The organism is Yaniella sp. (assembly GCF_030453185.1).
Lineage (GTDB): Bacteria > Actinomycetota > Actinomycetes > Actinomycetales > Micrococcaceae > Yaniella.
On sequence record NZ_JAKDKW010000002.1, the window covers coordinates 1 to 57,671 of the forward strand.

The following is a 57,671-nucleotide window of genomic DNA, read 5'->3' on the forward strand; positions in this document are numbered from 1 at the left end:
TCTCAGCGCTTCACGTCACCGTTCCGCCCTGGGCACGAGAGATAACTATACACAGGTTGTTTCGGAACGCAAAATCGGCGGATCCGATGGGAACTGGGGTGTAGTTCCGCACGAATCCGCCGATCATGGAAGTATTATGATGAAATTTTGGCTAAATAGTCTTTATTCGAGACCTATATCTCAGTTACTTGCTGAATCTAAGTCGATGAACCCGAGATTGCGGCGCCCGCGTCGTACAACAAAGTATTTATTGTGCAGAGCGTCTGTTGCGGTGAAGATGTGTTCTGGGTCTTCGATTTTGGTGTTGTTCAGATATGCTCCACCGTCGCCGACTGTGCGACGTGCTGAAGACTTCGATTTTTCCAGTCCAGTCGCAACTAAGAGATCGATGATTGTCATCCGCTCGCCAAGGTCACTTTGTTCAGCTGATGGAAGTTCTGCACCTGCAGCATGCAGTGTTGTCACATCAATGGATTCAAGATCACCACGGCCAAAGAGGGCAGCCGATGCATCAATAGCACGTTGGGTTTGGTCTTCTCCATGAACTAATGAAGTCACTTCCCATGCCAGACGACGCTGCGCTTCACGGCGGAAGGGTTCATCGACGACCTTCTGCTCGTATTCCGCAATTTCAGCACGACTGAGGAACGTGAATACTTTGAGCCGTTCCACAACGTCGGCATCAGCTGTATTGAGCCAGAATTGATAAAAAGTGTACGGCGAACACATCTCGGGGTTTAACCAGATTGCGTTCCCTTCGGATTTGCCGAACTTCGTCCCATCAGCATTCGTAATCAGCGGGGTGCCGATTGCGTGTACGTGTTCGCCCTCGACCTTACGCACAAGTTCAGTACCCGAAGTGAGGTTGCCCCATTGGTCTGAACCACCTGTTTGTAAGGTGACGTTGTGGCGACGGTACAGCTCCATAAAGTCCATGCCCTGCAACACCTGGTAGGAAAACTCGGTATAGGAGATGCCCTCATCAGAGTCCAGCCGCGAGGCCACAATTTCTTTACGAACCATAGTGCCCACCCGGAAGTGCTTACCAATGTCACGGAGGAAATCCAGAGCCGACAACCCACCGGTCCAGTCCAGGTTATTCACCATCGTGGCTCCATTGTCACCATCAAAGGATAGGTAATGCTCAATTTGCGACCGGAGTGAATCGACCCAACCTTCAACCGTGTCACGAGTATTGAGGCTACGTTCACTTGTTTGACGCGGATCGCCAATCAGTCCGGTTGCGCCGCCAACCAATGCTACGGGGTGATGACCGGCTAGTTGCAGGCGACGCAGGACCAAAAGCTGTACGAGATGACCAAGGTGCAAGGATGCAGCCGTTGGATCGAAACCGCAATAGTAGTTTATTGGGTCCCCCGATAGGGCTTCTTCAAGTTTGGCTTCATCAGTCGAGACCTGAATGAGGCCACGCCACTGCATTTCCTGCCAAATGTTCTCGAAAGAAGGATCATTTGTTTGTCGACTCAAAAACTCTTCATTATTCATGCTGATCAAACTACCAGTTCCTGTTATCGTTCGATAAAAATTTCGGCTTATATGTCGTTCAGGCCTGCGGGCAAGTCTTCATCGCTAGCCGTCGTGATCATGGTGAGACTCTGGGTGGCTCGTGTCATAGCCACATAAAGATCCCCAACGGATCCGTTAGCCGCAGCAACCACATTTTGTGGTTCGGAGATAATCACCGCGTCATACTCCAGACCCTTTGCCTGTTGCGGAGTTACCAACGCTATATCTCGTTGACGACGCCGTCCGACCCCAGTCCAGACTCTTTTCGGATAGGCGCTTTCGAGTTGCTGATACGCATCGACATACTGTTCCGCGGTCACGATAACGCCGATGAGCCCTCCGGGTTGCCGCTCCAACTGTAATTGCACGGCTTGCAGAAGTATCTCATGATGATCTTCGTCAGTCGCTCGAATGAGTTCAGGATCGTAGTCACCTTGTCGCAACGCGGTAGGAGTCGTAACCGGTCGACCTGCCTGTGTCGCTACACGGGTAGCGACGTCGGTAATTCGTTCTGGGGTTCTGTAGTTCACCGTCAGTTCTGAAAGTCTCCAGTTCTGTCCGGCGAATGGCTGTAGCACTGACGCCCAGTCTGTACTGGCGTCAGCCCAGGATGCCTGGGCAAGGTCGCCGACAATGGTGAAGGAGCGCAACGGCGACCGACGAAAGAGCATCCGCCACTGCATGTAGGTTAGTTCCTGAGCTTCATCGACAATGACATGCCCATACGTCCAGGTGCGATCGGCTTTTGCACGGTCCGCAACCGAAGCCCACGTAGTCTCAGGTTCTTGAGCAGCCGCAAGCATCTCCGCCGTCACGACACCATCGACGCCAATATCCTCCAGTGCATAGTACATATTGTCCAGTGCCGCTTCAGCGGTATCGACATTGCGCTGGCTCAATGATTGTTCCGCCTCGGTAGTGTCCCCCACGAGCTCCCCCACGAGTTCCGCAGTCTCATCAACCAACGGAATATCAGCCTCGGTGAATGGCGTACCGGGTTGTCTGAGCAGCGTTAGTATTTCCGTCGTAGTCAACATTGGCGCCGCATCGACCAGGTACTTCGGCTGGGACAACAGTTCGCTGACTACCCCGGTGGGTGTCAATGGTTTCCAACACATGTTCAGTAGGCGCCGTACATCGCGAGACTGCCGGATTTCTTGACGAAGATATGACCGGTCAGCTTTATTCACGAGGCCGTCTTCACGTTTTGGGCTTACAATATCGCGCAACTGGTCATATAACGTCCGCACCATGTGATCAACAAAGACTTCACGAGCTTGGTTATGTGGCCGTTCAGATGTCCGAGCATGCCCGATTGCCCGGCGAATTTGTATCGGGCGCACGCGTAGGTCAACGCCGTCGACGTGGACCCATGTGGTTTCCGGAATGGAACGTTGGCGGAGACTTACGGCATTAGCCAGGACCTCGGTCATCAGGGAGCGTCCCTTGATTTCAGCCGCGCTCCGGTCAAGCTCTGGTGCAGCTTCAATACCGGGATATAGATTGCCTACCGAGCTCATGACCACCCCGGTCTCCCCTAGCGACGGAAGGACTTGGTCGATGTAGTTCATGAACGCTTCAGATGGGCCGACGAGGAGGACTCCGTTTTTCGCGAGCCGTTCACGGTGTGTATACAGCAGGTAGGCGGCTCGATGGAGGGCAACTGCGGTTTTACCAGTACCCGGCCCGCCCTGCACGACAAGCACCCCGCGCATTTCGTCACGGATGATTTCGTCTTGTTCTCGTTGAATAGTGGCGACGATGTCACCCATCAGACCGGTTCGGGGGGCACTCACCGCGGACAGAAGCGTCTGAGATGCTTCGCTGGCATCGCCGGTATTGAGTACGTCATCTTCGAACGACTCGACGTCGCGTCCGGTCATCATGATGTGACGACGCCGCGCTACACCCTGCGACTTGGCAGCCGTGGCTTGATAAAACGGTGCTGCTTCAGGAGCACGCCAGTCAACTAGAAGGCGTGCACGCTCATCATCGGACAGGCCAATTCGACCAATATGACGGCGGACGTCGTCTTCTGTATCAAGGCGACCGAACACTAACCGGTCGTCTACAGCGTTGAGCTGGTTGATGCGGTCTTGGTAGAGACTGGCAAACGAATCTCGCTCGGACTGGTTCTGAAATGATCCTTGCAGCCCCTGAGCTTGGATTCGTTTCAGTTGTTCCTGTTTTTCATCACGCAGTCCATCTAAACGCTCATAGAGTTTGGCTACATATCCGCGCTCTGTTGCCAATTCTTGTTCATACCACGAAGTGGTATCGGTTGACCCTTGTTGGTCAGTCACCAAGGCTCCTTTACTGCTAGCACCGCAGCGCTAGCACTTAGCTAACTTCGACCACTAAGTCTAATGGTCGTTTAGCGTAGGCCGGTAGGATTTGTGGCGGCAAACTCACGAATTTCAGCCAACTGCCGCTTAAATTCTGCCAACTGCTGCTCTACTGCCTCCGGTCCGGTGCCGCCCTGAGATGATCGCGAATTGAGCGACCCCTCGGTGGTAAGCACTGAACGCACTGCTGGAGTGAGGTGTTTCGATATACCGGCGTATTCCTCGTCGGTAAGATCCCAAAGTTCTACACCACGGGATTCGGCTACCTGAACCGCTTCGCCAGCTAGCTCGTGTGCGACGCGGAACGGAACTCCTTGACGCACCAACCATTCTGCAATGTCCGTAGCCAGTGCGAAGCCCTCAGGCGCGAGCTCAGCCATACGTTCGGTATTAAATTTCAGGGTGGAAATTTGACCTGCAAAAGCTGGCAATAACAATTCGAGTGTGTCAGCAGCGTCGAAGACCGGTTCCTTGTCCTCTTGCAGATCACGGTTATATGCCAGCGGAAGCGCCTTGAGGGTGGTCATGAGGCCGGTAAAATCACCGATGAGTCGACCTGATTTGCCACGTGCCAATTCAGCAACGTCTGGGTTCTTCTTCTGGGGCATAATTGACGATCCCGTTGAGTAGGCATCGTGCAGGGTCACGAAGTTGACCTCTTTTGTTGCCCAAAAGATAATCTCTTCTGAGATGCGCGATAGGTTGACGCCAATCATCGAGGCAATCCAAGCAAATTCCGCAAAGACATCACGTGAGGCAGTACCGTCAATCGAATTCCACACGGCATAATCGAAGCCAAGATCATGCGCAACCGGCACCGGATCGAGCCCGAGTGACGATCCCGCAAGCGCACCAGAACCGTAAGGGCTCACTGCGGCTCGGCGGTCCCAGTCGACAAAACGCTGCAGGTCGCGGAGAAAAGCCCAACCGTGGGCCAATAAGTGGTGGGATAGCAATACTGGTTGTGCGTGCTGCAAGTGTGTGCGTCCAGGCATCGGTGCGAAAGGATGTGCCTCAGCTTGTGCAATAAGCGCGTCGACGACTTCAACGAGTAATTCTGCAACGTTTCTTGCGTGATCACGCAAGAACATCCGACCCATTGTGGCGATCTGGTCGTTACGTGAACGCCCGGCACGGAGTTTGCCGCCCAGACTCTCTCCTGCACGTTCTAATAGTCCACGTTCTAGTGATCCGTGGACATCCTCGTCTGATTCTGCCGCGACATATGTTCCGTCGAGCACATCACGTTCGAGTTGATCTAGAGCGCTGATCATATCGGTGAGCTCAGCTTCGGTAAGCAAACCTGAGCGGTTTAAGACACGAGCGTGGGCACGAGAACCCGCAATATCGTAGCGAGCTAGCCTCCAGTCGAAATCCGTAGATTTGCTCAGTGCCGCTAGGGAGTCAGCAGGGCCGTCTGAGAATCTGCCGCCCCAAAGTGACCCCTCGTTCGTGCCATGCGATTGACTGTCAGCCATGTATTGCAACCTCTTCTTCTACGGTAAGTCCTAGCTTCAAAACTATCAAAAATCCATCAACCAAATGACCTCCGACCACCAAGAGCACGAAATAGAGCTTTGAGGCTTCTTGCGATAGCAAATAGAAGGCTCAAGTAGACGACTCGACCGATTGCGAAATCCACAGAGCCGGATCATGTAGCCACAGTTTTCAGCCGCAGGGTCCAAGTTGCAGCCTTGAGCCCATGTGGCTGCTAGAAATTGTCTAAACTACCTATATGACTGATAAAGAACCAGAACTCTCAGACGAACAGATTGAATTTCTCAATTCGTTGTTTGATTTCGCCCGCGAAGGTAAAACACAAGCCCTGTCGTCTGCTATCGATCAAGGTATACCGGTGAATCTCACGAATCACAACGGCGACACCTTTTTGATTTTGGCGGCATACCGTGAACAAGCTGCAGTGGTTGACACACTCATAGAGCGTCAGGCCGATGTCAACGCATTGAACAGTCGTGGACAGTCAGCGTTGACGAGTTCGATCTTCATGCAAAATGAGGAGATATCGACAGCCCTGCTCAACGCAGGTGCTGATCCTGATCACGGTCCGCAGTCAGCTCGCGCAACAATTACAGCGATGGGATTGGAAAACATGGGCGAATTCCTAGCAGCCTATGAGAACCATCCCGCAACGGACCCATTTGAAGAACATAAATAATGTAACTGTGCAATGTATAACGTCCCCGCACCGCATTTCACATCACATCTGAGGAGCTCTTTTGAATAGAACGATGACACGACCAACCCGATGGCTTTCGCTAACAGGACTCGGAGTCGTCTCCGCCTGGACGCTTACCGCTTGCGGTGGCGGCGCCCCAGAACTCACCGAAATTTCTGATTCCGCTCAACAATCCATGGAAGAAGCAGAATCGCTCACCTACACGCTCTCAGATCCCGATGGGGTCCATGAGGATGACCTGAATTCAATGGAATTCTCCGGGCAGACCGCTCAGGCGAACTTCGCCATCAACGCCAACACGGCGGATCTCGACATGGAAATTTTGGTCGTAGATGAAGAATCTACGTTTATCCGAATGACGTTCAATGATGAAGATATGCAGGCAATGTTTAATGCCGAAGGTATCGAAGAAGGTCAGTGGATTCAGACTCCGGAGTCTGAAGTAGCTGATATTGAACAGTTTACCGACGAATTCGAAGGACTGTCAGACAGGACCTTTGCTTTAACCGAGGGGCTGACCGAAGAAGACCTGGAAGCAGTAGAAGTCGAAGAAACTGAACTGGATGATCAAGCGGTCTATAAATATACCGTCCCTGCCACGGGCGAGACGGAAACCGAACTCTATCCAGGCGCCGACACTGTCGCTTTTTATTTCTCACAAGATTCATCTGAACTAGTGCAAGTGGAAGCCAGTTCCGGCGAAAACACAGCCACCCATACCTATGGTGACTACGATGCTGTGGAACCAGTAGAAGCCCCACCTGAGGATGAGATTGCCGATCTCGACTGGGAGTTCTAGGCCTAGACGTGGTTTTGGACGTACGAACAGCACAAAGCGCTCGAACAATAGTATTTGTCCGAGCGCTTTGTCGCATCTGTCTTACGAACGTGGTTCCTGCTCCGCATAGCTAATGAACTCCGACGCAACTCCCGGGCCTCCGTCTGCAAGACGGGTCACCACCATTATGGAGTCGTCACCTGCGATACTGCCCAAAACGCTCGGCAATCTTGCGTGGTCGATTGCCGACGCCAAAAACTGTGCTGCTCCCGGAGGTGTCCGGAGCACTGCAATATTCGCGGAGCCTTCGGCTGATAACAACAAGTCTCTACACAGGGATGAAAGCCGAGCTTCTGTAGCTTCGGAAGTCTGTAAGACCACACCAGCTACCCCATCTATACCTTCCGGTGGCACATGGTAGACGGTCTGCCCCGTATCGGTGCGTATTCTGGTAGCACCGATATCAACTAAGTCGCGTGACAGTGTGCCCTGCGTGACCGAAACGCCCCGCCGTTGGAGCGCATCTGCTAATTCAGCTTGAGAACGGATGTGTTCGACACTGAGCACCGTCCGGATTTCATGTTGTCGAGCGGCCTTGGTCATCGGAGTGATCATGATTACTGCACTTGAGCTCGGGAGGCTACTGCATGCGGTAGAACCAGATCTTTTGGAATTTCCGCCAACCCGGACGCGTACAGCAACCATGCGATGAGAGCTTTCTGCGCGTGGAGCCGGTTTTCTGCTTCGTCAAAGACTCTCGATTGTGGCCCGTCAATAACTTCAGCTGAGACTTCGTATTCGCGGTAGGCGGGCAAGCAGTGCAAAAATATGGCATCATTGGCAGCTTTAGCCATGGCAGCGCTGTCCACTGAGTACGCTTCAAACAGCTTCAACCGTTGTTCAGTTTGGTCTTCTTGACCCATAGAGATCCACGTGTCAGTAACGACGACATCAGCAGCCTCCAGAGCTTTGTCCGCATCCGTAGTCACCGTAATGGAGCCTCCGGTTTCTTGGGCACGCGCTTTGGCTGCTGCCACGATAGCCTCGTCCGGCAAGTAGCCTTCGGGCCCGGCGATCCGTACATGCATGCCGGCGGTCGCACCGCCGAGAAGATAGGAATTCGCCATATTGTTAGCGGCGTCACCGAGATAGGTCATCACGAGTCCCTGGGTTGTTCCACGGTGTTCTCGTACGGTCTGCAGATCGGCCAATACCTGGCACGGATGGTAATCATCTGTCAGCGCGTTAACTACGGGAATGGATGAGTTCGCGGCCAGTTCTTCGATCCCGGACTGGGCATAGGTCCGCCAAATGACGACGGAAACCATGCGTTCAAAAACTTTGGCCGAATCATAGATGGATTCTTTATGCCCGAGTTGAGATTCACCGGGGTTGATAATCAGTGGACTACCACCAAGCTCTGTGAGTCCAGCAGCAAAAGAAATTCGTGTACGGGTCGAGGTCTTGTCAAACATGACGATCCCGGTTTGTGGTCCGGCCAGTGGTTTGAATTGATACCGCTGTGCCTTCATCATCTCAGCGAGATCGAGTACTTCGGCCTGCTCGGCGGGAGTCAGGTCGGTATCAACCAGAAAATGGCGTGGTGTCGTTGGCATGGGGCCGCTCCTTGTATTCTGGTCCACTAATTCGCTTCAGCTACAGTTTCAGCAAGAATATCTGGCAAATCTGACAGTAGCGGTTCAACCTGTTCCTGGGTGATGATCAGCGGTGGGGCCAGCCGAAGAGTTGATTCCCCGGTGGCGTTAATGATGTAGCCATACTCGAGTGCTTTAGCCACGACTTTTGGTGCGAGTCCGCCTTCCGGAAGTTTCTGACCTTGGGCTAGCAGCGTTTCCGTATCAAGTTCGATGCCCTGCCACAAGCCATAAGCTCGAACAGCTTTGACGCCTGGTAGTACCCTGAGCTGTTGGGCAAGATAACTTCCAACTTCACGTACATTATCCAAGATGCGTTCAGATTCTATGGTGTCTAGCACTGCCAGAGCAGTGGCGGTTGCCAGTGGGTTGCCACCAAAGGTTGTACCGTGCTGGCCAGCTGTAAAGAGGTCTGAAACGTCACGGCCGAACGTAACCATGGCGCCAATCGGCATGCCACCGCCCAAGCCTTTGGCCAATGTCATAGCGTCCGGAACAACAGGTTCTTCCGTTCCTGTCAGTTCGGCGTTCTGGAACCCGAACCACGTACCGGTGCGTCCGATACCAGATTGAATTTCGTCAAAAATTAGCAGTGCACCGTGGTCATCACACGCCTGACGCACCTGAGCAAGATATCCCGCAGGGAAATTACGAACGCCAGCTTCACCCTGTACCGGTTCGATCACCACAGCCGCCACGGTGTCATCGAGCTCGGCTTGCAGTGCAGCAAAGTCTCCGGCCGGCACAAATGTCACCCCGCCCGGCAAAGGTGCAAATGGTTCACGGTACTGAGGTTTCCAGGTCAACGCCAAAGCACCCATGGTGCGGCCGTGAAACGCGTTTTCTAAGGCGATGATCTTACCTCGTGTACCACCGGTTGAATGCCCGTAACGCCGAGCTAATTTGAAAGCCGCCTCATTAGCTTCGGTACCGGAATTAGCAAAGAAGCACGCACCCTCATCGGCGCCGGCGAGTGCGGTAAGCCGTTCAGCCAGTGCTACCTGCGGCAATGAGGTGAACAGGTTAGAGATATGCCCCAGGGTTTGCGCCTGTTCAGTCAGGGCCTCCACAAGCGCAGGATGGGCGTGGCCCAATGCGTTTACGGCGATACCTGCTAAGAAGTCCGTATACTGCTTGCCGTCAGCGTCCCAAACATAAACACCGTCGCCTTTAACGAGGGCACGGGCAGGGGTACCGAACATGTTGGTCATGGTCCGTAGATAACGGTCCAATAAGTTCTGTGACAAGTGGGCTCCTATGGTGTGACTTGGGTACCGACACCGGCGGTCGTAAAGATTTCTAACAGCATGGAATGTGGCTGACGTCCGTCGACTATGTGGGCCTGGGGCACACCGGCTTCCACGGCTGACAGGCATGCCCGCATCTTAGGGATCATCCCTGATTCAAGGTCACCAAGCATGCCGCGAAGTTCGTCAGCGCTGATCGATGTGATCAGTGATGCTGGGTCCGGCCACTCTCCATAGAGTCCTTCGACGTCGGTCAGCACCACGAGTTTTGCCGCCCCAAGCGCTCCGGCGAGTTCTGCCGCAGCGGTGTCGGCGTTGACGTTGAGGACCTGCCCCGTTGGTTGCCCGGTGTCGGCGTCGAATTCAGGCGCTACGGAGGAGACCACCGGGATGCGTCCGTTGTCGATCAAATCGGTGATCGCTCCGGCATTGACTTTGACGACGTCACCAACCAGTCCAAGATCTATGGCTTCACCGTTGACCACGTGTTCAGTGCGGTGTGCAACGAACAGATCGGCGTCTTCACCCGACATTCCGACAGCGTAGGTGCCATGGGAGTTGATCAGTCCAACGAGCTGGCGACCAACCTGGCCGGTCAATACCATGCGAACGACTTCCATGGTTTCTTCAGTGGTAACCCGAAGACCTCCGCGAAATTCGGATTGAATCTCGAGTTTGTCTAACATGGCGTTAATTTGGGGGCCGCCCCCGTGGACAACCACCGGATGGATACCGCAGTGGTGTAAGAACACCATATCTTCCACAAACGCTGCGCGAAGCTCATCCGATACCATAGCGTTGCCACCGTATTTGATCACCATGGTGGTTCCGGAAAATTTTTGAATCCAGGGCAGGGCTTCGATGAGGACGGCGGCCTTGTCGGCAGCCCTGGACATATCACGTGGTGTAGTAGTCATGTGGCTCTTCTACGAGGAGTATTCGGCGTTTTCGCGGATGTAGTCATAGGACAGATCATTGGTCCAAACTGTCACGTCGTGCTCGCCGGCTTTTAGATAGATGTCGACGGTGACTTCGCGATTATCAAAGTTCACCAGATTACGATCTTCACCGATACCAGCGTTACGGCACACCATGACATCGTTGACCGCCACATCAATGGTGGTGGGATCAAATGCCGCGTCAGTCGTGCCGACGGCTGAGATAATGCGGCCCCAGTTGGGGTCTTTGCCGAACATCGCGGTTTTGAACAGGTTTGAACGTGTCACGGTCCGAGCAACATCTTCGCCCTCTTGCTCGGTTGCGGCACCGTGGACGGTCACGGCAATATCTCGAGTCGACCCCTCGGCATCCCCAATAATTTGACGAGCCAACGACGCACAGACTTCGCGAATACGTTCTTGGAGCTCAGCCGTATCGGGGGACGTGCCGGAAGCGCCCGATGCCAGAAGAATGACGGTGTCATTGGTCGACATGCAGCCGTCTGAATCGGCACGGTTGAATGTGGTGCGCACCGCTTCACTCAGCAGCTGTTGAGCAATCGTGGCATCGACAACGGCATCGGTCGTGACTACCGCGAGCATAGTGGCCATGCCCGGTGCGATCATCCCTGCGCCCTTGGTCATGCCACCCACTGAATAGCCGCTACCTTTGGCCAAGGCGACTTTATGCACGGTGTCGGTGGTCATGATCGCTTTGGCAGCATTTTCGGAGCCATCGATGCTCAGCGCCTCGGCAGCCAGCTGGATGCCCGATGCCATGCTATCCATGGGCAGACGCTCACCAATCAACCCGGTGGAGCAGATCAGAACGTCGTCTGCAGACAGTTCTAAGGCTGCAGCAGTCTGTGCTGCCATAGCAGCAGCATCTTCATCCCCCGGTGTACCTGTACAGGCATTAGCGCCACCAGAATTCAGTACGACCGCACGAGCCTGTCCGTTTTCAATTGCTGCTTGAGACCAACGGACTGGTGCTGCAGAAATCCGGTTGGTGGTAAACACACCTGCGGCGTCAAACCGCGGCCCGTTATTGACGACCAGTGCTACATCAAGTCCACCGGAATCTTTGATCCCGGCTGCGACTCCGGAGGCTGAAAAACCTGCTGGTTGGGTAATACTCACGGGGCTACTCCTTGTGCTGTGAGTCCAGTTTCTTCTGGGAAGCCAAGGGCGATGTTCATGGACTGAATCGCGCCTCCGGCGGTGCCTTTGGTCAAGTTATCGACGGCGACGACCACGACCACACGGCCGGACGATTCGTCGACGGCCAGCTGCATGACCACGTGGTTCGACCCCAAAACAGATTTGGTGGATGGCCACTGGCCTTCCGGGAGCAGGTGCACGAACTGCTCATCCTGGTAGGCATTTTCCCAGGCAGCGCGGATTTCTGGAACGGACACACCTGGTTTGAATTTTGCGGTGGCCGTAGTCAAAATACCGCGTGGCATTGGTGCCAGGGTTGGCGTGAAGGACAAGCTGATCTCTTCACCAGCTGCCCAAGACAAGCCCTGGATGATTTCCGGAGTGTGGCGGTGCATGCCGCCAACGCCGTAGGGACTCATACTGCCCATGGCTTCGGAACCAAGCAGGTGTGGTTTCAGAGATTTTCCGGCGCCGGAAGTACCTGATGCGGCCACAATTACGACATCGTCCGCTTCCAAGACACCGGCGTCAAAACCAGGCGCAAGACCAAGCAGCGACCCGGTTGGATAGCAGCCGGGAACAGCGATGCGTTGAGCGCCTACCAATTTTTCGCGGCGTCCCGGCAGTTCTGGAAGCCCATAGGGCCAGGTGCCAGCGTGTGGTGAGCCGTAAAACTTTTCCCACATTGGCGTTGATTCCAAGCGGTGATCTGCGCCGGCGTCGATCACGAGGGTGTCGTCGGAAAGCTCCGCGGCAATGTCTGCCGATGCACCGTGTGGCAACGCCAGGAACACAACGTCATGACCTCGCAGCACTTCGACTTCGGTGGGTTCGAGAACACGGTCAGCCAGTGCATGCAAATGGGGTTGGAGTCCGCCGAGTTTTTGGCCGGCGTTGGAATGGGCGGTAATCGAGCCAATCTCTACTTCCGGGTGCGAGGCCAATAGGCGAAGAACCTCGCCACCGGCATAGCCACTGGCTCCTGAAACAGCTACACGAAGAGTCATGAAACCACCCTAACACTATCTTATGCAGTATCTCTAATAATTATGCAGGAGTGCAGCTCTGGCGATGCACCCTCGTGGAATGTAGCGTAGCAATATGACGCAAAATCCTGTTGAACTTCCTGAAACTATGCACGCTGCCGTCGTGACTGATGCCGGCGGACCCGAGAATTTCGAGTGGCGTGAGACCTCGGTGCCAACACCGCGGTCAGGCCAAGTATTGATTGAGACCGCTGCCACCGGTTTGAACTTCATTGAAACGTATCAACGTTCCGGTCTCTACGACGTCGAGTATCCGTTCATTCCCGGCAGCGAAGCCTCGGGAACCGTCGTGGCATTGGGTGATGGCGTGGAAAACATTGCGGTCGGCGACCGCGTAGCGACCGCCTCTGCCACCGCAACGTATGCTGAATTCTTTGTGGCACCAGCGAATAAGCTGTTATCGGTCCCCACTTCTATCGACCTGGTCGATGCCGCGGCCATCCCTCTGCAGGGCATGACCGCTCACTACCTCTGTCGTTCCACGTTTGAAGTGTCGGAAGGGCACAACGTTTTTCTGACCGCTGGTGCCGGTGGAGTCGGTCAACTGCTGACCCAGATGTGCAAACATTTGGGCGCCAACGTCTACACCGTGGTGTCGACTGACGCGAAGCGCAAGATCGCCTTAGAAGCAGGCGCAGATGATGTCTTTGACTATGATTCCTTTGGCGACAAGTTACAAGAAGTCACCGAAGGGGTGGGCGTAGATGTCGCCTTTGACGCCGTGGGGGCTGACACATTTGATACGTCATTGTCTTCGGTACGAGTCCGCGGTATGGCTATCCTGTTTGGTGCAGCTTCTGGCCCGGTTCCGCCCTTGGATCTACAACGCCTTAACGCGGAGGGCGCACTATTTACAACTCGCCCGAGTCTCGCGCACTACACGAGGACCGCTGACGAAATCTCCTGGCGAGCAGGAGAAATCTTCGGTTGGCTGGCGGAAGGTGCCCTGAAGCTTAGTGTGGACCAGCGCTTTGATCTTTCTAATGCCGCTGAGGCCCACCGTGCTTTGGAGTCTCGCGCGACCACTGGCAAGACCGTCCTCATTCCATAACGTCCCAAAATAAGGCGCTTAACGCATTGCACCCGTTGGATTTCATTCCAACGGGTGCAATTATTTCACAACGTGCTCCTAGAACATCGCCAGCACGGTGGTACCGACCAATCCGACGACCACTAGGAGCGCGACCAGTGTGGTGGCAAACTGCTTGCGGCGTCTTCGTGACCGGTCATAGTGGTTTTCCGGGACCGGGTTGTTGAGTTCCCAAGGTTGTGTCACCGTAATACTGCTCCGTGTTCTGCTTCTGCTGCGTCGATGGCAGCCAGGCGTGCTTCAGAGGCTTCATCTGCCGTCAAAGTACGATCGGCCGCGCGGAAGCGCAGATTGAATGCCAAGGATTTCTTATGGTCTGCAATGCCTGTTCCGGTATAGACGTCAAAGAGGCTGATGTCCTCCAACAGCTCCCCTGCTGCTGTACGCAGAGTATCTTGCACATCTGCGGCAACAACAGCTGCGTCTACCACCAGCGCGACATCCTGGTACGTGGCAGGATAACCGATGACCGGCGTGGCTTCAACGACGTCGGGCCCTGCGGCGATGAGCGCGTCCAGGTCAAGTTCCAATGCTGCGGTCCGTACCGGCAGGTCCCAAGCATCGATGAGCTTGGGTAGCAATTCACCCGCATGACCGATTACGTGTCCGGCAACGACGAACTCGGCATTGCGACCCGGATGGAAAGCCTGGTGCCTACCCTGGCGTACGGTCAGTTCGGCGCCGACGACATCAGCGATGTCTAACGCGGCAGCAATCGGGTCTTGCCAGTCATACATCCGTGGCGTGTGATCGGGCCCTGGATGAGAGTCATGGCCGGCGAAGACCGCTGCGATCCGGTGTGGTTGCTCTGGTATCCCGGCCTCGATATCGGCCAGAACATCATCGGTTGGTCGAGCCCCCAACGGTGGGATCTGGGATGAGCCAATCCGCTCACCCGGAAGAAATACCAGACCGGATTCGTAAAGGGCCACATCACGGAACCCTCGCGAGACGTTGCGGCGCAAAGTCTCTAACAGTCCCGGCAGGATAGTGGTGCGCAACCAGCCGAATTCGGATGACATTGGATTGGCCAGCTTGACCATACGTTGCGCTTGTCCTGCAGCCTCGTCAGCGGTGCCAAACGTCTTATTTTGTTCGGCCGTAACAAACGGATACGACAGGGTCTCGACAAGCCCAGCAGCGGCCAAAGCGTTGGACACTTGACGGCGTGTCCGTTGGCGTTTGGTCAAACCGCGGCCTGGAGGTGGCACCGGCAAAGTGGCTGGAATATGCGAATACCCCACCAAGCGAGCAACTTCCTCCACCAAATCTTCAGCAATCTCTAAATCGATCCGCCAGGATGGCGGGGTGACGTCGAAAATAGTGGTCCCGTCACTATCATCCCGTTGCTGGGTCACGTAGGCGCCCAGCTGCAGCAGCACCTGATTGATCTGCTCTTCGGTGTAGTTGTAGCCCACCACTTTGGACGGATAGTCAGCACGGAGACGAACCGGTTTGACTTCGGGAGCCTCACCGACGTCGGTCACGCCCGCATCAATGGTGCCCCCGGCCAGTTCCACCAGAAGTTCGGCTGCGCGCTGTGCTGCCTTATCGGCGACGTGCCAGTCCACACCTCGGGTGTTGCGCTTTGAGGCTTCGGACGGCAACCTGTGACGACGTTGGGTTCGTGAAATTGAAATCGGGTCAAAGTTTGCCGATTCAATCAGAATCGATGTGGTTGTGCCTCCAACTTCGGTGGCAAGCCCACCCATCACGCCGGCCATACCGATCGCTCCGGAGTCATCGGTGATGAGTAAATCTTCGGTGTGCAGTTTTCGCGTCTTGCCGTCGAGCGTCTCGATGGTTTCGTCTGCGGTTGCACGGCGCACCACGATAGGCCCGGTGAGTTCTTCTGCATCGTAAAAGTGCAGTGGTTGGCCCAGCTCCAGCATGACGTAGTTCGAGATGTCTACCGGTAAGCTCAATGGGCGGATGCCGGCCAAGCGTAGGCGCGAGACCATCCATCGCGGCGTCGGAGCTGTTGGATCTAGATTATCTACCTTGCGTGCCACAAACCGAGAAGCGCCAGGAGCCCCATGAATAGGTGCCTGGTCCTCGATTCGGACCGGCCACCCGTTTTCGTTTGGCTTGGCTATCTCGATAGCTTCGGCTGGATCTGTGAACTCTGTGCCGGTAGCCAGCCCGTATTCGCGGGCTACTCCGCGCATGGAAAGCACATAACCGCGGTCCGGAGTAACGTTGATCTCTGCTGCTTCATCATCGAGGTGCAACAGCTCCCGAACGTCAGTTCCTAACTCCGGATCGAGCCCCCAATCGGAGAGCACTACGATACCGTCGTGGCCCTCACCCAGGCCGAGTTCGGCTTCCGAAGCGATCATCCCGGCAGAGGTATGACCGTAGGTCTTTCGAACCGAAATCGAAAAGTTTCCAGGTAGGACTGCACCGGGCAGCGCAACAATGACTTTATCGCCGACTTCGAAGTTATGTGCCCCGCACACCACTCCTTGCACACCTGATGGTTCAATACCTTTGCCCTCAAGTTGCTGCGAGGCACCATCAGGAACAACTTGGACCTGTGTCCAGTTGATGGTCTTACCGTTGGAGTGTTCCTCGGGGGTTTTTTCTAACACTTTCCCCACCACGATGGGGCCGGTCAGGTCAAACCCGTGGACATCTTCTTCTTCTAGACCAACTGTGACCAGATCCGCCATCAGATCTTCGGCGGTGGCATCGGCTGGCAGTTGCGTGTACTCGCGCAACCAAGATAACGGGATACGCATGCTGGGACTATATCTCCATTCCAAATTGCGACGAGAAACGTACGTCGCCTTCTATCATGTCGTGCATATCGGTCACACCGTTGCGGAACATCAGCGTTCGTTCTACACCCATGCCAAACGCAAAACCAGAATATATATTCGGGTCAATGCCTGCAGCGCGCAATACTTGCGGGTGTACCATACCGCAGCCACCCCATTCGACCCATTGTGGGCCGCCTTTGGCATTCGGGTACCAGACGTCAAGTTCAGCCGAAGGTTCCGTGAACGGGAAGAAGTTGGGACGCAACCGAATGGCTGCGTCGGAACCAAACATGGAGGTCGCGAAGTATTCCAACGTGCCTCGTAGGTCGGCCATGGTCAGGCCTTTGTCAACGGCCAGACCTTCGAACTGATGGAATACCGGCGTGTGGGTGGCATCGAGTTCGTCGGTACGAAAGGTTTTACCCGGGACCAAAATATAGGTTGGCGCACCGCGCTCCAACATCGCACGGATTTGCACCGGCGAGGTGTGGGTCCGCAATAACAGATGAGAATCAGCCGGTTCTACAAAGAAGGTGTCCTGCATTTCTCTTGCTGGATGGTCGGGTTCAAAATTCAACGCGTCGAAGTTATACCATTCAGATTCCAGTTCTGGGCCTTCGGCGATTTCCCAGCCCATGCCGACAAAAATATCGGAGGCACGCTCTTGCAAGAGCTCCAGCGGATGGCGAGCGCCATGACGACGACGGCGCACAGCGGTGGTCACATCGACGGTTTCTTCCACGAGCATGCGAGCTTCGTATTCCGCTTGCAATTGCTCTTCTCGTGCGGTGAGCGCTTTATTGATCTTGCCGCGGGCTTGGCCCATCCGTTTGCCGGCACCGGCTTTTTCTGTCTTATCAAGTTTGCCGATCAACCGGTTCGCAAGTGTCAGTGGTGCATTATCACCGGTGTGGGCAATTCGTGCTGCTTTGAGCTCGTCCAGATCATTGGCTTGCTCAAACGCCTCGACGGCCGCTTCTACAGCCTCGTTAACAGCCGCATCATCGGCCGGTGAAACCTCCGGTAGGAAGTTTGAAGTATCGGTCATATGGGTACACGCCTTTAGTTCTTAAACCAAGTATTCACTCGTGGGGCCAAAGCAATGAGGTTTCGGCCCCATTTAGTCTAAGACGTGTAGTCAACAAGTCAGAAGTATTGCCGGTGTTCGTCACGCAAACCCATCCGCAAGCTGACTGCTGAAGGGTCATCTTGAAGTCGGTTGCGTCATCGGAGCACGATAATCATCGATGACCCCGCCCTGTTCTAGTAAGGACAGTGATGTTTCACGCATTTCTACTTTCCGCACTTTGCCAGTGACTGTTGTCGGAAAATCATCGACGACATGTACGTACCGAGGGATCTTATATTTTGCTAGCGACCCCTCGGAGAACTCCCTCAGTCCTTCGGCGGTCAGCTGTGGGGCGCCCTTGCGCAACTGCACCCATGCCATCAGTTCTTCACCGTAGCGTTCATCAGGAACCCCGATGACCTGGGCATCCAAAATGTCCGGGTGGGTGTAGAGGAACTCTTCGATCTCACGCGGGTAAATATTCTCACCACCGCGGATGACCATGTCCTTCATGCGTCCTGTCACCTGCACGTAGCCATTTTCATCCATCTCAGCGACGTCGCCGGTGCGCATCCAGCCATCCTCGCCAAGCGCTTCATCGGTTTTATCTTGCTGGTTCCAGTAGCCCTGCATCACAAGGTAGCCGCGGGTACACAACTCCCCGGGGGTATTGATCGGCTGGGTCTCACCGGTAGCCGGATCAACGATTTTAATTTCCGCGTGCGGGCTGGGCCGGCCAACGGTTGAGACACGAAGCTTAAGGTCGTCGTCGGGACGGGTTTGCATGGACACAGGTGATGTTTCTGTCATGCCGTAACAAATGGTGACTTCGTCCATGTTCATGGTGTCGATCACTTTTCGCATGACCTCGTCGGGACACGGCGAACCAGCCATAATCCCGGTTCGCAGGCTGGATAAGTCAAAATCCGCCAAGTTATCTAGCGCCAGTTCTGCGATAAACATTGTTGGCACCCCATAAAGCGAGGTGCACTGGTATTCTTCAACCGCAGCCAACGTCTGTTGGGCGTTAAAGCTTTGCGCCGGAAGCACCATCGCAGCACCGTGGGTGGTCGCCGCTAGGTTCCCCATGACCATACCGAAGCAGTGGTAGTACGGTACTGGAATACAAATACGGTCCTGGTCGGTATACCGGTTGATCTCACCAACAAAGAAACCATTATTGAGAATGTTGCGGTGTGACAGTGTCGCACCCTTCGGGAAACCTGTGGTGCCCGACGTGTATTGAATATTGATGGGATCAGTGTTGCTCAACGTAGCTTGGATCGCGTCCAGCGCCGCATCATCAGGTTCAACGTCAAAGACTTCGTCCCACGAGGCATCATTCATAATGATTACTCGATCTAGGGCGCCCAGCTCATCCTCGGCACGCTGGATCAATTGTGGATAATTAGAGGTCGGCACTGCCTCGGACGAAATAAGCGTGGTAATACCGGCTTGTTGCAATACGTAATTCAGCTCATGCTGGCGGTAGGCCGGATTGATGTTCACCATGATGGCGCCTATTTCCGCGGTTGCGTATTGGACCATGGTCCACTCCCAGCGGTTCAACGCCCAAATGCCAACGCGCTCTCCGGTGACGACACCAGCTCGGTGCAGGCCCGTTGCAAGACCGCGCACATCGCGATAAAACTGCTCATAACTCCATTGCCGGTCCGCGGCTGCATCGATAAGAGCGATGTTGTGTGGATATTTAGCCGCGGTTTTCGCGAGATTGATCGAAATCGTCTCCTCGATCAAGGCGACATCGGTTGGTCCTACAGCATAGGAATACGTCAGTTGTTCTGTCATAACCATTTTTTCCTCGGTGACTGATTGTTTCGATCATCAATCTAACAAACCGTGATGCGCGTCACCAGCTCGACTGGCCGGCATACTATTTTGGGGCAGCATAGATGGATTCCATGGCCATCTGCGGCAACATTCTTTTGAGATATGCCAGAAAGTTACCGGTCTGTTGACGCTTTGCCAACCCCCTGAAGGAGTGGCCCGTCGAGTTGATCAAACCAAACAACGCGTGCGCTCGAACGAGACGCTGCTCCGCGGTCTCCTCCGGATGAACATCCCCCATCGCACGAACCCATATGTCAATGTATTCACGCTGAGTGCGTCGAATTTCGCGCTGCTGCCGTTCCTCCACCACAGCCAGGTCACGATCTTGAACCCGAATAATATCGGGGGAGGTCAACGCAAAATCAGTCTGCAACTCAACCAACTGTTGCAATCGCTCGTAGGTGTCGGGATTGTACGTTTCAATTGCCCGACCCGATAGCAGCAAGTTATATCCGGCCTGCCCGATGAGCGCACCGAGCATATCCTGCTTGGATTCAAAGTGCCGGTAGATAGCCTGGCCAGTCACACCAACCTCGGCCCCGATCTCGTCAAGTGAGACAGAAGCGAATCCTCGATCAGAAAAGAGCCGCCCTGCTGATGCAAGAAGCTGCTCTCGGCGCTTTTCCTTCTCAAGTTGGCGCTGTGTTTTGGCTCCGCCACGGTCTGTGTTTATCTCAGTACTAGACAAATGCAATCTCCATCACTATTCTGAATTTCAGTTAGTCACCATAAACTGAAATATACACTGCATCCACTCTGTCAGGAGAATAATGCAACAGCTGATAACACAAGTTGATGCCAACTCCGAGCAATATCAAACAAACCTTACCCATCACAGCCAACTGCGCCAACAACTGCGCGATCGAATGGCTGAGGTTGCTAAAGGTGGCTCGGAACGTGCTCGTCAACGCCATATCGATCGGGGCCGGCTTCTCCCCCGCGAGCGCGTGCGCCGATTACTTGACCCAGGTTCGCCGTTCTTAGAGATTGGGTCGTTAGCAGCCTTTGGCATGTACGACGACGATGCACCGGGTGCTGGACTCATCGCAGGGATCGGTTTGGTCCAGGGCCGCTATGTCATGATCGTGTGCAACGATTCAACGGTCAAGGGCGGCACCTACTACCCGATGACGGTGAAGAAACACCTCCGCGCTCAAGAGGTCGCAATGGATAACCGTCTGCCGTGCTTATACCTGGTAGATTCTGGTGGCGCTTTCTTACCACGCCAGGATGAAGTCTTTCCTGATAGAGATCATTTCGGACGCATCTTTTACAACCAGTCACAAATGTCGTCACGTGGTATCCCACAAATCGCGGCGGTTCTAGGCTCCTCCACTGCTGGCGGTGCCTATGTTCCCGCGATGAGCGACGAATCAGTTATTGTCAGGAACCAAGGGACAATCTTCCTCGGCGGCCCCCCGCTCGTGAAAGCCGCTACCGGGGAGGTTGTTACCTCTGAAGAGCTCGGCGGCGCTGAAGTACACACTGGTACCTCCGGTGTGGCCGACCACATTGCAGAAAACGACGACCATGCTCTGCAGATCGTTCGCAACATCGTGGCCACCCTGCCAGAAACTCCTGAACGTATCTGGAACAAGTTCGAAGCGTTGGAACCCGCTCATGATCCGTCCGAGATCTGTGGAGTTGTTCCGACCGATCAACACACATCGTTTGACGTGCGCGAAATCATCTCACGCGTCATCGATGCAGACACGTTCCATGAGTTCAAAGAGAACTACGGCACAACACTGGTGACCGGTTTTGCTCGCATCGATGGACACCCAGTCGGTATCATCGCCAATAACGGCATCCTCTTCTCGGAGTCCTCGCTCAAAGGTGCACACTTTATCGAACTCGCCGATCAGCGGGGCATCCCGCTGTTGTTCTTGCAGAACATTTCCGGGTTTATGGTCGGTAAAGACTATGAGGCCGGTGGCATTGCAAAAAACGGCGCCAAGATGGTGACTGCTGTCTCCACCACTAGGGTTCCAAAAATCACGGTTGTCATTGGTGGTTCCTTCGGTGCCGGCAACTATTCCATGTGCGGGCGTGCCTACTCACCACGGTTCCTCTTTATGTGGCCGAATGCGCGGATCTCGGTGATGGGACCGGAACAGGCCGCTGGCGTTTTGGCCACTGTCAAACGCGATCAATATGATGCAGCCGGTGAAGACTGGTCGGTTGATGACGAAGCCGCGTTCAAGCAGCCAATTCTGGATCGATACAACGCTCAGGGCGACGCCTATTACTCGACCGCAAGACTTTGGGATGATGGCATCATCGATCCAGAAGACACTCGTCGTGTTGTGGCCATGGCTCTCGATGTTTGTGCCCGTGCCCCTATGGCTGACCCCCAATTTGGTCTATTCCGGATGTGATGAATTTGCAGCTATTTTCTAAAGTACTGATTGCGAACCGCGGCGAAATTGCCATTCGCATTGCGAAGACGCTCCATAACCTAGGTATCAGATCGGTAGCGGTCTATTCCAAGGCCGATCAGGATGCAGCACACGTGCGGTTTGCCCAACAGGCTGTGCTACTCGGTGAGACCTCAGCCGATTCGTATCTCAACCCCCAAGCCGTGGTGCAAGCCGCGGTGGACACCGGCGCCGAAGCGATTCACCCTGGCTACGGCTTCATATCCGAAAACGTGGAGTTAGCACGTGCCTGCAAACGAGCCGGCATCACATTTATCGGGCCCAATGAACATGCGCTTGAAGTTATGGGCGACAAGATTCGATCCAAAAATCACGTGGCCAAGGCCGGTGTGCCGATGGTAGACGGTGTCTCCGAGCCCGATCTTGGTGATACACAACTGATCGAAGCCACCAAAAATATGACGTTCCCGATGCTCATCAAGCCCTCAGCCGGTGGCGGCGGTAAGGGTATGCACGTGGTGGAATCGCACGGAGAGCTTGCTGGCCAGTTGGAGACCGCCCGCCGTGTTGCAAAAGCAGCCTTCGGCGACGATACCCTTCTGATTGAACAGCTCGTCCGAGCCCCGAGGCATATCGAAGTCCAGGTCTTGGCAGATACCCACGGCAATGTGATTCATCTAGGTGAACGAGAGTGCTCTTTGCAGCGTCGTCATCAAAAGATTATTGAAGAAGCACCCTCGGTACTCCTGACTGAAGAAACGCGAGCCCGCATGGGAGAAGCTGCCGTGGAAACGGCAAAATCTGTGAACTATGTTGGCGCCGGGACCGTAGAGTTTTTAGTGTCCGATACAGAACCAGACAAATTCTATTTCATGGAAATGAACACCCGGTTGCAGGTGGAACACCCCGTCACCGAGGAAACCACCGGTGTCGATCTCGTGGAAGAACAGATTCGTATTGCCGCTGGGGAGACGCTGTCGTTACATCAGGATGCGGTCGTATCGCAGGGCCACTCTATCGAAGCCCGCGTCTACGCGGAAACGCCGGCAGCGGGATTCATGCCATCCACTGGAACGGTGCTGCATCTTACCGAACCTACGGGTGATGGCGTCCGCGTCGACTCTGGGTTGCGAACCGGTTCCGAAATTGGTACCGAGTTTGACCCGATGGTGGCCAAGGTGATTGCGACCGGGAGCAATCGAGCACAGGCGCTGGCGCGATTAGATCAGGCGCTAGATGAGATGACCATTCTTGGGGTCAACACCAACCTCGAATACCTCCAGCACCTCATTCGGGATCCAGATGTCGCAACAGGCGATATGGATACAACACTGGTAGAACAGCGGCTCCCCGGAATGGTATTTGATTCTCCCACACCCCAACATGCCCAGATGGCAGCTCGCCTGGTGCATCACGGCACCAAGAGCCCCTCGCTGGCGTGGAACGACGACGGATTCAGACTAACCGGTGTTGTCGCCCCGACCTATACGGTCCATACTGTCGAGGAAGAACCCGAAGCATTCGAAGTGGCACTGTGTACAGAAGCCCAACTTCTACCCACCGATGTAGACCATGAGTTTGTGTATCACGACGAGTCTGGGACACAAACGGTAACGCTCATTTCAGAAGCTCCGAAGCCCGAAGGCACCCGCATTTGGGTGGCCTCCAACAACTTCACCGGTGTGATGAGCGTACTGGACCACAGAGCCCAAGTACTTCATAACCTGGCCAGCCTGGAAGCTGAAGAACGTGGCGTGGATCCCCAGGTCCGTGCACCGCTTCCCGGCACGGTGACCGCGGTCCATGTTCCTGACGGGAGTCACGTCACCGCCGGCCAAACGGTCGTAACTATTGAAGCGATGAAAATGGAACACCCGCTCAAGGCCCCGCTGGATGGCACCGTGACAATTCACGTCGCCGATGCCCAGCAAGTCAGATTAGATCAGAACATTTTAACTGTCACCGCAGACGATACCGAAGATGGCGAGTAGAGCCGGTTCGGCGAAAGAAGGTTTATCTATGTCAATCGATCACCTCCTGAATGAAGAGCAACTCGCCCTGGTTGAAGGGGTGCGCGAATTCACCCAAGACGTGGTGGCTCCAGTTTCTGCCAAACACGACCAAGAAAAGTCATTCCCCTACGATGTCATCTCCCAGATGGGCGAAATGGGACTGTTCGGGCTGCCTATTCCCGAAGAGTACGGAGGCCAAGGGGGCGACTACTTCACCCTGTGTCTAGCACTCGAAGAGTTGGCGAAAGTCGACCAATCGGTTGCAATCACCCTGGAAGCGGGCGTATCGCTGGGCATGATGCCCATCCTGAAGTTCGGCACGGAGGAACAGAAACAACAATGGCTGCCGGCGCTCGCCGAAGCAAAACAGCTCGCCGGATTCGGGCTAACCGAACCCGCAGCAGGTTCCGACGCCGGTGGCACACAAACCAAGGCCACACTCGAAAATGGGATCTGGACGATTAACGGCAACAAAGAGTTCATCACGAACTCGGGCACCGATATCACCTCGATGGTGACCGTCACCGCCGTGACCGGTCAGGATGAAATCTCAACGATTATAGTGCCAACAGACACACCCGGCTTTACCGCGGAACCTGCCTATGACAAGGTCGGTTGGAATGCATCGGATACACATCCACTGACCCTTCAGGATGTCCAGGTTCCGGAGGAAAACCTACTGGGCGAACGCGGGCGCGGCTTCGCAAACTTTATGGGCATTCTAGATGAAGGACGCGTAGCGATTGCTGCTCTTGCCACCGGTGCGGCTCAAGGTTGTGTTGACGAGTCCGTACAGTACGCCAAGACTCGAACCACCTTTGGGCGACCCATCGGAGAAAACCAGGGCGTCTCGTTCAAAATCGCACGGATGCAAGCTCGGGCATATGCTGCACGTTCGGCATATTATGCAGCAGCTATGAAGATAATTGCCGGCCAACCGTTCAAAACCGAGGCTTCGATTGCCAAGATGGTAGCTTCCGAAGCTGCCATGGATAATGCGCGTGACGCAACTCAGATTTTCGGCGGTTATGGATTCATGAATGAAACCCTCGTGGCCCGCCACTACCGGGATTCCAAGATCCTGGAAATCGGCGAAGGAACCACCGAAGTACAACTTATGCTCATCGCACGCTCATTGGGACTCTAGGAGCGTTATGACTGATTACCCAAAAATCATTCAGCAACGTGGCCTCTATTACGATGAAATTGAAATCGGGGCCACCTATCGGCACGCACCTGGGCGTACGGTGACCGAATCCGACAACGTCAGCTTTACAACTCTTACGATGAATACGCAGTCGTTGCATCTAGATGCACACTGGTCATCTCAACAGGAATTCGGCCAGCCGCTGGTTAATTCGATGTTCACGTTATCGACGATCGTTGGAGCATCTGTCGCCCAGCTCACCCAGGGCACCATCGTGGCGAACCTGGGATTTGAGAAGGTCAACTTTCCCAAACCGCTTTATCACGGTGACACGCTATATACCGAAACAGAAATTGTAGATAAACGCTTGTCGTCGTCCCGCCCAGGTCAAGGCATCATCACGTTCCGGCATATCGGTCGCAATCAGCACGGCGACATCGTGGCCGAGTGCATCCGCTCGACACTGTTGTGGGAGTCGCAGGCCAAGCATCGCGAGGCCACCGTATGAGTTCATTTAATATAGGCCCGGCGATACTCTTTGTCCCAGCGGACCGCCCCGAGCGCTATTCAAAGGCATATGAGCGTTCCGATGCCGTTATTATCGATCTCGAAGATGCTGTTGCTCCGAATGACCGGTCCAGTGCTCGAACCGCCCTGGCTGAACATTTAGCCCGCATGGACAAACCGACCACGGAAAGAACTATCGTCCGGGTCAATCCCGTGGCAGACCCAGATTTCTCCGAGGACGCGGGCCTCTTAACCAACACAGCTCTACGCTTTGTGATGGTCCCAAAAGTCGAAAGCATCGGCGATATCTCACAAGCTGCTTCGGCCCTGCCTGGCGTGAAGTTGATTGCGCTGTGCGAATCAGCGTCGGGAGTTATCGAGGCTCCGCAGATTGCCAAGCATCCATCGGTTGCTGCACTGATGTGGGGAGCCGAGGACCTCATGGTATCCACCGGCGGATCAGCTTCGCGCTTTGCAGACGGTACGTATCGTGATGTGCCACGTTTTGCCCGAGCACAGGTGCTATTAGCTGCTGCTGCAGCGGGTAAGGCCAGCATCGATACAATTCATACGGACCTCTCCCCCACGGATCAGTTCATCGCAGAGGCGGAGGACGCCGTGGCGACCGGTTGGACAGCAAAGGCTTGTATTCATCCGGCACAGGTCCAAGTAATTCGTGACGCCTATACGCCCACCGAGGCGGAAAGCGAATATGCCCACGCACTGCTAGCGGAAGTTAAACGGCAACGAGGAGTGTTCCAATTCCGCGGAACAATGGTTGACGGCCCTCTCATCGCGCACGCTCAGAACGTGGTGAACCGCGCGGAGAAGCTTAAAGCTCAGTTACCTGGAGAGTAACAACCCACTTCGGTGGTTGGCCGCTCATTTTGTGAGCCAGCCACCATTGTGGTGGCATCCTAAACTGTGGTCGTGTGACCAGCTACTTTGGCTAGGATGGCATCAACAATCGGACGATCGGCCGGAATCCAGTCCAGCGCATGCATGTCGTCAGCATTCAGAGCTGTCCATTCCAGCTTATCGTGCTCAACCAGCGGCAACGGTTCACCCGAAGTCACAACAGCTGTAAAAACATGTAGGCGCATGCCATTGTCCAGGGGCCACCCAGTTTCATCTGGAGCTTGGATCAATTCCAGGATCTCTACATCGACACCGAGTTCCTCTTGGATCTCACGGAGGAGTCCACCCGTATGAGATTCACCCGCTTCAACCTTGCCACCCGGAAACTCCCAGTATCCGGCCAAGGATTTGGGCGCTTTTCGTCGAGCCGCCAGCATTTTGGTCGGCTGAGAAGCGTGGTCAAAAATAGCGGCACCCACGACCACGGAGTTGGACAAGGTATTATTCATGGCTTCTAGCTTATCGCGAAGCTCGAGATCCCCAGCAGAAGTTGATCCCGGTTCACGAAGAGCATGTCGCTCGGCGGCACAAACACCGGACCGCAGATGTATTTCAGATTTGAAATACTTTTCATTGAGGGTTACACTTTAGGTAGTTCAGAATTGAAATACTTTATAAGGGGAAATCTTATGCAGTTTGGTATTTTCACCATCGGTGATGTCACACCTGATCCACACACTGGAAAAGCTCCATCTGAGAACCAGCGTATAAAGGATACGGTCAAGATTGCAAAGCATGCTGAACAAGCAGGCTTCGAGGTCTTTGCAACCGGCCAGCACCACAACCCGCCATTTGTTGCACCTGGCAACCCGCCGGTCCTGCTGTCATACCTTGCGGCACAGACCGAGAATCTTATCCTATCCACATCAACCACGTTGATCACCACCATGGATCCTGTTCGTCTGGCAGAAGACTATGCCTATCTGCAGCACTTATCCGATGGTCGCATGGATCTGGCCATGGGTCGCGGCAATACCGGGCCGGTCTATCCATGGTTTGGCAAAGACATTCGCCAGGGCATTCCGCTGGCCGTCGAAAACTACAATCTCTTGTACCGTCTATGGCGTGAAGCCGAGGTCGATTGGGAAGGGCGCTTCCGCACGCCCCTGCAGCAGTTCACCTCTACTCCGCGCCCACTTGATGATGTGCCACCATTCGTTTGGCACGGCTCTATTCGCTCGCCAGAAATTGCAGAACAGGCAGCTTACTACGGTGACGGTTTCTTCCATAACAATATTTTCTGGAACAAGGAACACGTTGTCCAGATGGTCCAGCTGTACCGTCAACGCTACGAGTACTACGGTCATGGCAAAGCCCACCAGGCATACGTGGCCCTAGGCGGTCAGACCTTCATGCGCGAGAAGTCCCAGGATGCCTGGAACGAATTCCGCCCATACTTCGACAACGCCCCGGTCTACGGTCACGGCCCGTCAATGGAAGATTTCACAAAGATGACTCCTCTGACAGTCGGTTCGCCGGAGCAGGTCATTGAACGTACCTTGGAATTCCGTCAGTGGGTAGGAGATTACCAACGTCAGATGTTCCTTATCGACCACGCTGGTCTTCCGACCAAAGACGTCTTAGAACAGATCGACTTGTTCGGGGAGAAAGTTCTGCCGGCTTTGCGCAAAGAATTTGCAAAGGGTCGTCCAGACGACGTGCCGTCAGCTCCAACCCACGAGTTCCTCAAGGAACGCCAGGCGGCCGGTAATGCTCCAGTCGCAGGTGGTGGCGTAGGGTCTAAAGCTTACGAAGAGCGTCAAAAAGCTCAAGAGGATAAAGCTGAATAAGGCCTTGTCGCAGCCGAGTATGGTAGCTTATCGGGAAATACACAAGGATTGATATGGAAGCATCATTTGAATCAACAGATCCGTTTACCCCGGACACCCTACACATAGCCGTCGTCGCGGCCGGTCTCAGCGACCCGAGTTCGACTTCCCTGCTAGGCAAACAGCTGGCCGACGCCACCGCTGATGCACTGTCACAACGCGGGTACCGACCGGAGATGCACCAATTTGAACTTCGCGAAGTCGCAACAGACATCGCTGATTCTCTGGTGACATCAAGCCGCTCTGAGCGGTTGGACGAAATCATCAAAGAGGTCGAACAAGCCGATGGTATTATTGCCGTCTCCCCGGTCTTCAAAGCCTCTTATTCAGGTCTCTTCAAATCGTTCTGGGATCTGGTGGACAATGACGCACTCACGGGCGTCCCAATCCAATTGGGGGCAACCGGCGGCAGCCCCCGTCATTCATTAGTGATCGATACTGCGATGCGCCCGCTATTTTCGTATCTACGAATGCGTGTTATGCCCACCGGCGTGTACGCTGCCACTGAAGACTGGGGTACGGCCAAAACTGACTCGAATTCCAATGAGGCATATTTGAGTCGTCGAATAGTCCGCGCCGGAGATGATCTTACCGATGTCGTCACTCGTTTAGATCCGCGCCCACGCCGTGCACCATCACAGCCTAAAGAACTGGAAGTGATTCCCTTTGAACAACTCCTCAACGGACCTGACAAGTGATCAGCTGCGACAGCCCCTTGGCCCAGCATTTCGTGTCTATTTTGAGACCACTGCACGTCTTCTCGACAATTTAGAGAAACGACTGAAACAGCAAATGGGCCTTACCTTGAGTGAATACAACATGCTGTTGCTACTCTCAGAGGCTCCTGAAGGTCGTATGCGCATGGGGCAACTTGCCGATGCAATCGTTTTTTCCCCATCGCGTTTGACCTACCAAGTAAAAGTGCTGTCTGAGCGTGGCCTCGTTAAACGGGTGAAGTGCCCCGAGGACGGTCGTGCATGGGAAGCAGAGCTCACGACCGAAGGCAGAACTATGTTTCGGCGCGCCTCAGTTATTCATGCAAAAGGAGTCAAAAACCTTTTCACCAACGCGGTGACCGACGAACAGCTAACAATGATTCACCGGATCTTTGCTCAGGTCGCGCAAAATCTCGATCAGGTACACGATGACTAATTAGCCAGTGGAGCCGAGCATGATTTCTACTGTATCGGCCCGCTGCGCTAGCAGCTCCTGATCTGCAATAAGCGTTTGCAGTGTCGACAGCATCAACTTATTGCCGATGGTGTCCGATGGATCATTCGGCGTGGCGACCAGCGCAAGCTCTGGTCCCGCTCCCCCACCAGCAACTACAGTGCCGTCAGTAGTCTGCGTTGCGACTCCTCGGCCTGGTGCCATGGCAAGCTGGGCTAGGCCCGGTATGAGGTCGGTCAATTCGGAAAGTTCTTGTGCAATTTGGACATCCTCATATGCGGGTGTCCATTGTTGTTGTTGGGCCAGGGCATATACAGCGGGACGGCGAACCACGTAGGTCAGCGTAGCGTCGGGGTCCACGACAACTAGTTCGTTTCCTTCGTCCACGGCGCTCAAGCAGGCTCGAGGCATCCACACAGCGACGGGCCTGGCTTCCTTATACCAAGCCGTCAGTTTCGGGATCGAGGTAAAGACCGGTAATGCACCGCGACCATCAGCTGATGTCAGCGACACCAATGCCACATCCGACTCTTTGTCTGACTCCACTGTGTGTTCGTGCCCGTTGTGGTTTACGTGGGTGTGGTGGCTGGTTTCAGCGACGGTTGGGACAACAGCAGCAAAGACCCGAATCTTCTCCAAGACTTTGAACACGTCTTTTTCATCCGCGTTTCCGTCGATCAGATCTTGGCTGACTTTGGTCCAGGCGTCATCCGCTAGGCCATCATCGGTGTCGAATGCATGGAGTGGATTGGTTGATCCGTCTATGCCCGGACCAGAGAGGTCTCGTCCCTCCCACGTTGCACCTGCTGAATCAGCGGGGCGGCCAAAGGCATCTCGATTTTGGCGCGCCAAATTTCGATCTATGGCTGCTTGAATATGGCCTGGCAGTTGAGGTTTATCACGCATTGTCGGTTAGACGTCTTTCACTGCGCTACCGTTTGCGACCTGTAGGGCCTGGTGCAGCGTGAATTGGCCAGCATATAGTGCTTTGCCGATAATGGCGCCTTCGATGCCGCGATCAACCATGCCGGTAAGTTTGGCAATATCGTCCAGAGTCGAGATCCCGCCAGAGGCAATCACAGGTTTTCCCGTTTTTTCGGCGATCTCGACAAGCAGGTCAGTATTTGGGCCGGTCAGGGTACCGTCTTTTGTGATGTCCGTGACGACATAACGTGCACAGCCAGCTTCTTCGAGCTGTTCGAGCACGTCCCAGATGTTGCCACCTTCTTCGACCCAACCGCGGGTCGCAAGCTTCTCGCCACGCACGTCGAGGCCTACAGCAATCTTGTCACCATATTTTTCGATCACTTGCGCGGTCCATGCCGGGTTTTCCAGGGCAGCAGTGCCAAGGTTGACGCGTGTGGCACCCATTTCGAGTGCTTCATCTAAGGAAGCGTCATCGCGCAAACCGCCTGATAATTCAATTTTGATGCCGAGTTCACTCGTGATGCGACGGATGATTTCTCGATTATGACCGTGCCCGAACGCAGCGTCCAGGTCAACCAGGTGGAGCCATTCGGCACCCGCCTGTTGCCAACCAATTGCCGCTTCAAATGGGTCCCCGTAGTTAGTTGCGGTACCGTAAGCACCCTGAACGAGACGCACGGCTTGGCCGTCCTGAACATCGACGGCGGGTAAAAGTTCTAGTGGTGTGGACATTTTTCTCCGTTGTTAGTCAGCCCATGGGATGGTAAAGAATGCCGCAATAATTGCAAGGGCGGCGAGGATGATAGCGGCAATGCGGACCCAAATCGGCGCTTTTTGTCTGTGCAGTGACCAGGCGCCACCCATCAAGATTCCGCCTAGTGCCAGTAGCAGTGTCGACCACCAAGGCATTTATAGTGTTCCTAACCAATTTTTTAACAGTTGTATACCGGCGTGGCCGGAAAGTTCTGGATGAAATTGCACACCAGTCAACGGTCCGTTTTCTACAGCAGCAATAAATTCTCCGCCGTGGTTAGACCACGAAACTTGTGGTGGCTCCATGACTTCCATACCTTGGTCAAAGTTCCATTCCAGCACCGCATACGAATGGGCGAAGTAGAAGCGTTCGTCATGCAGACCTGCGAATAGGGTGCTGTTTTCGGCAGGTCGTATGGTGCGCCACCCCAGGTGTGGAACGGTTTCCGCTCTGAGTTTTTCAACGGTACCTGGCCATTCGCCCAGGCCTTCATGGTTTCCAAATTCGGTCGAATCGTCAAAGAGGACTTGGTGCCCCACACATATCCCAAGCACTGGACGGCCGCCCGATACGCGCTGCCCGACCCAGCGTGAAATGCTAAGTTTGTCCATGGCTTGTTTGCATGCAGAAAACGCTCCGTTACCCGGTAACACCATTCCGTCAGCTGCTACGAGGTCAGCGCCACGAGATGTGATCACTACGTTGGCACCGATATAGGTGAAGGCATTAGCCAGTGATCCCAGGTTGCCTATGCCGTAGTCGGCAATTGCAATAGTTAATTCCTTGCTGGACACTAGAGCGCACCCTTAGTGGAAGGAATCCCATCAACTCTTGGGTCCTGCTCAATGGCTTGACGGAGCGCACGCGCGAATGCTTTGAACTGCACTTCAACAATGTGGTGGGGATCCCTGCCGCGCAGCAAATCGATGTGCACGTTGATGGCAGCGTGATGGCTGAAGGATTCGAAAACGTGACGAGTCATGGCACCGGTGAAGTGCCCCCCGATCAGGTGGTAGACCTGAGCCTCCGATTCTCCCTCATGCAGGAAATATGGTCGGCCGGAGAGGTCGACTACTGCGCGTGCTAGAGCTTCGTCCATTGGTATAGTGGCTTCCCCATAGCGACGAATGCCACGCTTATCGCCCAGGGCAACTTTGAATACCTCGCCCAATGTGATCGCGGTGTCTTCGACCGTATGGTGTACATCAATATGAGTATCACCTGTTGCTTGAACGGTGAGGTCCATGAGCGAGTGACGGCTCAGAGCATCCAGCATGTGGTCAAAAAACGGTACGCCGGTCGAAATATCGGAGATACCGGTACCATCAAGGTCAAGTTCAACGTAGACGTCCGACTCGGAAGTCGTACGTCTCATCGACGCTTTTCGGCCCGAGATCAATTCAGCTGCCATAGAGGTCAGGAAACTCCTTATTAGGCGGATTTGGGTGCGACAATTCATTGTAATCGCCGCCGTATATTTTCAGGCCATTCTAGGCGCTGATTACCTCGCGAAGCGCAACAAGGAACGCGGTGGTTTCTTCAGCGGTCCCTGCTGTTACACGCAGATGGTGTGGTATACCCACATCCCTGATCAAAACACCTCGGTCTAGCAGTCCTTGCCATACCGCGTGCGCGTCTTCGAACCAGCCAAAGAATACGAAGTTCGAATCGGAAACGGCGGGTTTCAGACCCATCTCTTGTAGTTCACTCACGATCCGATCGCGCTGAGCTTTGATTTCGTCAACCGTTGCCAATAACACATCCACGTGCTCAAGGGCTGCGTTCGCTGCAGCCTGAGTGATCGACGACAGGTGGTATGGCAGACGCACCAGACGCAATGCGTCGGTGACTTGTGAGGATGTTGCTAAATATCCGAGACGGGCCCCTGCTAGAGCAAATGCTTTTGACATGGTGCGTGAAACAATCAGACGCTCACGACTGTCAAGCAACGTTAAAGCTGATTCTGTACCCGAAAGTGAGAATTCCTCGTAGGCCTCGTCTACAACGACGATGGCGTTGAACTGCTCGCCTGCTTGATAGACCGCTTCAACGACATCGAGTCCCAGTGCCGTCCCAGTGGGATTGTTGGGTGAGCATAAAAATACGATGTCTGGCGCAGTGTCTCGCACCTGGCGTGCGGCTTCTTCTGGTGTCAGTGTAAAATCATCAGCTCGCACACCGCTGATGTATTCGGTGTTTGTTCCGGAGGCAAGCAATGGATACATGGAGTAGGTCGGCGGAAAACTGAGCACTGTCCGGCCCGGGCCGCCGAACGCCTGCAGGACCTGCTGTAGCACTTCGTTGGAGCCATTGGCCGCCCAAACGTTATTTTCGGTGAGGCCGTGTCCCAAATAGGCCGCCAAACGCTGCCGAAGTTCAGTAAATTCTCGATCGGGGTAGCGATTCAGCGAAGATGCTGCGGAATGCACCGCCTTGCCAATTGCGTCGACAACGCGTTGAGGCACCGGATGCGTATTCTCATTCGTGTTCAAAAGGTGCGTTACTTCAAGCTGTGGGGCACCATAGGGAGATTGCCCACGCAAGTTGTCACGAAGTGGCAGCGCTTCTAGGGCAGCTGTTTTGGCTTGTTCTTGCTGATTAGTCACGGCAACAGCTTAGCTGGGACTTCACGGATGCAGTGCTGAGTGACGCCCAAAACGTATACCGTCTACTCCGATACGGGGATGAATAAAACCTGGCCAACTTCCAACTCGGATGTTTCAAGATGGTTATACGTCAGAATCTTGTTGAGAACAGCTGATTGATCGTCATTGTCTGACAGACGCGTGGAAATACCCCACAGGGTGTCACCTGGCTGGACCACGATCTGTTCGTAATTTGCTGTCCCCTCGTGATCAGCAGCGACAGCGGAGGACATCGGTTGTTGAGGCGCAAAAGCTGCTATCGACACGGCTGTCAACACAACAACTACTAGGCCAACGGTCAGCTGAAGTACACAACGACCTCTCGAGGTCAATTTGGGAATCGGTGTTGCACTGCGGATATTCGTCGTCGTAGCCATCGCAAGTTCCTTCCGTTGTTCTTTTCGAATGTTCGATACATTCATTGAACCAACGGGGTGGGACATGATAAGCCAGGGAAGATGACGGTCAGCATGACCGAGAATTTCCTTACACAACATAACGCCGATGGCATCGTAGGCAGGACCCTAGATTTCGGCGGATAACCGTTTTAGGCTCGAGAGCGCTTGCTCAGTAGACCGAGTCGCCCAAAATTCGGGCATAGAAGCTTTCAAGAATCCGCCGTATCCGGCGGTCGCTAGTCTCGAATCCAATATGGCAACAACTCCGCGATCCGAGGTTGACCGAATAAGTCGTCCGGCACCCTGCGCCAGACGTACCGCAGCGTGGTTTGCTGACACAGCCATGAAACCGTTACCGCCTCGCTGGCTGATATATCGAGACCTAGCGGAGGCCAGAGGATCATCCGGGCGTGGGAACGGAATTCGGTCTATGGTGACCAACCGCAGAGCATCACCGGGCACGTCAACTCCCTGCCAAAGTGTGAGAGTCCCGAAGAGACACGTGCGCGCGTCTTCTGTGAACTCATCGATAAGTCCGGATAGCGTTGATTCACCTTGCAAAAGGATGTTCAGTTTATCGCCAAAACGGCGTCGCATTTCTTCAGCTGCAGATTTAGCTGCGCTGCGTGATGAAAAGAGGCAGAGCGCACCTCCCTTGGATGCCTCAAGAAGTTGTTCGAGACGTTCATGGGTTAGAGCCGAGGGCTGTGGGCCCGGCTTGGGCAGATCTTGAGCCACGTAGAGGATGCCCTGTTTTGGGTAATCAAAGGGGCTACCAACATCCAAAGTTTTGTACTTCGCTCCACCGTTGAGTGTGAAGCCCAAATCGCCAACAATTGCATCAAATTTTCCACCAACGGCTAATGTCGCTGACGTCAGGATGGTGGTGGATACGTTGAGCAGTTTGTCTCGAAATTTCCCGGCGATTGAAAGGGGCGCAGCATACAGTAGCGGCGCGCTGTACGGGTCGGCTTCAACCCACCCTTGGCCTGGTTCGAAATGGGATGGCCTGGTCGCCCAGACGACGGTATCCCCTTTGGGCTGCGAACCGGCTGAAATAAGTAACTCCGAAGTTTCGAGAATTTCGCTCAACCGATTTTTCACCAGCTGCCGGTCAGAATCTTCGGCTTCTTTAGCACCTGGTTCTTTCAGATCGCTCATCATCTGTCGTGTCTCATCCCGCACTGATTCGAGCGCAGTGAGCTGATGCTCATTAAGTCCCTGGGCAAACCAGCCGGTTGGTGCCGGAGTAAACGCAGCTTCCAGCCCCGCTGCAGCATCCGTGAGATCAGAGGCCACGACCGAAGCCTCTTGACGCGCTTGCTTGGCGACATTACGAATCATCGGACCTGACAAATGCGAGGTAACTGCCGAGGTCACCCGATCAGTGAGCTCGTGTGCTTCGTCAATAACGATTGCATCCGTTTCGGGCATAAGGTTTAAATCTTCGAAAGCAGCAATCGCCAACATGGCATGATTCGTAACGACAATGTCTGCTTTTCCTGCAGCCTCACGGGCAAGTTCAGAAAAACATTCTTCTGCGAAGGGGCATTTGGATGCACCGATACATTCACGCGCTGTCACCGAAATTTGACGCCACGCTTCATCGGTCACACCAGGTTTTAGATCATCCCGGTCCCCCGAGTCGGTGTCTTCGGCCCAGTTACGCAAGCGAACAACCTCTTCACCTAACTGAGATAAGGGTTGACCGGTTACATCCGTCGACCCAAGCAGGCTCTCGTCATCGGCCTCGGTCGCAGCACCGTGTAATTTATGTTTGCACACATAATTTGCCCGACCTTTTAGTAATGCCACATCAACGGTTCTTGGCAATGATGGGCCAAGCGTGTCTAACAGGCGCGGCAAATCGCGGTTGATAATCTGGGTTTGAAGCGCCAACGTCGCCGTTGCAATCACGACTGGTGAGTCGTTACCCAGCGCATAGTCGACGGCAGGTACTAAATACGCTAAAGACTTTCCGGTGCCGGTGCCTGCCTGCACCAGTAAATGGGTGCCTGTTTCAAACGCATTGGTGACCTCTTGGGCCATTTGCTGTTGCCCCGGACGCGTTTGCCCACCAAGTGCGTCGACGGCGTCAGCCAGCCACGTTCCAACTTGGGTTTGCGCTTGGCTAGATTGCTTGGTGTCTACCGGTTGATTACCGGACATAGCTTAGGTACTGGTCCTTATCTTCAGGGTAGACGACGACCGTCATCGCCGTACCTTCTGCCTCATATGTTTCAGCCAGAATTTCAGTGTCATCCGAGTGTAGCCGGTGTACAACGTCGCCCTCGGTATATGGCACCAAGAGATCCATGTGCACAGAAGGTCGTGGTAATGCTGCTGCGATAGTTGATTCAAGTTCAGCAAAACCCTCGCCGGAGGCAGCAGATACTATGACAGCGTTGGGGTAACGACGTCGTAACCGCACCAACACGAGAGGATCTGCCGCATCGGCTTTATTGAAAATAATGACTTCAGTCATGTCGTTGATCTGTGTATCCGCAAATACCTTATGTACCGCTTCAATCTGCGCCTCGGGCTCCGGGTGGGAGGCGTCAACAACGTGCAAAATGAGATCTGCTTCTTCGACTTCTTCCAAGGTTGATCGAAACGCTTCAACCAACTGAGTTGGTAATTGCCGAACGAAGCCAACAGTATCGGTCAGTGTGTAGGCAACACCATCTTCAGTTTGCGTACCACGGACCGTGGGATCCAACGTGGCAAACAGCGCGTTTTCGACAAGAACGCCTGCCTTGGTCAACCGATTGAGAATTGAAGACTTGCCAGCGTTGGTGTATCCGGCAATAGCAACGGAAGGCACCTGGTTACGACGGCGTCGAGCACGTTTTGTAACACGCGCATTCTTCATGTGTTTGATGTCGCGCCGCAGTTTCGCCATTCGGTCACGAATACGACGGCGGTCAAGTTCAATCTTCGTTTCACCTGGCCCACGTGAGCCAATACCGGCACCGCCGGCGGCCTGACCACCAGCCTGGCGTGACATCGATTCACCCCAACCACGCAGACGCGGCAGCAAGTATTCAAGCTGGGCCAGCTCGACTTGAGCTTTCCCCTCTTTTGATTGCGCATGCTGAGCGAAGATATCCAAAATCAAGGCTGTGCGGTCAATAACTTTGACCCCAACAACGTCCTCGAGGCCCCTGCGCTGCGATGGTGCTAACTCAGTATCAACGATAACCGTATCAGCGCCGTGTTCGCGAACCACGTCAGCAAGCTGCCGAGCTTTACCTCGCCCCAGGAACGTTGCAGGATCTGGGGCATGGCGGCGCTGGATAATCCCATCGAGCACTGTTGATCCTGCCGTGCTGGCCAATGCTGCTAGCTCGCGCAGAGAATGTTCTGCTTCGACGACGGAACCTTCCGTCCACAAGCCTGCAAGTACCACATGTTCCAGCCGAAGTTTTCGGTATTCAACTTCGCTAACGTCTTCGAGTTCGGTCGAAAGTCCTGCAACTCGGCGGAGTGCTTGGCGTTGTTCTAACTCAAATTGGTCACCATCAAACTCAGTATGGTTTGATGCTCCGTCATCGAGCGCTTGAGCACCTGCCGCTACATCTGGTAGGGCAGCGCTGCTGCGCGATGGCTGGGCATCATCGGCAGATAGAATTCGATCGATCAACGCTTTGACTTGCTGATCGACGTGCGGCTCAGAGGGCTCGTATTGACTGACCATTTTCTCCTTGTTCAGAGGCTAAATCCTTATCTAGCAGTATCTCATATATGTCTTTCCCAGGCCCGCCATCATAGGTCGGTGCTGGTGAATGTTCATTGCTTTTCGGCAACTCGCTGTTATCTGGAACAACGCATTTCCAGCATCCTGTATTCCAAAGCGCAACGCTGCACTATGGCCTACCGTGCCTGCAAATACTCCGGTGAGAAAGTATTAGACTGGCTGGTAATGAACGAGCATTACTTTTCCGCTGCCCCTACAGGTGAAGAGCGCCGCCGCCGCATTGATGTACAGATTGCCGGTGAAGCTTTCACAGTCGACACTGCCGGCAACATTTTCTCTCCCGATGGTCTTGATCGTGGCACCGAAGTTTTATTGGACACCGTGCCGGCTCCTCCCCAAGAGGGAAGTTTTCTAGACATCGGTTCAGGCTGGGGGCCTATTGCTCTCACACTTGGCATGCTTGCGCCAAATGCAGACGTTCTGGCCATAGAGGTCAACGAACGTGCCGCCAAGTTAACAGAAAAAAACGCTAGCCAGCTTGGCATATCGAATATTACTGTCAAACATCCCGATGAAGTGAACGCGGATACAGGTTTCGACCTGATCTGGTCTAATCCTCCGATTCGCATTGGGAAGAAGGCCCTCCACGAACTATTAATTCGTTGGTTGCCTACACTGAATCCCGGCGGAGATGCTTGGTTGGTGGTTGCTAAAAAACTCGGGGCCGATTCACTGATGCCGTGGATCGACAAAATGCTTCAGGAAGAGAGTCCTGACCAATTCACCGTACGCCGTGCTGCGACACACAAAGGTTTTCGTGTGCTTCATATTGCAAGAGAATTAGAGCTTCCCAAAGAATACAGCCGTTAATTTCGCAAAAGTCGACAGCCTATCCTGATCATGGATCTGTACAACAATATCCCCGTGTTGGGTCGCGACGTTCCAAACGTTCAGTTGGTCTAAGCTAGTCCAGTTTTGTAAAGCGACGGAGGCTGCCGCTGCCGCCGATGCAAGGTCGTGCCCATGTTGTTTTCCTGTATAGTTACGCAAACGTAATTGTCCCATGCCACTTGTCATCAGCGGGTCTTGAGGAATGACGAAATTGATGCTTGTGAGCCTGGGAGCTGGCGGCTCAATTGAGGGTTGCTGCTCCAGATCAATAGTCTCGAGTTCCTCGAGCGTTTCTACAGCAACGGTCACGTGGTTGCTCTGAATATGAATGCTCAGCCCAGGACGAGGATCCAGAAGTCCGGCCGCCATAACTAAGACATCAGACCCCGCGGCAACGGCTGTTTCTGCGTCTGAAAATTTCCAACTTCCAATGTCAACACCAATATATGAGGGTGTGTAGACCGTGGTGATCGGGCCAAAATCTGTTTCGAATATGTGATGGCTGGTCTCCTCAGACGCGATCTTCTTTAGCACAGCCAAGATACAGGTTGCCATACGTGCCGGTTCGGTCATGTTTGAAGCAGGTTGTCCGTCTGCTTGCCAGGCCATGAGCCGGTACTCTGCGGCTGTTGCGCTGGACTGTTCGAGTGCTGGTTTCACAGCAACGATGCCCGTAGCACCAACACCGGCAATGCGGTCGCACAATGTCACTGCCTGGGTATCTGTTATTTGCACACTATCGGTCGGATCGTAGAATACGACCCAGTCCCCTACCGGTCCGGTAATTTTTACAAACCGGGTACCGTCGAGGTCATGACTTGCGCGGTTCTGGTCTTGGGTGGATTGAGGAGCGGCGGTCATATGATCACCTTAACTGGATTCTATGATTTCCAATGCTTGGGTCTTGAGGTCCGAGTCTTCTGCATCGATCCAATGTACTCGTGGATCGGCTTTGAACCAGGTTTCCTGGCGACGAGCAAACCGTCGGGTCGCTACTATCGTAGAATCAATTGCCGCTTGTTGGGTCGTAGCGCCCGCAAGATAACCCATCATCTGCCGATATCCTATTGCACGTGAAGCTGTAGGCGCATCGGCTAATCCTGCTGCTAGTAACTTTTCGACCTCAGCAACCCAGCCAGTCTCGACCATAGCTGCGACGCGTTGTTCAATGCGTTCGTGTAGCCGTGCCCGATCAATGCGTAAGCCAATTTGTACCACGGGAGTCATGTCCGGATCATATTGGCGTCTCGGCATATATGAGCTAAATGGTCTTCCTGTCAGCCGGTAGACTTCCACGGCACGAATGATACGGCGATCGTCTTTAAGTCGACGCGCAGCATCTGGATCGACGGCACGGAGTTCTGCAGCAAGATGTGCAACGCCAAATTGATTAACCTGACTGGTAAGTCGTTCTCTCAGGTCGTCATCGGTTGGTGGAAATTCCAAGATGTCCAGTGCTGCCCTGACGTACAAACCAGAACCACCGGTAAGGATTGGCGTTTTTGCACGAGAGCGTATTTCGCGAATTTTATCGCGTGCCAAGCGCTGGAACTCTGCGACGCTAGCTTCCATACTGAGGTCGTAAATATCTAGAAGGTGGTGAACGATGCCATCGCGTTCGGCAAGTGGGGCCTTAGCTGTACCTATATCCATGCCTTTGTAGAACTGCATGGAGTCTGCATTGACCACTTCGCCGTCGAGCGCGTGAGCCAGACCAACAGCAAGACGAGTTTTACCTGTTGCGGTTGCGCCGACAAGGGCGATGACCGGAGTATTAGTTTGCACCGACACGCAAGCTTGGTAGCCCTAGATTCACGCCATTTGCAGGTGCTCCAGTGGATGTACCGCACGATTCAGCTTGTGCCCGATCCCATGCATCTCCAGCGCGAGAACGACGGAGCACATACTGTTCGGCAGCGTTCGGGTCCGCGATGAGGTGATATGAGTGCGATTCGGTAATAGGCACCGTAACGAAATCACCTGGACGCGGCCGTTCCACTCCGTCGGGCATACTGAAGTGGACGAGACGGTTATCTGGTGCTCTACCGGTTAACCTACCGGTCTTGTCATCTCGAGCACCCGAGTCATTGGTCACCAGCAATTCCTGACGGGTACCAACCAACTTGGCAGATTCTTCTGCTGCAATCCGGTCTTGGAGCGCAACGAGACGCTCGAAGCGTTCTTGTACGACCTCTTTTGGTATCTGGTCTTCCATCTCAGCTGCGGGAGTGCCTTCCCTAGGTGAATATTGGAACGTGTATGCCATCGAAAAGCGAGACGCTTGGACAACATCTAACGTCTGTTGGAAGTCGTCTTCGGTTTCACCAGGGAATCCCACGATAATATCTGTCGTAACGGCTGCATGTGGGATCCGTTCCCGGACTTTATCCAGGATGCCCAGGAAGCGTTTTGAACGATAAGAGCGTCGCATAGACTTCAAGATCGTGTCTGAGCCCGACTGTAACGGCATATGGAGTTGGGGCATGACGTTCGGTGTTTCAGCCATTGCATCAATGACATCGTCAGTAAATGATGCCGGGTGAGGACTGGTAAAACGAACGCGTTCGAGTCCGTCAATTTCGCCTGTTGCCCTCAACAGCTTCGAGAACGCTTGACGATCTCGAAACTCGACTCCGTAGGTGTTGACGTTTTGGCCAAGCAACGTTACTTCTGCAGCACCGTCATCAACTAGCGCTTGAACTTCTGCCAGGATGTCGCCCGGACGACGATCTTTTTCTTTTCCACGCAGCGAAGGAACAATACAAAAGGTACAAGTATTGTTACATCCAACAGAGATAGAGACCCATCCGGAATAACTCGACTCACGCTTTGTTGGCAGCGTGGAGGGGAATGTTTCCAAAGCCTCCAAGAGCTCAACTTGAGCCTCGTCGTTATGGAGTGATCGATTGAGCAAGACGGGTAAAGAGCCAATGTTATGCGTGCCAAAGACCACGTCTACCCAGGGGGCCCGTTCCACGATCCTGTTTTGGTCTTTTTGCGCCAGACAGCCCCCAACAGCAATTTGCATGCCGGGATGTTCATCTTTCGTCGCTTTGAGGTTCCCAAGGTGACCGTATAGTCGATTTGAAGCATTCTCTCGCACAGCACAAGTATTAAAGACCACAAGGTCGGGGGTAGATTCTTCAACCGCCGCAAGATATCCATTGGACTCAAGAAGGCCAGAGATACGCTCCGAGTCGTGAACGTTCATCTGACATCCAAAAGTGCGGATCTCGTATGAACGTGGTGTTGCAAGTTCGGTTACTGCTTCAGTCACGGTGCTCGTTTTCATTCGTTGAGGGGGTCGAGGTCGTCGGCATTCAGAACATCCTTTACAACGCTGAATGCCATTCCAGGCGGGTAGCCTTTTCTGGATAACATGCCCACCAGGCGTCGCACCATTCTATCGCGTTGTTTGCGGTCTTTCGGATCTGTTGATGAAGGCACGGCAGTACGTGATAATTTACGCGCTACAAGTTCATTCGCTTTATTCCATTCATCGTCATCAGACACTTGTTCCAAGGCAATCTCGGCCTCGTGTTCGTCGACGCCTCTTTTACGAAGTTCCATGCTTAGCGCTCGACGTGCTAAACCCTTAGAAAAGTGCCTGGAACGAACCCAACTGTCGGCAAACGCCGCATCGTCAATGAGTTGAACTTCTTCAAAACGATCTAGCACCTGGTCAATGATGTCTTCTGGAAGTTCTCTCTGCATCAACTTTTCGGCAAGCTGGTGCCGCGTTTTAGGCGCGGCAGACAGTTGGCGCAACACGATATTTCGTGCCTTCTGGCTCAGGTCTGCTCCATCAGCTTCCTGTTCCACCATCTGACTTAGGCGTCCTCTACAGCTTTCAGAGCGACTTCTTCGTCATCGGCTTCTTGATTCTCTGCACCGACACCAAGGGTGGATTTGATACGCTCTTCAATTTCGACTGCCAGGTCTGGATTATCTTTCAAGAAACGACGGGAATTTTCTTTCCCTTGACCAAGCTGATCACCATCGTAGGTGTACCAAGCACCAGATTTACGGACGATGCTGTGTTCCACGCCCATATCTAACAAGCCACCTTCACGTGAAATACCTTCACCGTAAAGAATATCGAACTCTGCCTGCTTGAACGGTGGCGCCATCTTGTTCTTCACGATCTTAGCGCGAGTCCGGTTACCAACAGGATCGCCGGCCTGTTTGAGTGTCTCAATACGACGAATGTCGATGCGCACCGAGGAATAGAACTTCAGGGCCTTACCACCGGTAGTGGTTTCTGGCGACCCAAAGAACACGCCCACTTTCTCACGCAGCTGGTTGATGAAAACGGCAGTGGTCTTTGACTGAGCCAAACGTCCGGTTATCTTACGTAGTGCTTGCGACATCAGCCGTGCTTGGAGGCCGACGTGGGTATCCCCCATTTCACCTTCGATTTCAGCGCGCGGAACCAAGGCTGCAACCGAGTCAATAACGACAATGTCCAGTGCACCAGAGCCAATGAGCATGTCCATGATTTCTAGCGCTTGTTCCCCAGTATCTGGCTGAGAAACAAGTAGGGCATCAGTGTCGACCCCGAGCTTCTTCGCGTATTCCGGATCGAGTGCGTGTTCCGCGTCGATGAACGCAGCAATGCCGCCTTTACGCTGAGCCTCGGCTACTGCGTGCAGAGCCACGGTTGTTTTACCCGAAGATTCTGGTCCGTAAATTTCAACAACGCGGCCGCGCGGCAAGCCACCAATGCCCAAGGCAATGTCCAGTGCAACAGAGCCCGTCGGAACCACTTCGAGTGGCGCCCGCACTTCATCGCCAAGACGCATGATCGAACCCTTGCCGTAATTCTTATCGATTTGTGCAAGCGCTGCGTCCAGTGCTTTATCGCGATTATTTGTTGAAGCCATACTCTGTTCTCCTTGAATTGTAGATGGCAAGCCGTATTAGCTTGCTGCCATGCTCAAAAGTTTATGATGCTGCGAGGACACGATAAGCCACCTAAATTCGTATTGTGGAAAACCCTTGAGATACTACGACCTTCGTGGCAACCTGTGGATAATTCTACAAACTTAGAATTATATATCGAGCACCTTTTAGCGTGTCGGTGGGTCTTACAACGCTCCGGTGTCGCGAGGTTCAATGTCTTTGCCTAGTCGCTGGTGGAGTGGAATATCGTGCAAATCACAGACGGCCGCCCATACTGTCCGGGGGTCAATGCCCTTGGCCAAAGCGTCCTGTGCGGTTGCGTTCAGCCCAGGTAATTCAAGCGATGACGCAATCACACCAGCATTTGCGGACCCAAATTCATCCTGGATAAGGGCCCAGAAATGTGATTCTCTCATGTATCGTCCTCTACGCCAGAAAAGTGCAGACAAGTTAGGCCGCAAGCCTCTAGCTATCGTAGAGGGCTTGCGGCCTAGTTCAAAGCTTCTGAACGTCTCGCAGACTGACTAGCGGTTAGCTAGTTGATCGCCACGGCTGAAACCATCGCCTTGCTGCTGCTGTTGTTGTTGGGCGTAACGATGTGCCAGCTCGGCGGGAATAGTGTCAGGAATCTGCACTGCTTCTTCAACGGCAATGCGATCGGACACTTCGCGGAGCATCACAGATAGTGGAATATCGAGTGCTGCGGTGATAGCACTCAGCAGTTCAGAGGATGCTTCCTTCTGACCGCGTTCCACTTCGGAGAGGTATCCCAGAGATACGCGTGCGTCGTGCGACACTTCGCGCAGGGTGCGTCCCTGGCGTTGACGAACGTCACGTAGAACGTATCCAATCTCTTCACGCAGCACTGGCATGGTGGGCTCCTTGGACTCGTTTTGCTGGCTCAAGGATTCGCCAGCCTTCAGCCAACGAGTCACACCATTTACGACAACCGGTTCTCTCATCATATTTAACCACCATCTCCTGTATGTACATGAATCCCTGCTGGAGGAGCATAGGATTCTAAGACCTTCCACCATTACACAACACATGTGTTGTCGAATTTGTTCCCGGAGGGATCAAATTATTCATAATTTCTTTCAAATTGGCGCCCTGTGTGCTATAGCACACATAAATCCGGTCTTTCGAACACCACCACATATGTGCCCCGTGAAGACATGCTTAACCGTATCGTTCTAGCCATTCTGCCATTAGCTTGAGGCTTGCGGCTACCGTCGAACGGCGTATTTTCTCCCGGTTCCCGCCAAAACGTAGCAACTTGGCGGATGTCTCCTCAGCTGTGGCGAGAGCGATAAATACGATCCCTACGGCCTTCCCCTCTGACGGGTCGGGTCCTGCAACACCGGTGGTTGCGATACCAAGGTCTGCGTTCAGGCGTTCTCGTGCGCCTCGAGCCATTTGTTTGGCAGTTTCAGCATCTACGGCGCCCCGTGCCGCAAGAGTATCTGCGGAGACTCCCAGCAGTCGATGTTTTATAGCGTTGTTGTACGCGATGATTCCACCATGCAAGACTGTCGAGGCTCCAGATACATCAGCAATGGCTGAACTCAACATACCGGCTGTAAGGGATTCTGCCGTGGCTACGGTCAAATTATTTTGCCTTAACTGTGCAACAATCTGTTCGGCATTATAGCTATCAGTCACAATCCGCTCGATTCACTTTTCAGTTTGGGACTCTTCCTTCGGCGCAGTAGCGGCTTTGATCACGTAGTCCAAACCGGTCACCAACGTGACAAATAGGGCAGCAATCACGATGGCCCAACCGAACCACAGCCACCACTCACCTATAAAGGGTGCTAATGGCAGCAGGAGTGCAAGAATCGCAGCTGTCTGAAGCACAGTCTTGATTTTGCCGCCACGGCTCGCTGGCAGTACGCGGGTACGCAGCATCATGAGGCGCATTATGGTTATACCCCATTCACGGAGCAGAATCACGATCGTGATCCACCACCAAATCTCGCCTAAGAGAGACATAGTGATCCAAGCGGCACCGGTCAGGAACTTGTCTGCAATTGGATCCGCAATTTTGCCGAAGTTCGTTACTAGTCCTCTAGCCCGGGCAATGTCACCATCAAGTTTGTCGGTGTACATAGCGACGGAGAATATTACCACCGCTAGCCAACGAGCCTGCATGGACTCGTCGCCAAACGTACCTGACTGCCAGAGGGCCCAGACAAAAAATGGGACCAACAGTATGCGAATACTGGTGAGCACATTGGGGAGATTGAATGCGCTTACCTGCCCGTTAGCTGCCATGCGTCCTCGGATTCACTGTCATCAGTTGGATCATAATAGTCTGGGATATCAGCCTCGACAGGGCTGTCGAACGCCTGCGAACTGCTGTGGTCTACGTGATTAGCCTTCGGCTGGGTATCTTCGCCCTTGATGTTGCCCATTACTTCGGCCAATTCATCGGGCTTGACGAGCACGTCTCGCGCTTTGGACCCTTCTGAAGGACCAACGACGCCTCGAGATTCCATGAGGTCCATCAATCGGCCGGCACGAGCAAATCCAACACGTAGCTTTCGTTGCAGCATTGAGGTTGACCCAAATTGTGAGGTGACCACAAGTTCCACTGCCTGTAGCAAGTCTTCGAGGTCATCACCGATATCTTCGTCAATAACTTTCGCCTGCTTCTCAGGCAAGACATCTTCTCGGTATTGAACCTGCATCTGTGACTTAACGTGTTCGACAACATCGCGAATCTCAGATTCGTTCACCCAGGCGCCCTGGACGCGCATAGGCTTGGACATACCCATTGGCAGGAATAAGGCGTCACCTTGCCCCAACAATTTTTCGGCGCCAGGTTGGTCCAGTACCACTCGTGAGTCCGTCACCGAAGAGGTAGAGAAAGCCATTCGTGATGGGACGTTTGCTTTAATCAAACCAGTCACGACATCGACAGACGGCCGCTGGGTAGCCAGAACAAGGTGGATTCCGGCTGCACGTGCCAACTGCGTGATACGTACGACGGCATCTTCAACGTCGCGTGGTGCAACCATCATGAGGTCTGCCAGTTCATCAATGATGACTAACAAGTACGGATATGGCTTGAGCTTCCGCTTGGAATCCGGTGGAAGTACGACTTTGCCAGCACGCACAGCATTGTTGAAATCGTCAATGTGCTTAAAACCAAAATACGCGAGGTCATCGTAACGAGTATCCATTTCGTCAACAACCCACTGGAGCACTTCAGAGGCTTTTTTGGGGTCCGTGATAATCGGGGTCACCAGGTGTGGGACACCCTGATAGGCGGTGAGTTCTACGCGTTTTGGATCCACCAGCACCATGCGAACGTCATCCGGGGTGGCACGCATCAGAATCGATGTGATCAGAGAGTTGACGAATGCCGATTTACCGGCGCCGGTTGCACCTGCAACCAAGAGGTGCGGCATTTTGGCCAGGTTGGCCATTACGTAACCGCCTTCGACGTCTTTACCCACGCCCATGACCATTGAGTGCTCGGTCTTACGTGCTGCGTTCGAACGCAGCACATCACCCAGGGCAACAATTTCCTTATCGGTGTTGGGAATTTCGACACCGATCGCAGATTTACCTGGGATTGGTGACAGAACCCGAACATCGGTTGAGGCAACCGCATAGGCAATGTTGCGTTCCAGATTGGTAACTTTTTCTACCTTGGTCCCAGGGGAAACTTCGACTTCATAGCGTGTAACCGTCGGACCGCGTGAAAACCCGGTGACCTCGGCTTCTACTTTGAATTGACTAAAAACTGTGTCCAGGGCGGCAACTACACGGTCATTGACCGCAGACCGGTCTTTGGCAGGCGGTCCCTGAGGCAGCATATCCATGCCAGGCAGAGTGTAGGTGACATCGCCGTCGAGTTCTAGCTGTTCAGAGCGGGCAGGAATCGTTGGCAAGTTTTGCGCAGGTTTTGCAACTTCAGTAGCCGGTACTTCGGGCGTTTCTTCCCCAAGTCCTGCATTATCACGTGCCTGCTGTAGGGCAATTTCATCTGCGGTTGGACGTCGTACGCCCGGTCGTACAGCGGGCTCTTCCGATTCATCGGAGCCTGCTTGTTCTTCCCCCACAACCTCAGTCGCAGAGTCAGCCGCTTCTTCGCCCTCGAAGAGCGACCCAAAATCCATGACTTGGGTTTGCTTATTGGCCTGGGGACGCGACACAGGAGCCGGTCCCTCTTCGACATCGCCGAGTATTTCCACGGCGGGAACAGGTTCTTCGTCGTCAATGATCGCAGAAGCGAATGCTTCGTCACCGACCAGAGGTTGGCCCTCGTCGTCAGTTTTCTGCGCGGATTTTGTACCAAATAGCCGTGCGAAGAAGCCGGGCTGTTTAGGAGCGGCTTTCGGCTGACGTTCGTGCTGGTGTAGGTACGATTGATCGTGACCAGTGTTTGGATGCTCTGACTCTGCTTCGTCGATCGCGCGGTTTGCGTTACTGGCCCCAGAGTCTTGGCCGGTTAACCAATGATAAGAGCCCACCAGGCGACTGGGAATCTTCCCGACCGGAGTAGCGGTGATGACGAGCACGGAGAAAAAGGCAATAAGGATGGTGAGTATCCACACCGGTACGGGGGTCACCAACGTAGCTAGTGGATCCACAATGAGATACCCGACGACGCCGCCAGAGGTAAGTTTCTCTTCGAGCGCTGCACCCATAGAAGGGTTTTCAAAGACCAGCTGGCTGATGCTCGAGCCTGAAATCGTTGCAAAGAGCAAGCCGAAAAAGATGCGCCCGTTTGCGCTGTGTTCCTGTGGAAAACGGAAAAATCGCACAGCGATGACCATTAAGACCAGTGGTAGCAGGATGGAAAACCAACCAAATGTACCGGCAACGACGTGGTAAATAAAGGATCCTACAGCCGGATCGCTGGCTGGCGCCCACCAGAAGGTCCAGGCGATAATCATTGCGAGAATGAGAACGAAGAATCCGGTGCCATCACGGCGTTTATCAACCGGGATGGCAACGTCTGGTCCCATTTTCCGCACGGCACCGCCGAACGGAGTGGCTAGGGCAGACCAGAATCGCGTGACCGCCCGGACCACCCACGGTTGGGTGGTCTCAGTTACGTTATACGGGGTCTCTTCCGTTGTCGCAGTCGTCTTTTTCGATTTCGAATTAGACTTCTTGTTCGACGAACGGGCAGGGGAAGTACGTGTCGCCATACCGTCTAGGCTACCGCTTTTGACCGATTAAGGTCGCATCGAGGCAAGTTTTGGCTAAAAATTTACGCTTCGATGACGATCGGAACGATCATCGAGCGACGTCGTAGCTTACGCGCAACCCACGATCCCAGTGTTCGACGCATCATTTGCTGGAGCTGGTGGGTGGAGTGTTCTTTATCCGATGAGGCAGCATCTTCGAGCGCCTTAACAAGCTTTGGTTTGATCGCGGCAAACACACCATCGTCCTCCGCCACACCACGGGAGTGGATTTCGGGACCAGAAACGACCGTTCGTGTATCACGATCAATGACCGCAATGACAGAGATAAAGCCTTCTTCGCCCAACACCTGGCGGTCTTTCAGATCATCCTCAGTGACGGCCCCAATAGAGCGTCCATCGACATACACGTATTCTGAAGCGACTTCGCCCACTTGGCGTGCAACGCCGTCGACGAGATCGATGACACCACCGTCTCCGGTCACGATCACCTGGTCTTTGGCCACACCGGTGGCTTCGGCAATTCTGGCGTTGGCCATCAGGTGACGGTATTCACCGTGAATGGGCATCACATTTTTGGGTTTGACGATGTTGTAGCAGTACAGTAATTCGCCTTCGGATGCATGTCCCGAGACGTGCACGTGGGCATTGCCTTTATGGATCACGTTGGCGCCGAGCTTCATCAGACCGTTAATAATGCGGGTGATAGCGTTTTCGTTGCCCGGGATCATCGAGGAAGCCAGAATGACGAGGTCGTCTTCTTGGATGGTAATTTGGCGGTGTTCATCGTTCGCCATACGCGACAGCGCTGCCATGGGTTCGCCTTGCGAACCAGTCGACATGAGTACCACTTCGTGATCTTCATAGTTGTTGACATGCTTGAGCTCGATCACGGTATTCGCAGGGATGTCCAGGTAGCCCAATTTGGAAGCGATGCCCATGTTGTTGACCATCGACCGACCGACGAAGGCAACTTTACGTCCGTGCTTTACCGCGGCATTGAGCACTTGCTGCACTCGGTGAATATGCGATGCGAACGAGGCAACAATGACACGACGTTGTGCTTGACCGATATATTGCTCAATAACCGGTCCGATATCTTTTTCCGTTGGGGTAAACCCGGGAACTTCCGCATTCGTGGAGTCGGTCATGAATAAATCCACGCCCTCTTCGCCAAGTCTGGCGAAGGCACGCAGGTCCGTAATACGACCATCAAGGGGTAGCTGATCCATTTTAAAGTCACCGGTGTGCAGAATCGTGCCCGCTTCGGTACGGATAGCAATCGCGAGAGAGTCCGGGATTGAGTGGTTGACCGCCACGAATTCCAGATCAAATGGGCCAAGTTGTTCTCGGCCACCATCGTGAGCTTCCAGGGTCAGAGGCTTGATCCGATGCTGTTGCAGTTTGGATTCCACGAGCGCCAGGGTAAGTTGCGAACCGATAAGCGGGATATCCGGGTTGAGACGCAACAGGTATGGCACGGCACCAATATGGTCTTCGTGCCCGTGAGTCAGCACGATCGCTACGATGTCGTGTAAACGCTGCTTGATGTAATCAAAGTCCGGCAGAATCAGATCGATACCGGGCTGAACTTCTTCGGGGAACAAGACCCCGGCATCAACAATGAGCAGTTTGCCATTGAGCTCGAAGACCGTCATATTGCGACCAATATCGCCAAGTCCTCCCAGCGGCACGATACGACAGGTACCGTTTGGCAGTTTCGGTGGCTGGGCTAGTTCTTGGATTTCGGTCATGGTCGCGAATTTCCTCCGTGAAAGTTTAGTGAAGTAAAGATCAGAGCGGTTTACCGTGCAAGCATCATACTGTGATGCCGCCTTCGGCAAGGTCGGCTTTGATAGCGGCCTGCTCTTCAGCCGTTGCAGCTACAAGTGGCAACCGTACGCGTGCCGACGGGATGATGCCCTGCCATTGCAGCACGGTTTTGGCTGCGACAGCTCCTTGGGTATGAGTCATGACGGCGCGCTGGATCGGATCCAGTTCAAAGTGTTTTTGACGTGCGGTGGCGAAATCTCCGGCACTCGCTGCATCAACTAACTCTCGATAGGTGCGCGGTGCAGCATGTCCAGACACTGAGACAACTCCGACAGCCCCGGCAGCCATGAGCGGCAGAGTCATGCCGTCGTCCCCCGAGTAGACCGCTAGATCGGTATTAGCTAAAACCAACGTGGTCGACTGGTAGTCGGATTTGGCGTCTTTGAGCGCTACGATATTTTGATGCTGGGCCAGTGCAATGATGGTCTCGGGCTCGATAGGCATCGTAGACCGGCCCGGAATGTCATACATCATCACCGGAAGATCGGTTGCGGACGCAATGTATTCGAAGTGCGCCTTGATACCAGCCTGATTTGGTTTGTTGTAATACGGTGTGACGAGAAGTAGACCGTCGGCCCCTGCGGCTTCGGCGCGTTTAGACAACTCAGCTGAATGCACAGTGTCATTCATTCCGGTGCCAGCGATCACTTTTGCTCGCGCACCCACTGCTTCAACGACGGCTTCAAAAACTTTGATATTCTCGTCATCGGTTAGTGTTGATGTTTCACCTGTTGTGCCGGTCACGACGAGGCCGTCAGCACCGTTATCCACCAGATAATTGGCAAGCGACTGCGCTGCATCAAGATCCAAAGCGCCGTCATCCGCAAAAGGGGTGACCATAGCTGGAACCATGGTGCCAAAAATTGGTTCTGTCATCTTTACCTCACCGCTACTTGTTCGTAGGTTGTCTGAACTTCTAGTCCTCAGCTTACCTGTGACAATAGATGAAAACACCATAGGTCACACGAATGTGATTCGTGTTAACCAACGTTCGTCAGAAAGTTGCACCGCATGCGTCCTTTTGATGCGCCAGGTCGGATTACCGGCCTCGATACAGCTCGCGCTGTTGCGATATTGGGCATGATTGCCACTCACATTTTCCCACTCTTGCAATCGGAACCCGACGGTACACTGTTGCCGACGTGGGTGGGTACAAGTTTGACAGGCGTATCCTCTGCATTGTTTGTTGTGTTGGCCGGTGTTGGCCTGACGTTGCTAACTAAGAATACAACCGATGTATTCACATCAAGGATGCAGCTCTCCTTGCGGGCACTCGCCCTGATAATGATTGGCCTATTGCTAGGTCATGCTGGCTCGAATGTAGCCATCATTCTGGTGCACTATGGCGTATTGTTCTTCCTCGCCATGTGGTGCATCCAGTTGTCATCACGGGCCTTGACCGTCATGGCTGTTTCTTGGGTGGTCCTGTCACCGATACTGCACGGGGTTCTGACCCGGTTCATGCAGCTTCAAGCTGGCGGAACCACAAGCTATGTAGAGAACTGGAGGCTGTGGACCTCTCCGACCCTGTTGGACGTTGTACAGCAACCGGTACTGATGCTGTGGGACATCTTCTTTACCGGGTACTATCCGGTGATTTCATTTTTCGGGTATGTGCTGCTCGGAATGGCGATCGGTCGCACCAATATGCACAAATGGTCGATCGGTGTGCGTCTTCTGGCCATCGGTGGCTTGAGCTATGGTGTGTGTCGCGGACTCGCTGCGTGGTTACTCACCGATTCAGCCTTCGCGAATCGCATTGCGCATGCAACGGGGGTACCGGTGGAGCAGCTGCCGGCCATGAGTACGACGGGTGCGAGTGTTAACACTGACTTAGCCATGGGGGCTCCCCACTGGTATGGCCTTGCTGTCCCCCATTCTGGAGCACCCTTGGATATCTATTCGACAGCCGGGGCGGCGATGGCGGTTATCGGATTCTTCCTGCTCATAACCCGGATGGGACTGGTGCGCAAGATCCTCTTCCCGCTCAGCGCCGCTGGCAGGGTTGCTTTGACTGCCTACGTCGTGCATGTCCTCGTGACCGGATTATGGCCGACCAACTGGAGCCAGACTCTGCACGTTGATGACCCGATGTTCACCGATGCGTGGATCATGCTGATCGTGCACTGGGTGATAGTGGTGGCAATCGGTGTCACCGTGCATTTTGCCGGAGTTCGAGGACCCTTGGAGTCCCTACTACGGAAGGTTTCTAGCGTCGGATCGGCCGCGAAACGTTAGGCGCTGTGATACATACTGATAGCGTCGCGTAGGGCTGCTCGGGCACGTTTACGATCGCCGGCGGCATCGTAGGCAAGGCCAAGGCGGTACCAGCTGCGCCAATTATCCGGGTCGGCTTCCGTTTCGAGTCGATAAATTTCAAATTCTTGGTCTGCGGAGTCACGATCAATTCGACCCCGTACTCGGGGCAGATTATCTTCGGGAAGTTTGCCTTCGGTATCGAGAATTCCGGCCAATTTTTCTGTATTGGCTCCGAAACGGATCTCGCGAATGAGCGCCCAAATGCCGAAGATCACGATCGCTACGACCGCGAATCCCAGCACTTTAGCGATCCAGTTATCCGCGATAATAAAAGCGAGGGCGGACCATAGTGCCAAAAATGCGAAGAGCAGTGTCAGCGCCGTCAGCAGTGCAACAGCTATTTTGTTTTTCATCTGCATTAGTCCAAGTCGAGATAAGCGTCTAGGCCATAAGACAGGCCAGGACGAGAGGCAACGGTTCGCAGGCCAAGCAGGACACCCGGCATGTAGGACGAACGGTCAAAAGCATCATGCCGTAGCACTAGCTGCTGGCCGGGCGTACCCATGAGTACTTCTTGATGCGCTTCTAAACCTGCCAGGCGTACCGCATGCACGTTGATACCTGAGACCTTTGCGCCACGTGCATGGTCTGGATCATGTTCCGTAGCGTCAGGCGAAAGACCGACACCCGCCTGTTCGCGAGCATCAGCAATCATCTCGGCAGTGCGCACTGCGGTCCCTGATGGGGCATCGATTTTGTTCGGGTGGTGCATCTCAATGACTTCAACCGACTCGAAATACGGGGCCGCTTGGGCAGCGAATCGGGTCGCGAGAACGGAGCCAATCGAAAAATTGGGCGCAATTAATACGCCGACGTTCGGGTGTTCAGCGAGGTGATCTTCTAAAACCGACCGCTTATCCGGGGTCCAACCGGACGTACCGATCACGGTATGGAGCCCGTTATTGACCGCAAATTGTACAACCTTGGAAGAAACATCGGGCACTGTCAGGTCGAGAACGTGGGTTGCACCAGCTGCGCTGATATCGTCTAGCGGATGCTTCGAGGAAAGTTTGGCTACCAGTGCCATATCATCAGCCGCGTTGACGGCGTCGATGGCGAACTGTCCCATTTTCCCGGTGGCGCCTACCAGCGCTACTTTGACGGGGTCTTGTGCAGGATTTTTTTCAGAGGACATATGGCCTAGCTTAGTCAATGTTGTGAGCGCCGCACCGAGTGCTGCAGCAGAGGTTTGTTTTGCACGGCAAAACGCCGGACCAAACGGTCTGTTCGGTCCGGCGTTTTATGCTGTCAAAAGGCTTTAGCCTTCTTCACCGTCTTCATCAATGACGGGTACCAGCGAAAGTTTGCCGCGGTCATCAACCTTGGCGATTTCAACTTGAAGTTTGCTACCGACTGCAACAATGTCGTCAACTTCGTCAACACGTTTGCCATCGTTGAGTTTGCGCAACTCGGAGATGTGTAGCAGGCCATCTTTACCCGGGGTCAGCGAAATGAAGGCGCCGAAACTCGTGGTCTTGACCACGGTGCCCAAATAGCGTTCACCTGCTTCTGGAACCTGTGGGTTCGCGATGGCATTGATGGTATCGCGAGCCTCTTCAGCTGCTTTACCTTCGGTCGAACCAATCAACACGGTGCCGTCATCTTCAATGCTGATGTCCGCTCCGGTGTCTTCTTGGATCTGGTTGATCATTTTACCCTTCGGCCCAATGACCTCACCGATCTTATCTACCGGGATCTTGACCGAGAGGATACGTGGAGCGGTTGGGCTCATGTCGTCGGCTTCATCAATGACCGAGTCCATGACCGACAGGATGTGAAGACGTGCTTCACGAGCCTGAGTCAAGGCGGCTGCCAAGACATCGGCTGGAATACCATCAAGTTTGGTGTCCAGCTGAATGGCGGTGATGAAGTCCTTGGTACCGGCGACCTTGAAGTCCATATCGCCCATGGCGTCTTCAGCACCCAGGATGTCAGTCAACGCAGCATAACGTGTTTCGTTGTCCACGGTGTCGGATACCAGGCCCATAGCAATGCCTGCAACGGATGCACGCAATGGCACACCAGAGTTGAACAGGGACAGCGTTGAGGCACAGACCGAGCCCATGGAGGTCGAGCCGTTAGAAGCCAGCGCTTCGGATACCTGACGAATCGCGTAAGGAAATTCCTCGCGAGATGGAAGCACCGGCAAGATGGCGCGCTCAGCCAATGCACCGTGACCAATTTCGCGACGTTTTGGTGAACCAACGCGTCCGGTCTCACCCACCGAGTATGGCGGGAAGTTGTAGTGGTGCATGTAGCGTTTGGAGGTTTCTGGGCTCAGGGAGTCCAGTTGCTGCTCCATTTTGAGCATGTTCAGGGTAGTGACACCCATAATCTGTGTTTCGCCACGTTCGAAGATTGCCGAACCGTGAACGCGTGGCAGAACTTCTACCTCAGCGGTCAGCTGGCGAATATCGGTTAGACCACGACCATCAATGCGCACCTGTTCGGTCAAAACGCGCTGACGCACGATGTGACGAGTGACCGCACCGTAGGCCTTGACGATTTCGTCATGGCGCTCGGCGTATGGCTTCCCTTCACCGGCTAGTGCCTCAACGACTTCTTGATGGTATTCATCAGAGGCCGCTTCGCGTTCCTGTTTATCGGCAATCGAGAAGATTTCAGTCAAACGTGTTTCGGCGTAATCCTTGACGGCGTCGAAAGCATCCTGCTGGAATGCCACGAACAGTGGGATTTCAACCGGTGCTTTTGCAGCACGGTCGGCTAGGTCTGCCTGGGTGTCGCAGAGGACCTTGATGAACGGTTTTGCCGCTTCGAGGCCTTCAGCAACGATTTCTTCGGTTGGAGCGGAGACGCCCTTACCGTTGATCATTTCCCATGCGCCTTCAGGTGCTTCGGCTTCAACCATCATGACGGCGATGTCGCCATCGTCAGAAACGCGACCGGCGACTGCCATGTTGAACACAGCATTTTGGAGCTGCGAGTGCTTCGGGAAGGCTACCCACTGGGTATCGCCGTTCTCGTCAGCAACCAGAGCAACACGTACGGCACCGATTGGGCCGGCAAAGTCCATGCCGGAAAGTGTGGTCGACATCGACGCTGCGTTAATTGCGACGGTGTCATAAACCTCGTCTGGTGCAATCGAAGTCACGGTGATAACAACTTGGACCTCGTTGCGAATGCCATCGGCAAAAGCCGGGCGCAATGGGCGGTCAATCAGACGTGCCGTCAAAATAGCATCTGTCGGTGGACGGGCTTCACGACGGAAGAATGAACCCGGGATCTTACCGGCTGCATACTGACGTTCTTCAACATCAACGGTCAGCGGGAAGAAGTCGAAACCTTCACGTGGGTTTTTGCCAAAGGTGGTGGTCGATAACATCGATGTGTCTTCGTCAATCGACACCATCGTTGCGCCAGCGGCCTGCTTGGCCAGACGACCGGTTTCGAAACGTACGGTACGAGTACCGTATTTGCCATTATCAATAACGGCTTCTGCAAATTGAATTTCTGGACCTTCCATAGGTCTCCTTTCATACAATCTGCATCAAACCTGAAGGTCGGTCTTCGATCGAAGCCTCCGCAACGTGTGCTCCGGAGGCCACTGTCGAGGACCGGGTCTCGGAACAGGCTTGATGCAAAATATCTCCGGTACCGTTTGGTACCGACTTCTAGTCTAGTTAAACTTCAAGGCGGCGTCCGGTAATTTTCCGGAGCGCCGCCCCAATGTGTGTCTCACCTTATTTGCGCAGACCCAAACGTTCGATCAATGAACGGTAGCGTTCAATATTTTCGGAGTAGAGATACTGCAACATACGACGACGGCGACCAACCAGAGCCATCAGGCCACGGCGGGTGTGGTGGTCGTGTGGGTGATCCTTGAGGTGCGCAGTCAGATTCGAAATACGACGAGAAAGTACAGCAACCTGTACCTCCGGTGATCCGGTGTCACCTTCATGGGTGGCGTATTCGTCAATAATCTGCTGTTTTACTTCACGGGAAATCGACATGAGAAACTCCTTGAGAGTTGTACCGCGTTCATTCAGAGGCCGAGTGTTCGGCCGGTGCCGCCACCGCGGACCGCAGCGTACACCAACGCTCTACGCTACCACCTTCACCCCGAAGCACCCAACTCAGTTCGCTCCATGCGCCACGCAGCTGTGACATAGGGAAGGCGAATACTCGCAGAGTGTCCATAACCCAGGTGTTCCAACAGGTACCAATTGAGGTTGTCATGCATACGTTTTCGTTGCTTGTCGTGTGTGCGAAGGTAGAACGCCCGGGACATCATTAGGTGATGAATTTGTTCAACGGTCAGCTTTTGTTCCCAGCGCCACCACTCCCCCACAGGCTGGGTAAAGCTCGAGCTCAGCTCGGGTGGCTGTTCCACGGGGTGAATGTCTCCGGAGTGCATTATTTTGCACAGTCGCAGCACCCATGCTTGAGATGTATCGATTTGATGATGCACGATGCCGAAGACACCATCGTCGGCAAGCAATTTGGATACTTTCCGACTACCTTGCGGCGTGTCGATCCAATGCCAAGACTGAGCCGC

General features: G+C 54.0%; 54 protein-coding genes (1 of these 54 running past the window's edge). 13 read left to right on the plus strand and 41 right to left on the minus strand.

Features of this window, described 5'->3' with window-relative positions; genetic code table 11:
- Positions 1–180: 180 nt before the first annotated feature.
- The 3 genes from tyrS to argH form a co-directional block, all read right to left on the minus strand.
- Positions 181–1,506: a tyrosine--tRNA ligase gene (gene tyrS / locus L0H14_RS00485; protein ID WP_301416001.1), complete on the minus strand. Its 1,326-nt coding sequence runs from the start codon at positions 1,504–1,506 to the stop codon at positions 181–183.
- A gap of 47 nt (positions 1,507–1,553) precedes the next feature.
- On the minus strand, positions 1,554–3,830 hold the full coding sequence (locus tag L0H14_RS00490) for an ATP-binding domain-containing protein (RefSeq protein ID WP_301416000.1): 2,277 nt from the start codon (positions 3,828–3,830) through the stop codon (positions 1,554–1,556).
- A 71-nt stretch (positions 3,831–3,901) separates the two neighbouring features.
- Positions 3,902–5,350, minus strand: a complete 1,449-nt coding sequence (gene argH / locus L0H14_RS00495) for an argininosuccinate lyase (RefSeq protein ID WP_301415998.1) — start codon at positions 5,348–5,350, stop codon at positions 3,902–3,904.
- A 257-nt stretch (positions 5,351–5,607) separates the two neighbouring features.
- Here argH and L0H14_RS00500 point away from each other — a divergent pair, with 257 nt between their 5' ends.
- Together L0H14_RS00500 and L0H14_RS00505 are read left to right on the plus strand one after the other, a co-directional pair.
- Positions 5,608–6,048 carry an ankyrin repeat domain-containing protein gene (locus L0H14_RS00500; RefSeq protein ID WP_301415996.1) on the plus strand — a complete coding sequence of 147 codons (441 nt, stop codon included), beginning with the start codon at positions 5,608–5,610 and terminating at the stop codon, positions 6,046–6,048.
- A gap of 73 nt (positions 6,049–6,121) precedes the next feature.
- Complete coding sequence (locus L0H14_RS00505; RefSeq protein ID WP_301415994.1) at positions 6,122–6,868, plus strand: hypothetical protein; 747 nt, start codon at positions 6,122–6,124, stop codon at positions 6,866–6,868.
- Positions 6,869–6,949: 81 nt separating this feature from the next.
- Here the strand turns inward: L0H14_RS00505 and L0H14_RS00510 are convergent, their stop codons facing one another.
- The 6 genes from L0H14_RS00510 to argC are packed head-to-tail and all read right to left on the minus strand — an operon-like array spanning position 6,950 to position 12,855.
- Positions 6,950–7,462, minus strand: coding sequence for an arginine repressor (locus tag L0H14_RS00510; RefSeq protein ID WP_301421296.1), 513 nt, complete (start codon positions 7,460–7,462; stop codon positions 6,950–6,952).
- Between the two features lie 2 nt (positions 7,463–7,464).
- Complete coding sequence (gene argF, locus L0H14_RS00515; RefSeq protein WP_301415990.1) at positions 7,465–8,463, minus strand: ornithine carbamoyltransferase; 999 nt, start codon at positions 8,461–8,463, stop codon at positions 7,465–7,467.
- A 26-nt stretch (positions 8,464–8,489) separates the two neighbouring features.
- Positions 8,490–9,749 carry an acetylornithine transaminase gene (locus L0H14_RS00520; RefSeq protein ID WP_301415988.1) on the minus strand — a complete coding sequence of 420 codons (1,260 nt, stop codon included), beginning with the start codon at positions 9,747–9,749 and terminating at the stop codon, positions 8,490–8,492.
- Between the two features lie 8 nt (positions 9,750–9,757).
- Positions 9,758–10,666, minus strand: a complete 909-nt coding sequence (gene argB / locus L0H14_RS00525; protein WP_301415986.1) for an acetylglutamate kinase — start codon at positions 10,664–10,666, stop codon at positions 9,758–9,760.
- 9 nt (positions 10,667–10,675) lie between these two features.
- Positions 10,676–11,827 (minus strand): bifunctional glutamate N-acetyltransferase/amino-acid acetyltransferase ArgJ, encoded by a 1,152-nt coding sequence (gene argJ / locus L0H14_RS00530; protein ID WP_301415984.1) that lies wholly within the window; start codon positions 11,825–11,827, stop codon positions 10,676–10,678.
- Positions 11,824–12,855, minus strand: a complete 1,032-nt coding sequence (gene argC, locus L0H14_RS00535; protein ID WP_301415982.1) for an N-acetyl-gamma-glutamyl-phosphate reductase — start codon at positions 12,853–12,855, stop codon at positions 11,824–11,826. The genes argJ and argC overlap by 4 nt, the downstream gene beginning before the upstream one ends.
- 94 nt (positions 12,856–12,949) lie before the next feature.
- Here argC and L0H14_RS00540 point away from each other — a divergent pair, with 94 nt between their 5' ends.
- A complete protein-coding gene (locus L0H14_RS00540; protein ID WP_301421298.1) occupies positions 12,950–13,945 on the plus strand; it encodes a quinone oxidoreductase in 996 nt (331 codons plus the stop codon).
- A 78-nt stretch (positions 13,946–14,023) separates the two neighbouring features.
- Here L0H14_RS00540 and L0H14_RS00545 read toward each other — a convergent pair whose 3' ends face one another.
- The 5 genes from L0H14_RS00545 to L0H14_RS00565 form a co-directional block, all read right to left on the minus strand.
- Entirely contained in the window at positions 14,024–14,170 is a 147-nt protein-coding gene (locus L0H14_RS00545; RefSeq protein ID WP_301421299.1) for a hypothetical protein, read from the minus strand.
- A complete protein-coding gene (pheT, locus tag L0H14_RS00550; RefSeq protein ID WP_301421301.1) occupies positions 14,167–16,725 on the minus strand; it encodes a phenylalanine--tRNA ligase subunit beta in 2,559 nt (852 codons plus the stop codon). The genes L0H14_RS00545 and pheT overlap by 4 nt, the downstream gene beginning before the upstream one ends.
- Before the next feature lie 7 nt (positions 16,726–16,732).
- Positions 16,733–17,794: a phenylalanine--tRNA ligase subunit alpha gene (gene pheS, locus L0H14_RS00555; RefSeq protein WP_301421302.1), complete on the minus strand. Its 1,062-nt coding sequence runs from the start codon at positions 17,792–17,794 to the stop codon at positions 16,733–16,735.
- 156 nt (positions 17,795–17,950) lie between these two features.
- Positions 17,951–19,624, minus strand: coding sequence for an AMP-binding protein (locus L0H14_RS00560; protein ID WP_301415972.1), 1,674 nt, complete (start codon positions 19,622–19,624; stop codon positions 17,951–17,953).
- Between the two features lie 85 nt (positions 19,625–19,709).
- Entirely contained in the window at positions 19,710–20,354 is a 645-nt protein-coding gene (locus L0H14_RS00565) for a TetR/AcrR family transcriptional regulator (protein ID WP_301421304.1), read from the minus strand.
- An 82-nt stretch (positions 20,355–20,436) separates the two neighbouring features.
- Here L0H14_RS00565 and L0H14_RS00570 point away from each other — a divergent pair, with 82 nt between their 5' ends.
- Genes L0H14_RS00570 through L0H14_RS00590 form a run of 5 tightly spaced genes read left to right on the plus strand, consistent with a single transcriptional unit; the run spans position 20,437 to position 26,568 of the window.
- Positions 20,437–22,044 carry a carboxyl transferase domain-containing protein gene (locus L0H14_RS00570; protein WP_301415967.1) on the plus strand — a complete coding sequence of 536 codons (1,608 nt, stop codon included), beginning with the start codon at positions 20,437–20,439 and terminating at the stop codon, positions 22,042–22,044.
- Positions 22,044–24,035, plus strand: a complete 1,992-nt coding sequence (locus tag L0H14_RS00575) for a biotin carboxylase N-terminal domain-containing protein (protein ID WP_301416016.1) — start codon at positions 22,044–22,046, stop codon at positions 24,033–24,035. The genes L0H14_RS00570 and L0H14_RS00575 overlap by 1 nt, the downstream gene beginning before the upstream one ends.
- A 28-nt stretch (positions 24,036–24,063) precedes the next feature.
- Positions 24,064–25,203, plus strand: a complete 1,140-nt coding sequence (locus L0H14_RS00580; protein ID WP_301415965.1) for an acyl-CoA dehydrogenase family protein — start codon at positions 24,064–24,066, stop codon at positions 25,201–25,203.
- Between the two features lie 7 nt (positions 25,204–25,210).
- The gene (locus tag L0H14_RS00585) at positions 25,211–25,711 is read left to right on the plus strand and encodes a MaoC family dehydratase (RefSeq protein WP_301415963.1); all 501 of its coding nucleotides are present in this window, start codon (positions 25,211–25,213) and stop codon (positions 25,709–25,711) included.
- Complete coding sequence (locus L0H14_RS00590; protein WP_301415961.1) at positions 25,708–26,568, plus strand: CoA ester lyase; 861 nt, start codon at positions 25,708–25,710, stop codon at positions 26,566–26,568. The genes L0H14_RS00585 and L0H14_RS00590 overlap by 4 nt, the downstream gene beginning before the upstream one ends.
- 59 nt (positions 26,569–26,627) lie before the next feature.
- Here the strand turns inward: L0H14_RS00590 and L0H14_RS00595 are convergent, their stop codons facing one another.
- Entirely contained in the window at positions 26,628–27,077 is a 450-nt protein-coding gene (locus L0H14_RS00595; protein WP_301415959.1) for a (deoxy)nucleoside triphosphate pyrophosphohydrolase, read from the minus strand.
- Between the two features lie 180 nt (positions 27,078–27,257).
- On the opposite strand from L0H14_RS00595, the gene L0H14_RS00600 reads away from it, so the two are divergent.
- The 3 genes from L0H14_RS00600 (at position 27,258) to L0H14_RS00610 (ending at position 29,609) form a co-directional block, all read left to right on the plus strand.
- Entirely contained in the window at positions 27,258–28,418 is a 1,161-nt protein-coding gene (locus L0H14_RS00600; RefSeq protein WP_301415958.1) for an LLM class flavin-dependent oxidoreductase, read from the plus strand.
- Positions 28,419–28,471: 53 nt separating this feature from the next.
- Complete coding sequence (locus L0H14_RS00605) at positions 28,472–29,155, plus strand: FMN reductase (RefSeq protein ID WP_301415956.1); 684 nt, start codon at positions 28,472–28,474, stop codon at positions 29,153–29,155.
- Between the two features lie 106 nt (positions 29,156–29,261).
- Positions 29,262–29,609: a MarR family winged helix-turn-helix transcriptional regulator gene (locus L0H14_RS00610; RefSeq protein ID WP_301415954.1), complete on the plus strand. Its 348-nt coding sequence runs from the start codon at positions 29,262–29,264 to the stop codon at positions 29,607–29,609.
- Here L0H14_RS00610 and L0H14_RS00615 read toward each other — a convergent pair whose 3' ends face one another.
- From L0H14_RS00615 to hflX, 9 genes are all read right to left on the minus strand, one after another.
- The gene (locus L0H14_RS00615; RefSeq protein WP_301421306.1) at positions 29,610–30,533 is read right to left on the minus strand and encodes an SseB family protein; all 924 of its coding nucleotides are present in this window, start codon (positions 30,531–30,533) and stop codon (positions 29,610–29,612) included. It lies immediately after the preceding gene.
- 6 nt (positions 30,534–30,539) lie between these two features.
- The gene (priA, locus tag L0H14_RS00620) at positions 30,540–31,286 is read right to left on the minus strand and encodes a bifunctional 1-(5-phosphoribosyl)-5-((5-phosphoribosylamino)methylideneamino)imidazole-4-carboxamide isomerase/phosphoribosylanthranilate isomerase PriA (RefSeq protein ID WP_301415950.1); all 747 of its coding nucleotides are present in this window, start codon (positions 31,284–31,286) and stop codon (positions 30,540–30,542) included.
- Between the two features lie 12 nt (positions 31,287–31,298).
- On the minus strand, positions 31,299–31,463 hold the full coding sequence (locus tag L0H14_RS00625; protein ID WP_301415948.1) for a hypothetical protein: 165 nt from the start codon (positions 31,461–31,463) through the stop codon (positions 31,299–31,301).
- Positions 31,464–32,102 carry an imidazole glycerol phosphate synthase subunit HisH gene (gene hisH / locus L0H14_RS00630; RefSeq protein WP_301415946.1) on the minus strand — a complete coding sequence of 213 codons (639 nt, stop codon included), beginning with the start codon at positions 32,100–32,102 and terminating at the stop codon, positions 31,464–31,466. It abuts the gene before it with no gap.
- On the minus strand, positions 32,102–32,719 hold the full coding sequence (gene hisB / locus L0H14_RS00635) for an imidazoleglycerol-phosphate dehydratase HisB (protein ID WP_301415944.1): 618 nt from the start codon (positions 32,717–32,719) through the stop codon (positions 32,102–32,104). The genes hisH and hisB overlap by 1 nt, the downstream gene beginning before the upstream one ends.
- Positions 32,720–32,798: 79 nt before the next feature.
- Complete coding sequence (locus tag L0H14_RS00640; protein ID WP_301415942.1) at positions 32,799–33,914, minus strand: histidinol-phosphate transaminase; 1,116 nt, start codon at positions 33,912–33,914, stop codon at positions 32,799–32,801.
- Between the two features lie 62 nt (positions 33,915–33,976).
- Entirely contained in the window at positions 33,977–34,330 is a 354-nt protein-coding gene (locus tag L0H14_RS00645) for a LysM peptidoglycan-binding domain-containing protein (RefSeq protein ID WP_301415940.1), read from the minus strand.
- Between the two features lie 147 nt (positions 34,331–34,477).
- On the minus strand, positions 34,478–36,520 hold the full coding sequence (locus L0H14_RS00650) for an ATP-dependent DNA helicase (RefSeq protein ID WP_301415938.1): 2,043 nt from the start codon (positions 36,518–36,520) through the stop codon (positions 34,478–34,480).
- Positions 36,510–38,048 carry a GTPase HflX gene (gene hflX / locus L0H14_RS00655; protein ID WP_301415936.1) on the minus strand — a complete coding sequence of 513 codons (1,539 nt, stop codon included), beginning with the start codon at positions 38,046–38,048 and terminating at the stop codon, positions 36,510–36,512. Before hflX ends, L0H14_RS00650 begins: the two co-directional genes overlap by 11 nt.
- Here hflX and L0H14_RS00660 point away from each other — a divergent pair.
- Positions 38,037–38,918, plus strand: coding sequence for a methyltransferase (locus tag L0H14_RS00660; protein WP_336621679.1), 882 nt, complete (start codon positions 38,037–38,039; stop codon positions 38,916–38,918). The two genes, hflX and L0H14_RS00660, sit on opposite strands and share 12 nt — an antisense overlap.
- Here L0H14_RS00660 and L0H14_RS00665 read toward each other — a convergent pair.
- The 12 genes from L0H14_RS00665 to dapA form a co-directional block, all read right to left on the minus strand.
- Positions 38,889–39,800 (minus strand): hypothetical protein, encoded by a 912-nt coding sequence (locus tag L0H14_RS00665; RefSeq protein WP_301415934.1) that lies wholly within the window; start codon positions 39,798–39,800, stop codon positions 38,889–38,891. The genes L0H14_RS00660 and L0H14_RS00665 overlap by 30 nt on opposite strands.
- A gap of 9 nt (positions 39,801–39,809) precedes the next feature.
- A complete protein-coding gene (miaA, locus tag L0H14_RS00670; RefSeq protein WP_301415932.1) occupies positions 39,810–40,724 on the minus strand; it encodes a tRNA (adenosine(37)-N6)-dimethylallyltransferase MiaA in 915 nt (304 codons plus the stop codon).
- Positions 40,714–42,231 (minus strand): tRNA (N6-isopentenyl adenosine(37)-C2)-methylthiotransferase MiaB, encoded by a 1,518-nt coding sequence (gene miaB, locus L0H14_RS00675; RefSeq protein ID WP_301415930.1) that lies wholly within the window; start codon positions 42,229–42,231, stop codon positions 40,714–40,716. The genes miaA and miaB overlap by 11 nt, the downstream gene beginning before the upstream one ends.
- Complete coding sequence (locus L0H14_RS00680) at positions 42,228–42,764, minus strand: regulatory protein RecX (RefSeq protein ID WP_301415928.1); 537 nt, start codon at positions 42,762–42,764, stop codon at positions 42,228–42,230. Before L0H14_RS00680 ends, miaB begins: the two co-directional genes overlap by 4 nt.
- Before the next feature lie 5 nt (positions 42,765–42,769).
- On the minus strand, positions 42,770–43,822 hold the full coding sequence (gene recA / locus L0H14_RS00685) for a recombinase RecA (protein WP_301415926.1): 1,053 nt from the start codon (positions 43,820–43,822) through the stop codon (positions 42,770–42,772).
- Between the two features lie 204 nt (positions 43,823–44,026).
- Entirely contained in the window at positions 44,027–44,257 is a 231-nt protein-coding gene (locus L0H14_RS00690) for a DUF3046 domain-containing protein (RefSeq protein WP_301415924.1), read from the minus strand.
- A 108-nt stretch (positions 44,258–44,365) separates the two neighbouring features.
- The gene (locus L0H14_RS00695; protein WP_301421308.1) at positions 44,366–44,806 is read right to left on the minus strand and encodes a helix-turn-helix domain-containing protein; all 441 of its coding nucleotides are present in this window, start codon (positions 44,804–44,806) and stop codon (positions 44,366–44,368) included.
- 214 nt (positions 44,807–45,020) lie between these two features.
- Positions 45,021–45,503, minus strand: a complete 483-nt coding sequence (locus tag L0H14_RS00700) for a CinA family protein (RefSeq protein ID WP_301415920.1) — start codon at positions 45,501–45,503, stop codon at positions 45,021–45,023.
- A 12-nt stretch (positions 45,504–45,515) separates the two neighbouring features.
- Positions 45,516–46,115, minus strand: coding sequence for a CDP-diacylglycerol--glycerol-3-phosphate 3-phosphatidyltransferase (gene pgsA, locus L0H14_RS00705; protein ID WP_301415918.1), 600 nt, complete (start codon positions 46,113–46,115; stop codon positions 45,516–45,518).
- Positions 46,094–49,006 (minus strand): DNA translocase FtsK, encoded by a 2,913-nt coding sequence (locus L0H14_RS00710; RefSeq protein WP_301421309.1) that lies wholly within the window; start codon positions 49,004–49,006, stop codon positions 46,094–46,096. The genes pgsA and L0H14_RS00710 overlap by 22 nt, the downstream gene beginning before the upstream one ends.
- A gap of 62 nt (positions 49,007–49,068) precedes the next feature.
- Positions 49,069–50,757 (minus strand): ribonuclease J, encoded by a 1,689-nt coding sequence (locus L0H14_RS00715; RefSeq protein ID WP_301415914.1) that lies wholly within the window; start codon positions 50,755–50,757, stop codon positions 49,069–49,071.
- 64 nt (positions 50,758–50,821) lie between these two features.
- Positions 50,822–51,712 (minus strand): 4-hydroxy-tetrahydrodipicolinate synthase, encoded by an 891-nt coding sequence (dapA, locus tag L0H14_RS00720; protein WP_301415912.1) that lies wholly within the window; start codon positions 51,710–51,712, stop codon positions 50,822–50,824.
- A 135-nt stretch (positions 51,713–51,847) separates the two neighbouring features.
- Between dapA and L0H14_RS00725 the strand changes: the two genes are divergently transcribed.
- Positions 51,848–53,074 carry a heparan-alpha-glucosaminide N-acetyltransferase domain-containing protein gene (locus tag L0H14_RS00725; RefSeq protein WP_301415910.1) on the plus strand — a complete coding sequence of 409 codons (1,227 nt, stop codon included), beginning with the start codon at positions 51,848–51,850 and terminating at the stop codon, positions 53,072–53,074.
- Here L0H14_RS00725 and L0H14_RS00730 read toward each other — a convergent pair.
- The 5 genes from L0H14_RS00730 to L0H14_RS00750 all read right to left on the minus strand — a co-directional run.
- Positions 53,071–53,508 (minus strand): tetratricopeptide repeat protein, encoded by a 438-nt coding sequence (locus tag L0H14_RS00730; RefSeq protein ID WP_301415908.1) that lies wholly within the window; start codon positions 53,506–53,508, stop codon positions 53,071–53,073. The two genes, L0H14_RS00725 and L0H14_RS00730, sit on opposite strands and share 4 nt — an antisense overlap.
- Positions 53,509–53,513: 5 nt before the next feature.
- Positions 53,514–54,290, minus strand: coding sequence for a 4-hydroxy-tetrahydrodipicolinate reductase (gene dapB / locus L0H14_RS00735; RefSeq protein WP_301421310.1), 777 nt, complete (start codon positions 54,288–54,290; stop codon positions 53,514–53,516).
- Positions 54,291–54,413: 123 nt separating this feature from the next.
- A complete protein-coding gene (locus tag L0H14_RS00740; RefSeq protein WP_301415904.1) occupies positions 54,414–56,639 on the minus strand; it encodes a polyribonucleotide nucleotidyltransferase in 2,226 nt (741 codons plus the stop codon).
- A 217-nt stretch (positions 56,640–56,856) separates the two neighbouring features.
- Complete coding sequence (gene rpsO, locus L0H14_RS00745) at positions 56,857–57,126, minus strand: 30S ribosomal protein S15 (protein ID WP_301415902.1); 270 nt, start codon at positions 57,124–57,126, stop codon at positions 56,857–56,859.
- Positions 57,127–57,230: 104 nt separating this feature from the next.
- Positions 57,231–57,671, minus strand: the 3' portion of a protein-coding gene (locus L0H14_RS00750) for a trans-aconitate 2-methyltransferase (protein ID WP_301415900.1). 354 nt of this gene lie beyond the right edge of the window; the window shows 441 of its 795 coding nt (coding positions 355–795); its start codon lies off the right edge, out of view; its stop codon occupies positions 57,231–57,233.

Excerpts from the sequence above, each read along its gene's own strand:
- tyrS (WP_301416001.1), bottom strand. The coding sequence starts at position 1,506 with ATGAATAATGAAGAGTTTTTGAGTCGACAAACAAATGATCCTTCTTTC.
- argH (WP_301415998.1), bottom strand. The coding sequence starts at position 5,350 with ATGGCTGACAGTCAATCGCATGGCACGAACGAGGGGTCACTTTGGGGC.
- L0H14_RS00500 (WP_301415996.1), top strand. The coding sequence starts at position 5,608 with ATGACTGATAAAGAACCAGAACTCTCAGACGAACAGATTGAATTTCTC.
- L0H14_RS00505 (WP_301415994.1), top strand. The coding sequence starts at position 6,122 with ATGACACGACCAACCCGATGGCTTTCGCTAACAGGACTCGGAGTCGTC.
- L0H14_RS00510 (WP_301421296.1), bottom strand. The coding sequence starts at position 7,462 with ATGATCACTCCGATGACCAAGGCCGCTCGACAACATGAAATCCGGACG.
- argF (WP_301415990.1), bottom strand. The coding sequence starts at position 8,463 with ATGCCAACGACACCACGCCATTTTCTGGTTGATACCGACCTGACTCCC.
- argB (WP_301415986.1), bottom strand. The coding sequence starts at position 10,666 with ATGACTACTACACCACGTGATATGTCCAGGGCTGCCGACAAGGCCGCC.
- argC (WP_301415982.1), bottom strand. The coding sequence starts at position 12,855 with ATGACTCTTCGTGTAGCTGTTTCAGGAGCCAGTGGCTATGCCGGTGGC.
- L0H14_RS00540 (WP_301421298.1), top strand. The coding sequence starts at position 12,950 with ATGACGCAAAATCCTGTTGAACTTCCTGAAACTATGCACGCTGCCGTC.
- pheT (WP_301421301.1), bottom strand. The coding sequence starts at position 16,725 with ATGCGTATCCCGTTATCTTGGTTGCGCGAGTACACGCAACTGCCAGCC.
- pheS (WP_301421302.1), bottom strand. The coding sequence starts at position 17,794 with ATGACCGATACTTCAAACTTCCTACCGGAGGTTTCACCGGCCGATGAT.
- L0H14_RS00560 (WP_301415972.1), bottom strand. The coding sequence starts at position 19,624 with ATGACAGAACAACTGACGTATTCCTATGCTGTAGGACCAACCGATGTC.
- L0H14_RS00570 (WP_301415967.1), top strand. The coding sequence starts at position 20,437 with ATGCAACAGCTGATAACACAAGTTGATGCCAACTCCGAGCAATATCAA.
- L0H14_RS00575 (WP_301416016.1), top strand. The coding sequence starts at position 22,044 with ATGAATTTGCAGCTATTTTCTAAAGTACTGATTGCGAACCGCGGCGAA.
- L0H14_RS00580 (WP_301415965.1), top strand. The coding sequence starts at position 24,064 with ATGTCAATCGATCACCTCCTGAATGAAGAGCAACTCGCCCTGGTTGAA.
- L0H14_RS00585 (WP_301415963.1), top strand. The coding sequence starts at position 25,211 with ATGACTGATTACCCAAAAATCATTCAGCAACGTGGCCTCTATTACGAT.
- L0H14_RS00590 (WP_301415961.1), top strand. The coding sequence starts at position 25,708 with ATGAGTTCATTTAATATAGGCCCGGCGATACTCTTTGTCCCAGCGGAC.
- L0H14_RS00595 (WP_301415959.1), bottom strand. The coding sequence starts at position 27,077 with ATGAATAATACCTTGTCCAACTCCGTGGTCGTGGGTGCCGCTATTTTT.
- L0H14_RS00600 (WP_301415958.1), top strand. The coding sequence starts at position 27,258 with ATGCAGTTTGGTATTTTCACCATCGGTGATGTCACACCTGATCCACAC.
- L0H14_RS00605 (WP_301415956.1), top strand. The coding sequence starts at position 28,472 with ATGGAAGCATCATTTGAATCAACAGATCCGTTTACCCCGGACACCCTA.
- L0H14_RS00615 (WP_301421306.1), bottom strand. The coding sequence starts at position 30,533 with ATGCGTGATAAACCTCAACTGCCAGGCCATATTCAAGCAGCCATAGAT.
- priA (WP_301415950.1), bottom strand. The coding sequence starts at position 31,286 with ATGTCCACACCACTAGAACTTTTACCCGCCGTCGATGTTCAGGACGGC.
- L0H14_RS00625 (WP_301415948.1), bottom strand. The coding sequence starts at position 31,463 with ATGCCTTGGTGGTCGACACTGCTACTGGCACTAGGCGGAATCTTGATG.
- hisB (WP_301415944.1), bottom strand. The coding sequence starts at position 32,719 with ATGGCAGCTGAATTGATCTCGGGCCGAAAAGCGTCGATGAGACGTACG.
- L0H14_RS00645 (WP_301415940.1), bottom strand. The coding sequence starts at position 34,330 with ATGGCTACGACGACGAATATCCGCAGTGCAACACCGATTCCCAAATTG.
- L0H14_RS00650 (WP_301415938.1), bottom strand. The coding sequence starts at position 36,520 with ATGTCCGGTAATCAACCGGTAGACACCAAGCAATCTAGCCAAGCGCAA.
- hflX (WP_301415936.1), bottom strand. The coding sequence starts at position 38,048 with ATGGTCAGTCAATACGAGCCCTCTGAGCCGCACGTCGATCAGCAAGTC.
- L0H14_RS00665 (WP_301415934.1), bottom strand. The coding sequence starts at position 39,800 with ATGACCGCCGCTCCTCAATCCACCCAAGACCAGAACCGCGCAAGTCAT.
- miaB (WP_301415930.1), bottom strand. The coding sequence starts at position 42,231 with ATGAAAACGAGCACCGTGACTGAAGCAGTAACCGAACTTGCAACACCA.
- L0H14_RS00680 (WP_301415928.1), bottom strand. The coding sequence starts at position 42,764 with ATGGTGGAACAGGAAGCTGATGGAGCAGACCTGAGCCAGAAGGCACGA.
- recA (WP_301415926.1), bottom strand. The coding sequence starts at position 43,822 with ATGGCTTCAACAAATAATCGCGATAAAGCACTGGACGCAGCGCTTGCA.
- L0H14_RS00690 (WP_301415924.1), bottom strand. The coding sequence starts at position 44,257 with ATGAGAGAATCACATTTCTGGGCCCTTATCCAGGATGAATTTGGGTCC.
- L0H14_RS00695 (WP_301421308.1), bottom strand. The coding sequence starts at position 44,806 with ATGATGAGAGAACCGGTTGTCGTAAATGGTGTGACTCGTTGGCTGAAG.
- pgsA (WP_301415918.1), bottom strand. The coding sequence starts at position 46,115 with ATGGCAGCTAACGGGCAGGTAAGCGCATTCAATCTCCCCAATGTGCTC.
- L0H14_RS00710 (WP_301421309.1), bottom strand. The coding sequence starts at position 49,006 with ATGGCGACACGTACTTCCCCTGCCCGTTCGTCGAACAAGAAGTCTAAT.
- L0H14_RS00715 (WP_301415914.1), bottom strand. The coding sequence starts at position 50,757 with ATGACCGAAATCCAAGAACTAGCCCAGCCACCGAAACTGCCAAACGGT.
- dapA (WP_301415912.1), bottom strand. The coding sequence starts at position 51,712 with ATGACAGAACCAATTTTTGGCACCATGGTTCCAGCTATGGTCACCCCT.
- L0H14_RS00725 (WP_301415910.1), top strand. The coding sequence starts at position 51,848 with ATGCGTCCTTTTGATGCGCCAGGTCGGATTACCGGCCTCGATACAGCT.
- L0H14_RS00730 (WP_301415908.1), bottom strand. The coding sequence starts at position 53,508 with ATGAAAAACAAAATAGCTGTTGCACTGCTGACGGCGCTGACACTGCTC.
- dapB (WP_301421310.1), bottom strand. The coding sequence starts at position 54,290 with ATGTCCTCTGAAAAAAATCCTGCACAAGACCCCGTCAAAGTAGCGCTG.
- L0H14_RS00740 (WP_301415904.1), bottom strand. The coding sequence starts at position 56,639 with ATGGAAGGTCCAGAAATTCAATTTGCAGAAGCCGTTATTGATAATGGC.
- rpsO (WP_301415902.1), bottom strand. The coding sequence starts at position 57,126 with ATGTCGATTTCCCGTGAAGTAAAACAGCAGATTATTGACGAATACGCC.